The sequence below is a fragment of the Psychrobacter sp. 4Bb genome, from assembly GCF_002836735.1.
In the GTDB taxonomy this organism is placed as follows: Bacteria; Pseudomonadota; Gammaproteobacteria; order Pseudomonadales; family Moraxellaceae; genus Psychrobacter.
Genome location: NZ_PJAS01000035.1, coordinates 1 through 40,605, shown reverse-complemented (window position 1 = coordinate 40,605; position 40,605 = coordinate 1). Strand labels below are relative to the sequence as shown.

28 protein-coding genes and 1 tRNA gene are annotated in these 40,605 nt (G+C 43.0%); 26 read left to right on the top strand and 3 right to left on the bottom strand.

Annotated elements, in window-relative coordinates:
• Positions 1-392: 392 nt before the first annotated feature.
• From CXF60_RS00800 to CXF60_RS00755, 10 genes are all read left to right on the top strand, one after another.
• Positions 393-468: transfer RNA gene (locus CXF60_RS00800), tRNA-Trp, on the top strand.
• 51 nt (positions 469-519) lie between these two features.
• Positions 520-1,005 (top strand): preprotein translocase subunit SecE, encoded by a 486-nt coding sequence (gene secE, locus CXF60_RS00795; RefSeq protein WP_057761731.1) that lies wholly within the window; start codon positions 520-522, stop codon positions 1,003-1,005.
• A gap of 71 nt (positions 1,006-1,076) precedes the next feature.
• Entirely contained in the window at positions 1,077-1,607 is a 531-nt protein-coding gene (nusG, locus tag CXF60_RS00790; RefSeq protein ID WP_057761729.1) for a transcription termination/antitermination protein NusG, read from the top strand.
• A gap of 90 nt (positions 1,608-1,697) precedes the next feature.
• Complete coding sequence (gene rplK / locus CXF60_RS00785) at positions 1,698-2,129, top strand: 50S ribosomal protein L11 (protein ID WP_057761727.1); 432 nt, start codon at positions 1,698-1,700, stop codon at positions 2,127-2,129.
• Positions 2,129-2,830 (top strand): 50S ribosomal protein L1, encoded by a 702-nt coding sequence (gene rplA, locus CXF60_RS00780; RefSeq protein ID WP_057761725.1) that lies wholly within the window; start codon positions 2,129-2,131, stop codon positions 2,828-2,830. Before rplK ends, rplA begins: the two co-directional genes overlap by 1 nt.
• A 457-nt stretch (positions 2,831-3,287) precedes the next feature.
• Positions 3,288-3,815, top strand: a complete 528-nt coding sequence (gene rplJ, locus CXF60_RS00775) for a 50S ribosomal protein L10 (RefSeq protein WP_057761724.1) — start codon at positions 3,288-3,290, stop codon at positions 3,813-3,815.
• Positions 3,816-3,935: 120 nt separating this feature from the next.
• Entirely contained in the window at positions 3,936-4,307 is a 372-nt protein-coding gene (rplL, locus tag CXF60_RS00770) for a 50S ribosomal protein L7/L12 (protein WP_057761722.1), read from the top strand.
• 764 nt (positions 4,308-5,071) lie between these two features.
• Positions 5,072-9,190: a DNA-directed RNA polymerase subunit beta gene (gene rpoB, locus CXF60_RS00765; RefSeq protein WP_102090388.1), complete on the top strand. Its 4,119-nt coding sequence runs from the start codon at positions 5,072-5,074 to the stop codon at positions 9,188-9,190.
• 151 nt (positions 9,191-9,341) lie between these two features.
• Positions 9,342-13,559, top strand: coding sequence for a DNA-directed RNA polymerase subunit beta' (rpoC, locus tag CXF60_RS00760; RefSeq protein ID WP_102090387.1), 4,218 nt, complete (start codon positions 9,342-9,344; stop codon positions 13,557-13,559).
• A gap of 166 nt (positions 13,560-13,725) precedes the next feature.
• Entirely contained in the window at positions 13,726-14,250 is a 525-nt protein-coding gene (locus tag CXF60_RS00755) for a DUF6586 family protein (protein WP_101204294.1), read from the top strand.
• A 160-nt stretch (positions 14,251-14,410) separates the two neighbouring features.
• On the opposite strand, the gene CXF60_RS00750 is transcribed toward CXF60_RS00755, so the two are convergent.
• Positions 14,411-17,047, bottom strand: a complete 2,637-nt coding sequence (locus CXF60_RS00750; protein ID WP_102090386.1) for a penicillin-binding protein 1A — start codon at positions 17,045-17,047, stop codon at positions 14,411-14,413.
• 193 nt (positions 17,048-17,240) lie between these two features.
• Here CXF60_RS00750 and pilM point away from each other — a divergent pair, with 193 nt between their 5' ends.
• From pilM to CXF60_RS00695, 11 genes are all read left to right on the top strand, one after another.
• Complete coding sequence (gene pilM, locus CXF60_RS00745; RefSeq protein ID WP_102090385.1) at positions 17,241-18,296, top strand: type IV pilus assembly protein PilM; 1,056 nt, start codon at positions 17,241-17,243, stop codon at positions 18,294-18,296.
• The gene (locus CXF60_RS00740) at positions 18,296-18,946 is read left to right on the top strand and encodes a PilN domain-containing protein (RefSeq protein ID WP_102090384.1); all 651 of its coding nucleotides are present in this window, start codon (positions 18,296-18,298) and stop codon (positions 18,944-18,946) included. The genes pilM and CXF60_RS00740 overlap by 1 nt, the downstream gene beginning before the upstream one ends.
• Positions 18,943-19,662: a type IV pilus inner membrane component PilO gene (locus tag CXF60_RS00735; RefSeq protein WP_102090383.1), complete on the top strand. Its 720-nt coding sequence runs from the start codon at positions 18,943-18,945 to the stop codon at positions 19,660-19,662. Before CXF60_RS00740 ends, CXF60_RS00735 begins: the two co-directional genes overlap by 4 nt.
• Positions 19,662-20,195, top strand: a complete 534-nt coding sequence (locus CXF60_RS00730; RefSeq protein WP_102090382.1) for a pilus assembly protein PilP — start codon at positions 19,662-19,664, stop codon at positions 20,193-20,195. Before CXF60_RS00735 ends, CXF60_RS00730 begins: the two co-directional genes overlap by 1 nt.
• Before the next feature lie 27 nt (positions 20,196-20,222).
• The gene (gene pilQ, locus CXF60_RS00725; protein ID WP_102090381.1) at positions 20,223-22,574 is read left to right on the top strand and encodes a type IV pilus secretin PilQ; all 2,352 of its coding nucleotides are present in this window, start codon (positions 20,223-20,225) and stop codon (positions 22,572-22,574) included.
• Between the two features lie 204 nt (positions 22,575-22,778).
• Positions 22,779-23,339: a shikimate kinase AroK gene (gene aroK, locus CXF60_RS00720; RefSeq protein ID WP_102090380.1), complete on the top strand. Its 561-nt coding sequence runs from the start codon at positions 22,779-22,781 to the stop codon at positions 23,337-23,339.
• 75 nt (positions 23,340-23,414) lie between these two features.
• On the top strand, positions 23,415-24,521 hold the full coding sequence (gene aroB / locus CXF60_RS00715; RefSeq protein ID WP_102090379.1) for a 3-dehydroquinate synthase: 1,107 nt from the start codon (positions 23,415-23,417) through the stop codon (positions 24,519-24,521).
• A 129-nt stretch (positions 24,522-24,650) separates the two neighbouring features.
• On the top strand, positions 24,651-25,742 hold the full coding sequence (locus tag CXF60_RS00710; RefSeq protein WP_102090378.1) for a hypothetical protein: 1,092 nt from the start codon (positions 24,651-24,653) through the stop codon (positions 25,740-25,742).
• A gap of 864 nt (positions 25,743-26,606) precedes the next feature.
• Positions 26,607-31,070 carry a glutamate synthase large subunit gene (gene gltB / locus CXF60_RS00705; protein ID WP_102090377.1) on the top strand — a complete coding sequence of 1,488 codons (4,464 nt, stop codon included), beginning with the start codon at positions 26,607-26,609 and terminating at the stop codon, positions 31,068-31,070.
• 231 nt (positions 31,071-31,301) lie between these two features.
• The gene (locus tag CXF60_RS00700) at positions 31,302-32,723 is read left to right on the top strand and encodes a glutamate synthase subunit beta (protein ID WP_102090376.1); all 1,422 of its coding nucleotides are present in this window, start codon (positions 31,302-31,304) and stop codon (positions 32,721-32,723) included.
• A gap of 289 nt (positions 32,724-33,012) precedes the next feature.
• Positions 33,013-34,224, top strand: coding sequence for an FUSC family protein (locus CXF60_RS00695; RefSeq protein WP_102090375.1), 1,212 nt, complete (start codon positions 33,013-33,015; stop codon positions 34,222-34,224).
• An 80-nt stretch (positions 34,225-34,304) separates the two neighbouring features.
• Here the strand turns inward: CXF60_RS00695 and CXF60_RS00690 are convergent, their stop codons facing one another.
• Entirely contained in the window at positions 34,305-35,438 is a 1,134-nt protein-coding gene (locus CXF60_RS00690; RefSeq protein ID WP_102090374.1) for an ABC transporter substrate-binding protein, read from the bottom strand.
• A gap of 375 nt (positions 35,439-35,813) precedes the next feature.
• Here CXF60_RS00690 and CXF60_RS00685 point away from each other — a divergent pair, with 375 nt between their 5' ends.
• Complete coding sequence (locus CXF60_RS00685; RefSeq protein ID WP_102090373.1) at positions 35,814-36,641, top strand: 3-oxoacyl-ACP reductase; 828 nt, start codon at positions 35,814-35,816, stop codon at positions 36,639-36,641.
• Positions 36,642-36,858: 217 nt separating this feature from the next.
• Here the strand turns inward: CXF60_RS00685 and CXF60_RS00680 are convergent, their stop codons facing one another.
• Positions 36,859-37,689 carry an HAD family hydrolase gene (locus CXF60_RS00680; protein ID WP_102090372.1) on the bottom strand — a complete coding sequence of 277 codons (831 nt, stop codon included), beginning with the start codon at positions 37,687-37,689 and terminating at the stop codon, positions 36,859-36,861.
• Between the two features lie 299 nt (positions 37,690-37,988).
• Here CXF60_RS00680 and CXF60_RS00675 point away from each other — a divergent pair, with 299 nt between their 5' ends.
• The 4 genes from CXF60_RS00675 to CXF60_RS00660 form a co-directional block, all read left to right on the top strand.
• The gene (locus tag CXF60_RS00675) at positions 37,989-38,495 is read left to right on the top strand and encodes a hypothetical protein (RefSeq protein WP_102090371.1); all 507 of its coding nucleotides are present in this window, start codon (positions 37,989-37,991) and stop codon (positions 38,493-38,495) included.
• A gap of 439 nt (positions 38,496-38,934) precedes the next feature.
• Positions 38,935-39,408 carry a BLUF domain-containing protein gene (locus tag CXF60_RS00670; protein ID WP_102090370.1) on the top strand — a complete coding sequence of 158 codons (474 nt, stop codon included), beginning with the start codon at positions 38,935-38,937 and terminating at the stop codon, positions 39,406-39,408.
• 372 nt (positions 39,409-39,780) lie between these two features.
• Complete coding sequence (locus CXF60_RS00665; protein ID WP_102090369.1) at positions 39,781-40,254, top strand: BLUF domain-containing protein; 474 nt, start codon at positions 39,781-39,783, stop codon at positions 40,252-40,254.
• A gap of 114 nt (positions 40,255-40,368) precedes the next feature.
• The coding region (locus CXF60_RS00660; protein WP_180958054.1) for a BLUF domain-containing protein at positions 40,369-40,605 on the top strand (237 nt) is incomplete at its 3' end.

Here is a 40,605-nt window from a genome sequence, read left to right as displayed (position 1 = left end):
TGCAATTCGTGAAGGCGGCCGTACTGTAGGCGCTGGTGTTGTTGCTAACGTATTGAACTAAGACTTAAGTCTCAGTAATGAGCTTATGAATTAGTCATAAAAAAGGCCATCCTATCTAGGGTGGCCTTTTTTTATTGGAGAAAGTTGAAGCATGATCGAAAATAGAATTATGCCTAGCGTGTATTAATGAATTAGCTACATGTGTGATAGAGACAATTATTTGTTAGATAGCATATTGTAATCTGTAGCATAGCTTGTTATATTATCGCTGCACTTAATGCTAGCAGTTATTTTAGATTGCGGCAGTGCAAAATCAGGTAAAATTAATAATTTTACCGTCAAGGGCTTGCATTCTATGCTAAATATTGTATAATGCTGTCCTTTACACCTATAGGCGATTGGCTCAATTGGTAGAGCATCGGTCTCCAAAACCGAGGGTTGTAGGTTCGAGTCCTACATCGCCTGCCATCTTCTTATCACATCTTTGTTGTACCCCACCATCTCCGAAGCGAGTTCTTTATGAGCAATGATCAAGATAACCTCGAGACTAAGTTATCTGATGCCAAGGCGGTTGCTGGTGGAATGCTGTCTAAAAACAAGCATGTTTCAGCTAGCGGTACTACTGCTGTTGAAGTGGCTAAGACTGGCTCAATAAAAGATTTGATTTTGTGGCTACTTGCCGCAGCTGTATTAATCGGTGCGACTCTAGTAAATCAATACTTACCGGGCTATTGGCAACCTGCCAACGACGTCTGGGTACGTATTGGTATTATTGTCGCACTTGTTGTATTTGCATTAGTTTGTTTGGCGTTAACGCATCAAGGCCGTGCTTTTAAAATATTATTAAAAGATGCTGCCGTTGAGCTTCGCCGAGTGACATGGCCAGGTAAAGACGAAACCTTTCAATATACATGGCAAGTGATTGTCGTGATTGCGATTGCTGGTTTCTTTATTTGGTTATTGGATAACTTTTTTAATTGGTTCGTTGGTATTTTCATCGGTTAATAGCGCGTATTAGTGACTATTAGCGAGACATTTACTCATAACAACTTATTTATAATGATCAGGAGCGTGATATGCGTTGGTATATTGTCCAAGCGTTTTCAGGATATGAAAAACAAGTACAACGTTCATTAACTGATCGTATTAATCGTAGTGACTTTGCTGAGTCATTCGGTGATGTATTGGTTCCTACTGAAGAAGTCGTCGAAATGAAAGACGGCAAAAAACGTAAGAGCGAGCGTAAGTTCTTTCCTGGATATGTATTGATCCAAATGGAAATGAACGACAATACTTGGCACATCGTAAAAGACTGTCCTCGTATTATGGGCTTCATCGGTGGTACGCCTGAGATGCCTGCACCGATTACGCAAGTAGAAGCTGATCGCATTTTAAACCGTTTGAACCAGACTGAGACTGACCCACGTCCTAAGACTCTATTTGAGCCAGGCGAAGAGTTGTTGGTTATCGATGGTCCATTTACTGACTTTAAAGGGTTGGTAGAAAAAGTGGATTATGAGAAGTCTAAACTACATCTAACGGTAAACGTATTTAATCGACCTACGCAGGTTGAGCTTGAATTTAGTAAAGTTGAAAAACTAGACTAAATTAGCAAAAAATTCATCAACCGGGGAGCTGTTAGTCAATTAGGTATATACCACATTGATTTGGCGCTATTACCCATTTAGGAGAGTATCATGGCTAAGAAGATTGATGGTTACATCAAACTGCAAGTGCCTGCAGGCAAAGCAAATCCTTCACCACCTATTGGTCCAGCTTTGGGTCAAAAAGGCGTGAACATCATGGCGTTCTGTAAAGAATTTAACGCTGCGACCTCAGGCCAAGAGCCAGGTCTACCGATCCCAACTGAGATCACAGTATACAGCGACAAATCTTTTACCTTCATCATGAAGTCACCACCAGCTGCATACTTACTACGTAAGGCTGCTGGTATTGCTAAAGGTTCAGGTACACCTAACACTGCTAAAGTTGGTAAAGTTGACCGTGCACAACTAGAAGACATCGTTAAGACTAAGAATGCAGATTTAACTGCAGCTGATCTTGACGCTGCTGTCCGTACCATCGCTGGTACTGCACGTTCAATGGGTATTACCGTGGAGGGTGTATAATGTCTAAGCTAACCAAACGTCAAAAAGAAATTCAAAGCCGTATTGATAACGAAAAACAGTACACTATTGAAGAAGCGGTTCAAATCCTAAACGATTTGCCAGCGCTAAAATTCAAAGAGTCTATCGATATCGCGGTAAACTTGGGCGTTGACCCACGTAAATCTGATCAAGTAGTTCGTGGTGCAACTAACCTACCTGCTGGTACTGGTAAAACCAAACGCGTTGCTGTATTCGCTCAAGGCGCTGCTGCTGAAGCCGCTAAAGAAGCTGGTGCAGACATCGTTGGTTTTGAAGACCTAGCAGAGCAAATCAAAGCCGGTAACATGGACTTTGATGTTGTTATCGCAGCTCCAGATGCAATGCGTGTTGTTGGTCAGTTAGGTACTATCCTAGGCCCACGTGGTCTAATGCCTAACCCTAAAGTTGGTACGGTAACGCCAAACGTTGCTGAAGCTGTGACTAATGCGAAAGCTGGTCAGGCTCAGTACCGTGTTGATAAAGCTGGTATCATCCATGCAACTATCGGCCAAGTTGGTTTCACTGCTGATCAAATCGAGCAAAACGCGCAAGCGATTCTTTCTGATCTAAAGCGTGCTAAGCCTGCTACTTCTAAAGGTACTTTCATTAAGAAAATTACCTTGTCTAGCACGATGGGTCCAGGTCTAACGATCGACGCTGTTCCTTATCGTACTGCTAAATAATTAAAGTTTTTATCTTCAAATATTTTGAATGATAAACACAAACAGTTTTTAAAGAATTAGGTCAGCGTAGTATTTGCTACGCTGTCTAAGACCGTAGGTAGAGAGTAGTTTAGAGTCATAGTTAGCGATCTTCGGATAGTTGTTTATGACAATAAGTCACTTTTGTTAATCGACGACAGATGAAAATCTTAGTTGTCCTACGCAGACGGTGGCCCACACAGTTTAAGACACGAGCGGATAGGGCGATAAGATTATTTATAATCTTCAAACTATTACTCAACGTCATTCTGATAACGGTGCCGTAATCAGTCGTTACCAGTAGATGCTTTTTTTATTAATTGAATCCGCTGGTAATGTGTCGTATCAAGTCAGTCTTAGCTTACAGTTTGAGCGCATAAAAACCTTGTTTTTGGCACTTTTATTATAAGTCGATTGATAAGATTAAAGGAGTCAACTTATGGCATTAACGCTAGAACAAAAACAACAAGTTGTGGCTGAAGTGTCTGAAGTTGCTGCTAATGCTTACTCAGCAGTAGCTGCCGAATATCACGGTATTGGTGTTGCACAGCTTACTAAGCTGCGCGAACAAGCTCGTGATAAAGGTGTCGTTTTAAAAGTGGTAAAAAATACACTAGCAAAACGCGCTTTTGAAGGCACTAAGTTTGAGAGCATGTCAGACCGTATGACTGGTCCACTACTTTTGGCTTTCTCTATGGAAGATTTGGGATCTGCTGCTCGAGTCGTTTTCGACTTCAGCAAAGATAACAAAGCTTTAGAGACCAAATTAGTATCAGTCGGTGGTGAAGTTTATGGTCCAGAAGAGCTAGAGCGCGTATCGAAGCTACCAACTCGCGACGAAGCAATCTCTATCTTGATGGCTACTATGAATGCACCAGTGACCAAGCTTGTCCAGACTATGAACGCTGTTCCTGGCAAGTTCGTTCGCACTGTAGCGGCAATCAAAGACGCAAAAGAAGCTGCTTAATTGCTTGTTTTAACGTAACTTTAACATCGCTAATTTTGGTTGCACTTTATTGTCACATTAGGCAAGCAATCAAAGCGATATTAGAATCAATTAATTTTTATCAGATAACGGAGAGTTCTCATGGCACTATCTAAAGATGACGTGTTAAATGCAATCGCTGAAATGTCAGTAATGGATATCGTTGAGTTAATCAGCGACATGGAAGAAAAATTCGGCGTAACAGCTGCTGTTGCTGCTGCACCTGCTGCTGCTGGTCCTGCTGCTGCTGCTGCTGAAGAAAAAGACGAGTTTGACGTAGTTCTTGCCAGCTTTGGCGAGAAGAAAGTTGGCGTAATTAAAGCCGTACGTGAAGCTACTGGTCTTGGCCTAAAAGAAGCGAAAGATTTGGTTGAAAGCGCTCCAGCTCCAATCAAAGAAGGCGCATCTAAAGCCGAAGCTGAAGAGTTGAAAAAGAAACTTGAAGAAGCTGGTGCAACTGTTGAGCTAAAATAAGTTTAACACTGTACGAAAAAAAGCTGGTAATGCCTTGCATTGCCAGCTTTTTTTTACTATAATTCGTAGCTTGACCTTTTGTGTCTGCCAACATACGTATGCAACATCACGGTGGATACCCATCAAAAGGACAGACGATATACATGCAAGCACACATGCCAGTTTTTGAAATCAGTTAATATGAGCTAAACGTCTGTAGATGTTTGGCATTTTTTTGTGTCTGCATGCTTTCCTATCAACACTATAGTTTATACTGATTCTAAAAGTTATAGTTACCCCGATTATTAATCCTGAAAAAAGCGGTATTCTTAAAAAAGCTGTTGATCATAAGTTGCCTACTTGGTGTGGCATGACTGTCGATATTCAGTCTCATAGACAGTTTGTATGTGTAGGGAACATAGTTCGGTAATAAGTAGTCTAGATGGCAAGTGGTATGGATGCAATCTTAATAGACATTATTTCCCAGCAATGTATTTGTAAATTAAGCCTGATAGGCAATATGTTATAGATTATATAATATTGAATTTTTTGGTTGCAACAGTCATATAGACTGATTCACTTACCATGAATCTAGCAAGCAACGACGAGATTAAGTGAAGTGTGCTAGGTAAGCACTGAAGAGTAAAGTAGTAATTGACAGAAAAGACATGAACTGAACACGAAGACCCGTTTTATATTATCGTTTACGTCGCCACGTTTGCATCGTATTTATGCATACTGGCCACGCTTTTAATTTGTTTCCACGTTTACTGTAAGGACTCTCGATGGCATATTCTTATACTGAAAAAAAGCGTATTCGCAAAAGTTTTGCTGAATTGCCCACTGTAATGGACATTCCCTATTTACTGTCTATTCAAGTAGATTCTTACGAGCAATTTTTGCAAGAGCACAAAAAGCCGAAAGCTCGTGAGAATACTGGTTTGCAAGCTGCGTATTCCTCTATTTTCCCAATTGAGAGTCACTCTGGTAACGCAGAGCTACAATTTGTTGAGTACTATTTAGGCACGCCTGAATTTGATGAGCGTGAGTGTATCTTACGTGGTTCAACGTTTGCTGCGCCTATGCGTGTCAAAATCCGTTTGATCATCAAAGACAAAGACAGCAAAGACAAAGATAGCAAAGCTGCTATCAAAGATATCCGTGAGCAAAGCGTTTACATGGGTGAGATGCCTTTGATGACGGCTAACGGTACTTTTATTATCAATGGTACTGAGCGTGTTATCGTATCTCAGCTACATCGTTCACCTGGTGTGTTCTTTGATCATGATAAAGGTAAGTCGCATTCAAGTGGTAAAGTGCTTTATAACGCGCGTATCATCCCTTACCGTGGTTCATGGTTAGACTTTGAATTCGATGCAAAGGACTTAGTCTTTGCTCGTATTGACCGTCGCCGTAAACTACTTGCATCAATCATTCTACGTGCACTTGGTCTAACGACTTCTGAAATCCTAGATTTATTCTTTGATAAAGTTGCTGTTTATAAAGGCGAAGAGCAGTTTGAAATTGACTTAGTTGCTGATCGTCTACGTGGCGAGATGGCTCAGTTTGATATCGTATCACCTGAAGGTGACGTTATTGTAGAGCAGGGCAAACGTATCAACGCACGCCGTATCCGTCAGCTTGAAGAAGCAGGCATGACAAAAATTGCTGTGCCTGATGAATACCTATATGAGCGTATTTTAGCTGAAGACATCGTTGTTAATGATGAAATCATCGCTAAAGCGAACACGCCAATCGACCACGAGTTATTGGTGAAATTGAACTCATTTGAAGCCAGTGGTGCCATCAAAGAGTTCAGCATTCTGTTCACTAACGATATCGACCAAGGTAGTTATATTGCCGATACGCTACGTGCTGATAGCACCTCAAGCCGTGAAGAAGCGTTGATCGAAATCTATAAAGTCATGCGTCCAGGTGAGCCACCAACGGTTGAAACGGCTGAGAAACTGTTTGAGAGCATGTTCTTCAACGCAGATCGTTATGACTTATCTAACGTCGGCCGTATGAAGTTCAACCGTCGTCTTGGTCTGCCATTTGAAAACACCGATGATCCAGACGTACAGCGCGAACGCAGTGTATTGACCAACGATGATATCGTTAATGTTCTAAAAGAACTTATCGAAATTCGTAACGGTCGCGGCGATGTCGATGATATTGACCATCTAGGTAACCGCCGTATTCGTTCAGTGGGCGAGATGGCAGAAAACCAATTCCGTGTTGGTCTAGTACGTGTTGAGCGTGCCGTAAAAGAGCGTTTAAGCTCAGCAGAGTCAGACAACTTGTCACCACAAGATTTGATTAACTCTAAGCCAGTAGCGGCTGCGGTTAAAGAGTTCTTTGGTTCAAGCCAGTTGTCACAGTTTATGGATCAGAACAACCCGTTGTCTGAAGTTACCCATAAGCGCCGTGTATCAGCGTTAGGACCTGGTGGTCTAACTCGTGAACGAGCAGGCTTTGAAGTACGTGACGTACATGATACGCATTATGGCCGTGTATGTCCTATTGAGACTCCTGAAGGTCCAAACATTGGTCTGATCAACTCACTAGCGACATTTGCTAAAACCAACAGCTTTGGTTTCTTAGAAACGCCATATCGCCGTGTGGTTGATGGTAAAGTGACTGATGATATTGAATATCTATCAGCAATCGAAGAAGTCGGTACTGTTATTGCACAGGCTGACTCTCCGATGACTGAGGATGGCGCGTTATCTGACGAGATGGTCAGTGTCCGTAGCTATGGTGAATTTGTTCGTATGCCGCCAGAAAAAGTGACGCATATGGATGTATCACCAAGTCAGGTAGTATCGGTTGCAGCAGGTCTGATTCCGTTCCTAGAGCATGATGATGCTAACCGTGCCTTGATGGGCTCGAACATGCAGCGTCAGGCGGTTCCTACCCTACGTGCTGATAAGCCATTGGTAGGTACTGGTATGGAGCGACACGTTGCTCGTGACTCAGGTGTTTGTGTCATCGCTAAGCGCGGCGGTGTGATTGAAGATGTTGATGCATCACGTATCGTGGTTCGTGTCAACGAAGACGAGATGGTTGCTGGTGAAGCGGGTATTGATATCTATAACTTGATCAAATACACGCGTTCTAACCAAAACACTTGTATCAACCAACGTATCATTGTTAACCAAGGTGACGAGATTGCTTTGGGTGATATCTTGGCCGATGGTCCATCAACGGATCTTGGTGAGCTAGCACTGGGACAGAACATCCGCATCGCATTTATGCCGTGGAATGGTTACAACTTTGAAGATTCAATCTTACTATCTGAAAAAGTCGTAAAAGAAGATCGTTTCACTACGATTCATATCCAAGAATTGACTTGTGTGGCTCGTGATACCAAGCTAGGTACAGAAGAGATCACGGCTGATATTCCAAACGTTGGTGAAGCAGCACTATCAAGTCTTGATGAAGCAGGTATCGTCTATATCGGTGCTGAAGTTGATGCTGGTGATATTCTCGTTGGTAAAGTGACGCCAAAAGGTGAAACTCAGCTAACGCCAGAAGAGAAACTACTACGGGCTATCTTTGGCGAAAAAGCGGCTGATGTGAAAGACACTTCACTACGCGTACCAACTTCAAGTAAAGGTACGGTTATTGATGTACAAGTCTTCACCCGTGATGGCGTTGAAAAAGATGCACGCGCAAGAGCGATTGAAAAATCGCAGCTTGACAGCTATCGCAAAGATTTGAAAGAAGAGCTACGTATCTTTGAAGAAGCAGCACGTGGCCGTATTGGTAATCTATTAGATGGCCAAAAAGTCAGCGGCGGTGCTGGTCTAAAGGCCGGTACGGTTATGGCATTGGCTGATATGAAAGATATGAGCCTTGAGACCTTGCTTGATATCCAACCAGTTGAAGAAGAAATCTCTGAGCGTCTAACGCAAATCGCTGATTACTTGGTTGATAAGCAAAAAGACATCGATGTGAAGTTTGCTGAGAAAAAACGCAAATTGACTGCTGGTGATGACTTGCAACATGGTGTACAAAAAATCGTTAAAGTATATCTAGCGGTTAAGCGTCGTATTCAGCCTGGTGATAAGATGGCTGGTCGTCATGGTAACAAAGGTGTGGTATCGCGCATCATGCCAGTTGAAGACATGCCTTATGATGAAAATGGTAATACCGTTGACATCGTATTGAACCCACTTGGTGTACCATCTCGTATGAACATTGGTCAGGTTCTAGAGACGCATTTGGGTATGGCAGCGAAAGGATTGGGCGAGAAGATTGATGGTATGCTCAAATCTCAAGCAGCGATCAAAGAGCTACGTGACTTCTTGGACAAAATCTATAACCAAGTAGGCGGTGAGCAAGTTGATCTTGATAGCTTAAGTGATGATGACATCATGGCGCTAGCAGACAACTTACGTGGCGGTGTACCAATGGGCACAGCAGTATTTGACGGCGCAAGAGAAAGCCAAGTCAAAGATTTGCTTGAGCTTGCTGGTATGGATCGCGATGGTCAGCAGACGTTATATGATGGTCGTACAGGTCAGAAGTTTGACCGTAAAGTAACCGTCGGCTATATGTACATGCTCAAGCTTAACCATTTGGTTGATGACAAAATGCATGCGCGTTCAACGGGTTCTTACTCTCTAGTCACGCAGCAGCCACTCGGCGGTAAAGCTCAGTTTGGTGGTCAGCGCTTCGGTGAGATGGAAGTGTGGGCACTAGAAGCATACGGCGCGACTTACACGTTGCAAGAAATGCTAACGGTGAAGTCGGATGACGTTGAAGGCCGTACTCGTATGTACAAAAACATCGTTGATGGTGAGCAGTATATGGATCCAGGCATGCCTGAGTCGTTTAACGTACTGACCAAAGAAATCAAATCACTGGGTATTAATATTGAGTTAAAACAAAGCAACTAGCCCGTTGTTTAACTTAGTTGTCCACTAAAGGCAGTCTGCTTTATTGCTGCTGCTTTTAGTGATTTGTCTCAACCCTATTCATTGCCTTCATTCATCTTATCTGCGTCAATGGTACGCTGTCAGATGATTATAAAGATAACGGAGAAGCAACTTGAAAGATTTACTCGATATCATGCAAAGCCCTACCGGCAACGGTAACCAAGAGTTTGATAGCATTCAAATTACTTTAGCCTCACCTGACGTCATCAAGTCATGGTCGCACGGCGAAGTGAAAAAGCCTGAAACCATCAACTATCGCACGTTCAAGCCTGAGCGTGATGGTCTTTTTTGTGCCAAAATCTTTGGTCCAGTAAAAGACTTCGAATGTTTATGTGGTAAATATAAGCGCCGTAAGTTCCAAGGCGTTATCTGTGAAAAATGTGGTGTGGAAGTTACCACTGCTAAAGTTCGTCGTGATCGCATGGGTCATATCGACCTAGCCAGTCCAGTTGCGCATATTTGGTTCCTAAAATCATTACCAAGCCGCATTGGTCTATTATTAGACATGACGCTACGTGATATCGAGCGCGTTCTATATTTTGAAAGCTATATCGTTACTGAGCCTGGTCTAACTAGTTTAGAAAAGTACCAGTTGCTTGATGATGAAGATTATTACAAAGCGCTTGAAGAGTTCGGTGATGAATTCACAGCCAAAATGGGTGCTGAAGCCGTTCAAGACCTATTAAAAGACATCGATATCGATCTTGAAATCGATGAGCTACGTGAAGCGATTCCACAAACAGGTTCTGAGACTAAGCTTAAGAAAATGTCTAAGCGTCTCAAATTATTAGAAGCATTCCGTGATTCTAATAACAAGCCTGAGTGGATGGTAATGAACATCTTGCCAGTACTACCACCAGATTTGCGTCCTCTAGTACCGCTAGAAGGCGGCCGTTTTGCGACGTCAGATCTAAACGATCTATATCGCCGTGTGATCAACCGTAACAACCGTCTTAAGCGTCTGCTTGAGCTAAGCGCACCTGACATCATCGTACGTAACGAAAAGCGTATGTTGCAAGAGTCAGTAGATGCGTTGCTTGATAACGGTCGTCGCGGTCGTGCCATCACTGGTAGTAACAAGCGTCCATTGAAATCTTTGGCTGATATGATCAAAGGTAAGCAAGGTCGTTTCCGTCAGAACTTACTTGGTAAGCGTGTCGATTACTCTGGTCGTTCGGTTATCGTTGTAGGTCCAACACTACGTCTACATCAGTGTGGTCTACCTAAGAAAATGGCACTAGAATTGTTCAAGCCATTTACTTATAACAAACTATTATCTCATGGCTTAGCGACTACGATTAAAGCTGCTAAAAAGATGGTAGAGCGTGAAGAGCCACAAGTATGGGATATGCTGGCCATGGTTATCCGTGAGCATCCAGTACTTCTTAACCGTGCGCCAACACTTCACCGTTTGGGTCTACAGGCATTTGAGCCAGTATTGATCGAAGGTAAAGCCATCCAATTGCATCCGCTTGTTTGTACTGCATTCAACGCCGATTTCGATGGTGACCAAATGGCCGTTCACGTGCCATTGACGCTAGAAGCACAGCTTGAATCACGTGCTTTGATGATGTCTACCAACAACATCTTGTCACCTGCAAACGGTGATCCGATCATCGTACCATCTCAGGATGTTGTACTAGGTCTATATTACATCAGTCGCTCGTCGATCAATGCCAAAGGCGAGAGCATGATTTTTGCTACCGTTAATGAAGCATTGCGTGCAATTGGTTCAAACGACCTACATGTAAACGCCAAGATCAAAGTGCGTGTTACTGAGACGCAAATTGACGAAGAAGGTAACGAGACTAAAGAAATCAGTATCAAAGATACGGTTGCTGGTCGTCTACTTATCTGGAACATCATGCCTAAAGGTATGACGTTTGATGAGTGTAACCAGGAGATGACGAAGAAAAACATCTCTCGTTTGATCAACTCTTGCTACCGTAAAGTTGGCGTAAAAGAAAGTGTTATGTTTGCTGACCAATTGATGTATCTTGGTTTTGCTCAAGCAACACTATCTGGCGTGTCTATCGGTATCGACGACATGGTCATTCCACCACTTAAAAAGCAAATCATCGAAGTGGCAGAAGGCGAAGTTCGCGAAATCGAAGATCAGTTCGAGCAAGGTTTCGTAACTGCTGGTGAGCGCTATAACAAAGTAGTCGATATCTGGTCACGTACCAATGACAAAGTCGCTAAGGCGATGATGGACAACTTGGCAACAGATAAAGTTATCAATGCACAAGGTGAAGAAGACGAGCAGAAGTCATTCAACTCAATCTTTATCATGTCAGATTCTGGTGCTCGTGGTAGTGCGGCACAGATTCGTCAGTTGGCTGGTATGCGTGGTTTGATGGCGAAACCAGATGGCTCAATCATTGAGACGCCGATTAAAGCTAACTTCCGTGAAGGTTTGACCGTACTACAGTACTTCATCTCAACTCACGGTGCACGTAAAGGTCTAGCGGATACGGCACTGAAAACGGCTAACTCGGGTTACCTAACTCGTCGTCTGGTTGATGTGGCACAAGATTTGGTTATCACTAGCGATGACTGTGGTACTGAAGAAGGTCTACTCATGAAACCACATATTCAAGGTGGTGAAATCATTGAGAAACTAGGTGAGCTAGTACTGGGTCGTGTGACTGCTCGTGATGTTACTTACAACGATGATGCTGATAAAGTATTGATTCCAGCTGGTACATTGATCGATGAGTACTGGGTTAACGTCCTTGATAACAACGCAATCGATGATATCTGGGTACGTTCAGTAATTACGTGTGATATCGAACATGGCGTATGTTCACAGTGTTATGGTCGTGACCTTGCACGTGGTCATAAAGTGAATATCGGCGAATCAGTCGGTGTTATGGCAGCTCAATCTATCGGTGAGCCGGGTACTCAGTTAACCATGCGTACGTTCCACGTGGGCGGGGCAGCGAGTTCAGCCTCTGTAGACAACAGCATCTCTGTACGTAATGCTGGTCAAGCGCACTTTGAAAATATGAAAACAGTACAGCATACCGATGGTCACTTAGTCATCGTATCGCGTTCAGCTGAAATCGCATTGACCGATGAGCTTGGCCGTGAGCGTGAGCGCTATAAAGTACCATATGGTTCAAGCGTACTTGTGAAAGACGAAGAGCAGGTTGAAGGCGGTCAAACTATCGCTAAATGGGATCCGCATACGCATCCAATCATCACAGAATTTGCTGGTACAGCACGCTTCAGTGACATCACTGATGGTATGACTGCAACAGTAAAAGTTGATGATGCGACTGGTATGAGCTCATTTGAGATTCTAGCTACTCGTGACCGTTCAAGCTCAGCAAAAGACTTACGTCCTGCGATTATCTTGAACACTGACGAAGGCAAAGAAGTGGTTTACTTCTTACCAGCTGAAACTATCATCCGCGTAAGCGATGGTGAGAAAGTGGCAGCAGGTTCGATTCTAGGCCGTGTACCACAAGCGTCTTCTGGTACAAAAGATATTACCGGTGGTCTACCACGTGTTGCTGACTTGTTCGAAGCACGTCGTCCAAAAGATCACGCCATCATGGCAGAAATGACTGGTGTGGTAAGCTTTGGTAAAGAGACTAAAGGTAAGAACCGCTTCATTATTACTAATGAAGATGGCGAAGTACATGAAGAGCTAATCCCGAAATGGCGTCAAATCAACGTCTTTGAAAACGAGACGGTAGCACGTGGTGAAGTGATCGCTGATGGTCCACAGAACCCACATGATATCTTGCGTTTGAAGGGTCAGACTGCACTTGCTGATTACATCGTCAACGAAGTACAGGACGTTTATCGCTTGCAGGGTGTAAAAATCAACGACAAGCACATCGAAGTTATCATTCGTCAGATGCTGCGTAAAGTTGAAATCACTGACGGCGGCGACTCAAGTCACTTCAAAGGTGATCAGGTAGAGTATGCAGATATCAAAGCATTGAATGCGAAGCTAGAAGCGGAAGATAAATTCCCAGTACAGTTTGAGCGTCAATTACTAGGTATCACCAAAGCAAGTCTAGCAACTGAAAGCTTTATCTCAGCGGCTTCTTTCCAGGAAACAACCCGTGTACTAACTGCGGCTGCTGTGACTGGTAAAGTGGATGAGTTACGTGGTCTGAAAGAAAACGTAGTTGTTGGTCGCTTGATTCCTGCAGGTACTGGTCTTGCTTATCATAAAGCACGCAAAGAAAAAGCAGATCAGAAGCTACAAGATAAAGATTTGAATGCAGCGTTTGATATGACTGCAAGCACTGATAGCAAAGACTTTGCAAGCTTTGACGAAGCATTTGCTCAAGAGTTAAATCAAGATAATTAATCGTATTAAGTATTTTGATTCATTCTTAATTTAATAAAAAAGCCAGCCTAAGTTGCTGGCTTTTTTGTGCGTATAAAAAACTAAGAAAGGCATGGTGCTATCATCTAAAAAAATAGTACACTGGAAATATGCTCTAATTCACTATTCATAAAAGGATAATTAGCAAATGGCAGGTAAAACTCGCGTCGCCAAATATCAAGCAGATCGAACCAATCAAAAGTTATATTTCTGTCGTTTATCTTGCCAATCTGCAGGAAGTACCAATGATAAGCAGTTATACCAAGCACACTGTGAGACTGCTATTTTTCACTTGCATGGTGCTTTATTGGCATTCATTCAGGAGCTCGGTCACTTCTATAGCCTAAATATGACGGCGCCAACTTTGCTCGATATTGAGCAAGCACTGAGCGAGCGAACCCAAGTATCTCCTGAGATTCAGCGTTTGCAGCAATTACAGCAGCAAGGTTTTATCGCCAATATAGAACGTGCTTATCAGCGTTGTCTGTATGCAGTACCGCCAGATACTATCGTCGATGAAGCGCCAAGCAGTCATTCAGCGTCGCCAGACTTGATTGTCAATGTTGTCACTTTATCTAACCAATGGCTACCTGATGAAACAACGATACGGGAATGGCGTAATCAGCTTTTGGAGCTGATTGAACAACTGCGTGCAGGTATGGTTGAATTCTAATAGGAAGTAAACTAGCAAATTTATTCTTTGACCGCTATTTATTGAACCATTTTAAAGTATGATTAAGTAGGGTAGGCCATAGTCTACAGCGCATAAAAAAGGCTTATTCAGTCATTGCTGAATAAGCCTTTTTCTTATTAACTAAAAATAGTCTTGTTTGTTACTCTGGCATCGGTGGCATACTTTCAACGGGTGTCACCGTTAATGGATTTTCCGGTACGCTGTCATCACTACGATTGCTACTTGGTTTCGTTGATGGTGGAGTGCTCGTCTCTTCAGTAGGCTCTGGAACCGAAGGCTTACGCTGCTGGGTTTGAGTCTTGACTGGTTTTGCTGATTTATTGGAGGCGTCGTTAACTAGGACGCCATCATCAGTCATCTCTATGATACTTTGCTGTTGCTTTCTGGATTTTGAGCGATTATTGATAGATACCCATTGGCTTGGCGTGTCTTTCAGCTGAGCTTTCATAAAGTCCATCCATACTGGCAGCGCTGCTACACCACCATATTCACGGCGGCCCATAGTAGATGGTTGATCGAATCCCATCCATACTACTGTCGCATTGGTAGGATGGAATCCTGCAAACCATGCGTCTTTGGCCTGATTGGTGGTACCAGTTTTGCCACCGATATCATTGCGACCTAATGCCTTTGCTCTTACCGCTGTACCGCGTTGGACTACATCGCGTAGTATATCGGCCATCTCAAAAGCGACTCTAGGTTGCAGTATGCGCGGTGCTTGTTTGGCCCTTACATATTGTACGGCAGGCGCTTTCAGGCGATCTGACTGTGGACCTGCGTTATATACCGTTAAATCAAGCTCTTTATCTGTTGTTTCGCTATCATCATTGCTTTCTGATGATGAATTATCGGCGGTTATTTCATTAGTAGTCTCATCAAGCGCTTCAATTGACTTCTCATACTCTTCAACTAAGCTGCTATTAACCTTCTCAAGTTTTTCGTTAAAGCATAGTGCACACGCTTGACGTGGATTTGCCTGAAACAACAGCTCGTTTTTATAATTGTAAATTTGTTCAATAAAGTAAGGTTGGACACGATGACCACCATTGGCGAAGGTTGAGTAAGCCGTGGCCATTTGTAATGGTGTGGCTTGTCCTGCTCCAAGTGCTAATGACAAGGTTGTTGGTAGCTTTTCTTTATCAAGACCGAATTCATCTAATAGGTTGCGCGTACTTGAGATACCGATCGCTTGTAACAAGCGAATAGATACGAGGTTACGCGACAAATATAAACCACGACGTAAAGTGATATCACCTAAGAAACGTTCATCAGAGTTTTTCGGTTTCCAGTCACCTACTTGAATAGCTCGGTCAGAAACGATGGTATCTGGACGATAACCTTTTTCTAAAGCAGCGGTATAAACAAGTGGTTTAATGGTTGAGCCAGGTTGACGCCAGCCCTGTAGAGCGCGGTTGAACTTACTGTGGTTAAAATCAAAGCCACCAACCAATGCATTGACAGCACCAGTCTCTGGATTTAACGAGACCAAACTGCCTTGAATTTTAGGTATTTGACCTAGTTGCCAGTTGCCATTCGTAGTAGGTATCACACGAACGATATCGTTTTTCTTAACAACTTGACTGGCATTGCTAGGGTAATAACCAATACGGTCAGCAGAAATATATTTGCGTGCCCATTTCATACCAGACCAATTAACGGTCACTTCTTCACCAGATTGTAGGACTGCATTAAAACTACGAGAATTGACTTTGGTCACTTTGGCAGGAGACATATTGCTGTAGCGTTGGAAGTTCTCGAGAGGCTCATCATTTGCTTCAGCCCCGCGCCAACCATGGCGATGCTCGTAGGCAATCAATCCTGTTACTACTGCTGCTTCTGCATCTGTTTGCGCTTTACTGTCTACTGTGAGACGTACGCGCCAACCACCGTGCATGACTTGATCGCCATAACGTTCGACCAAAGAAGCTCGCGTCATTTCTGCCAAATAAGGCATATTTACATCGAGCTTTTCTTTATATAGGTTGATACCTATAGGGGAGTTGACAGCTTCATCATACTGAGCTTTGGTAATATAGCCAAGCTCATGCATGCGTCCAACGATCCAGTTACGGCGAGTCAATGCGCGGCTAGGATTGGCAACAGGGTTATACTTAGAAGGGGCTTTCGGTAGACCGGCTAACATCGCCATTTCAGCAATAGTGAGATTGTCTAATGACTTACTATAATATTTTTTGGCCGCAGCGCGGATACCATAGGCGCCTTCACCCAGATAGATCTTATTGACATATAGTGTCAAGATGTCGTTTTTGCTCAGTTCGTCTTCGATCTTCCGCGCCAAAAATAACTCTGTTAGTTTGCGGTTTAAAGTACGTTCTGGACTTAAGAAATAGTTTTTAGCGACCTGCATCGTAATGGTAGAGCCACCGGTTTGACCATCGTCATCAGTGACTGCTTCGGTGACAGCGCGACCAAGACCTTTAATACTAATTCCGCTATGCTGAAAGAAAGAAGCATCTTCGGCCGCTAAAAAAGCATGAGTTAAATCTTCAGGAATCTCATCAAAACTAACTGGTAATGATAAACGATTGCCGTATTGGCCGATTAATTTATCATCACTACTATAAATCTGTAATGGCATTTCTAATTTGGCTGTTTTAATTTCTTGCGTACTAGGTAGGGTCGGCGATAGATACATGGCCATCCCATAAAAACCAATAGGTACAGCAAGTGCTAGAACAACTGCCAATGCTAGGCAAGCGATAAAGAGTCCCACCAAAAAGCGAATGAGACGAGCGGTAGCATTTGTTTTGGCCATAATAAGACTTATTAGTTAGAATTTGTAGCAGACAATATTATTATACATTGAACAAAATAGGCAGGTCATAATAAATGTGTAAGTTGGCCTTAATATATTTTTAAATGCTTGAATCTATCAATTAAGTAAAGTATTGTATTGAATTATTACAAATAATTACCAGATTGTACACTTAATATAAGGTATAGAGCTAGTGAGGCTATTTACTTCCAAAAGTCGACATTTGATTGGCGTGGATATTTGTGCCACTTCAGTAAAGTTGGTTGACATACAGCGTCAGCAAGGCATGTTCCACCTAAAATCTTATGGTATTGAAAGACTACCGGAAGGTATCGTGGTTGATAAGATTCTAGTAGATACAGAAGCTGCTGGTAATATTATAACGGTCTTGGCACGACGCTGCCAAGTCGCGGGTAGCAATGCTGCGACCGCTGTTTCTGGCTCTGCGGTGATTACTAAAATCATTGATATGGATATGACACTCAGCGATGTTGAGCGTGAGGCGCAAATACGTTTGGATGCTGACCAGTATGTGCCTTATCCATTAGAAGACGTCAATCTAGATTTTGAAGTATTAGGACCGTCTTTGGTTAGTGAAGATATGGTTCAGGTGTTGCTTGCTGCCTCTCGCTCAGAGAACGTCGACCAACGTGTCGATGCTTTGGCCTTTGGTGGCTTGCAAACGAAAATTATGGATATCGAGTCTCATGCAATCGAGCGCGCGTTTGGATTGATGGTAGATAGCCTACCGAATGTACCAGAACTAGTAGCGTTGGTAGATATTGGCCATAATCAGACCACATTATATATCGCTAAGAATGGCGAGTTTATTTATAGTCGTGAGCAGTTGTTTGGCGGTGCTCAGCTGACCGAGGCAATACAAAATCGCTATGGCCTATCAGCAGAAGAAGCGACATTGAGTAAACGCGAACGTACCTTACCTGATGATTATTATCCTGAAGTACTGACCCCTTTTATAGAAAATACCATTCAACAGATCACTCGCTCTTTACAGTTTTATTTCTCATCAAGTCAATATAGCAGTATCGATCATGTGGTGCTTGCAGGAGGCAGCAGTTCTATTGCAGGTCTCGCTGGTATGGCACAACAAAAGCTGGGTGTAACTGTCAGTGTTGCCAACCCTTTTACCAATATGACTATTGCGCCAAATATCGATAATGAGCAACTGGCGGTTGATGCGCCAAGCTTAATGGCTGCATGCGGTCTTGCGTTAAGGAGCTTTGACTAATGGCTCGTATTAACCTTTTACCTTGGCGACAAGAAGAGCGTGAACGTCGTAACAAAGAGTTTATGACTCTAATAGTGGCAGTGACGTTGCTGAGCTTGTTAGCAGCTTTTGCTTCATGGAGTTATTTTAATAATGAACTTGATGAGCAGCTTGATGCCAACGCATTGATCGAACAAGAAAACACTCGCTTAGACACCGCATTGACCGAGATTGACAGTTTAGAGCAGCGCCGTGAAGACATTATTTCACGCATGCAAGTCATTCAAGACTTGCAGGGGCGACGTCCTGTGCCTGTACGTTTATGGGATGATTTGGCAAAAGCTATTCCACCAGCACTTTATCTAAATAACCTTAAACGTGAAGGTGATACGCTAACTTTGACAGGCTTAGCGGACAATCCAAACATTGTGTCCAGTCTGATTCGTAACCTTGATAACAGTAAATGGATGGGCAACTCAGCAGTAAGTAACATTCAGCAGAATATTAGCGCTTATGAAGCTGCTCCAGTCCTCAACAATACGGTTAATACTGGTGAGCAGGCGCGACCTGTTTATCCTGAAGACAGTTACGTACAGTTTGTAGTAACGACTAGAGTACAGTCGGAAACTCCGACTACTGATACCGATACTGGTCTTGGAGGTGCGTTATGAAGCTTATCCGCAAAAAGAGCCTCTCTAAAACCAAAAAATCTGCTTTAAAGCCAAAAAAGCAATTCGATTTAAATGAGTTTCGCCGTAGTTTTGAGTCGCTAGATTCAGAAAACTATGGCAGTTGGCCACTGCCTGTCAAGGTGACAGTGATTGGACTTATCATTACCTTTATCGCAGCATTGTCATGGGCATTACCTATCAGTAGCAAAATTGACGAGATTAATGCGGCTGAAAGCCAGCAGCAGACCTTGCTTGATAGCTACCGTGAAAAAGAATCTCGCGCACGTCATTTAAAAGCATATCAAGCGCAAGTTGTCCAAATGGAAACTGAATTTAATACTTTATTGGATCAATTGCCGAAAGATACGCGTGTGTCAGAATTGGTAGAAGGCATAAACATGACAGGCGTTGGTAGCAATATCCGTTTTCAGGATATTTCAGTAGAGCCTGAAATTGAAAACGAATTCTTTATTGAGCAGCCAATACGTATTGCGGCTTTGGGTGAGTACCATCAGTTTGGTAGCTTTATCAGCGGTCTTGCTGCACTTCCTCGAATTATTACGATGCATGATTTTGAAGTCAGTAACCCGCAGCCTACATTGGATGTTTTGCCAGAGCTCAATTTAGTATTGCAAACTAAGACTTATCGCTCTAAAGAAGCGGCTCCTGAAGGTGATGAAGCTGCTGCTACTGATGCAAATGCAGGAGGCAACTAATGAGTATCCAAAAAATGCCCATGCTATTGGTTTTAAGTGTCGCTGTTTTATCTATGACTGGGTGTAGTGACCGTATAGGTATGGCAGAGCAGGCAATGACCGATATCCGCAACCAGCCTGCACAGCCTATTGAACCACCACCTAAAGCCGAGCTGGTAGAAGATTTTGTGTATAGCGCTAGTTCGCAGCGTAGTCCATTTTTGCCACCGAGTTTAGTCAATGTACAAGGCCCGACCACTCCTATAGATGGTGTACGACCAGATATCAACAGAATCAAAGAACCGCTTGAGCAGTATGAACTGTCGCAATTGGTCTTCCGAGGTGTGGTGATTTCGCCCGAAGGTCAGCGATATGCATTGATACAACGTCCTGATGGTTCGGTTGCGAGTGTTAAAGTAGGCGATTATCTTGGATTGAATGACGGCCGTATTGTTGAAATCACGCCGACCCAGGTTAACTTGATTGAAATTGTGCCAGACAGCCGCGCAGGGTTTGTAGAAAAACCCCAGTCGCTGGTATCCCCTATAAGCTAAGTCGGCAGATTTTTTGAGGAATAAATAATGACAGTACGCAATAACAAGGTAATGATGATGAGCAACCGCATGTCTTCTGCTTTTGCCATTTCAGCACTGGCAGTCAGTATGGTGGCTGTGACTAATAGTGCTCATGCTGCACAGCGCATCGATAATGTCTCTGTAGTACAGACCGCACCTGCAGTGACGCAAATGCGTTTGGGGTTTACAGGATTGCCAGTATTGCCTGCAGCCTATCAGCTTGATGATCCTAGTCGCTTAGTCCTAGATTTCGAACAAGTACAGAATGGGCTTGCTAGCCGTTTTAACGAATATAATATCGGTGCGATTAATGACGTTACTACGCTAAGTAGTGACAGTACCACGCGCCTCATCGTTGGTTTAAAAGAATCAGGAAATTATACGACAGCGATTGAAGGCAATGATTTATTGCTAACCATCACTGACCCTAATCGTCCCGTCATTACCAGCGACCCGATTCAAGATGTGCTCAATAACAATAATAGTATGACAACGACCGCAATTGTTACGCCTATTGTCGAGAGTTCTACCGTACCAGTGGCACCTGTACGTACCACGAGCAAGGTTGTTGTGAAGAACGAAGTACCAGCTGATACGATGGTGGTCAGAGTCAATCCGCTTTTAAATCCTCAATTGGCCGCTTCACAAGTGAGCAAACAGTATAGTTACGACGGTCTCAGTGCAGTGAATTTTTCGGCAGGCAATGATGGTGGTGGTAATATCAGCGTTGTACTGGCCAATGAAGCCATTCCAGTAGATGTACAGCGTCAAGGCAATCAGTTGGTTGTGCGTTTGACTGGTAGTACAGTGCCAAGAAACTTGCTACGTCGATTGAATATTAATAGCGGTCTTGTCAGCAGTATCGATACCAAAAACCAAGGTCAGAATGGCGTCGTTACCATCAACATGAATGACGATTATGAGTATCAAGCCTACCAATCAGGTAATCAGTTAAATATTGGTATTAAAAAGCCTGAGCTGTTACGTGAGCCGACGTTGGAAGAAAGAGTCTATAGTGGCGAACCGCTATCTATGGAATTCCAAGATGTTGAGGTTCGTAGTGTCTTAGACATTTTGGCACAGTTTACCGAGATGAACATCGTTGCTAACGATTCAGTCGCTGGCAACATCACTCTGCGTCTGATCAATGTGCCTTGGGATCAGGCGCTCGATATTATCTTAAAGAGCAAAAATCTAGACAAGCGTGAAAACGGCAATATTATTCTGGTCGCGCCTGCTACAGAGCTTGCTGAGCAAGAAGCACGTGAACTAGAAGCGCAGCAAGCTGTTCAATCTTACGCACCTTTGCGTACTGAGTACATTCGTTTAAGCTATGCAAAAGCACAAGATGTCTTAACGCTTATTTCGCAAGGTAGCGGCGCGACCGGTAATAATAGTGGCCTATCAAATCGTGAGGATAATAATACGTTGTTATCCAATCGTGGTACGGTAACGGTTGATGAACGTACCAATACTTTGATTATCAAAGACGTTGCTGATAGTATCGAAAACATTCATAAACTAATCAGCAAAATTGATATTCCTGTTCGCCAAGTTATGATCGAAGCGCGTATCGTTAGTGCCACGGATAGCTTTAGTAAAGAAATTGGCGTTCGCTGGGGCATCCTATCAAATGGCGCGGCAAACAACCGTAGCTTATTGGTGGGTGGTAGTAATCAGACATTGGCAGATCTCAAAGACTTTGACATAGAGACCACCACAGTCAACGGTCAAACGGTCTCATATCCGTCGTATGACATTACCAGTCCTGATAATTTAAACGTTGATTTAGGCGTTTCTAACCCAGCGGGTAGTATCGCCTTTGGTTTGCTCAGTATGTCTGATGTAATGCTAGATCTTGAATTATCAGCGCTACAAGCAGATAACCGTGGTGAAGTTATTTCTACACCAAAGATTTTGACCGCGGATAAGCAAACTGCAAAAGTCTCTTCTGGTACTCAGATTCCGTATCAAGAAGCATCAGCCAGTGGTGCGACGACAACCAGCTTTAAAGAGGCTGCATTAAGTCTAGAAGCGACACCAAATATCACGCCTGATGGTAAAATTGGTCTGCAATTGGTCATTACTAACGGCACGCCGACTATCATCAATAATCAGGTTGCTATCTCTGAAGACTCTATATCAACCAACGTCATTATTGAAGATGGTCAAACAGTCGTGTTAGGTGGTGTCTTTAAAAACCGTACCGGTAACGAAGTAACGAAGGTTCCTTTCTTAGGTGATTTGCCTTATATCGGTCGTGCCTTCCGTAAAGATGTACGTAGCAACACTAAAGAAGAGCTACTGATTTTCGTAACTCCGAAGCTTATTAATGATGGTACGAGTCGTCTGAACTAATCATAAATTGTTTAGCTAGTTACTAAAAAAGTAAGCCATAGTGCTTGCTTTTTTTATGCGCGAAATTAGTGGTTTTAGCGTTGTAATACCTATGTATGTACCGATGAATGATGCACTCTAAATTTTACTCACAATAATCACGGCTCATTACTAGCCAGAATAACAATGACGTTGTATCATACCTAATTTAGCTGAGTAAGTATTATGGGGCAGGAATTACCGTCGGTGTTTTTAGTGGGTCCGATGGGAGCAGGGAAGACGACAATCGGAAAACTGCTTGCCAAGCAGTTAGGTCGCACTTTTGTAGACAGTGATTGGTATATTGAATCGCAGACAGGTGCCGACATTGCTTGGATATTTGCCAAAGAAGGTGAAGCAGGTTTCCGTGAGCGTGAAACGCGTGCCATTGATGAATTGACCCAAAACTCTCAAATCGTATTGGCTACCGGTGGCGGTGCAGTCATGTGTTCTGAAAACCGAGAGTTCCTAAAACAACGTGGCATCGTCGTTTATCTTAATGCACCTGTCGAGGTGCAGCTAGCCCGTACCTCTAAAGACAAGTCCCGACCATTATTGCAGCAGCCTAATCCTAGAAAAATACTGCAAGAGTTATACAGTGCTCGCGATCCACTCTATCGCCAAGTCGCCCATATTATTATGCCTACTGGTCACACGTACCCACGCCATATGGTCAATCAATTGATGCAGCAGCTAGAATCATTCGTCGATTGCACTACGGACTCATCGGCGCACCAAGAAGACTAGTAATAGACTGGCAACTACGATTGATATGCAGACTCAATTACTTTTACCTCATTAGAAATGCTTTAGGAGTATCACATGGTAATGCCGTTTCATGATGGCTTAATAGTTCATACGCAAAGTCATGATTATCCTATTGTCATTACTGAACAATGTACGACTGAGCATAGTAGTATGGCGAAGCAAATCACGCCTTATATCAGTGGTCGTCAAGTTTTGATTGTCACTAATGACACTGTGGCACCTTTATACTTAAAAGCATTAGAAGATGAGTTAGCAGAGCAGTTTGTGGTAAAGGTGTGCGTACTGCCAGATGGTGAACAATACAAAAATCAGGCAAGTATTGATCAGATTTATGATGCGCTGATGACAGAACACTTCAATCGCGATGTGACACTTATTGCCCTTGGTGGCGGTGTAGTGGGAGATATGACTGGTTTTGCTGCTGCTAGCTTTATGCGTGGCGTCAATTTTATCCAAATTCCAACGACGCTATTGTCACAAGTAGATTCTAGTGTTGGTGGTAAAACGGGTATCAATCATCCGCAAGGTAAAAATATGATTGGTGCTTTTTGGCAGCCACAAATGGTGCTGGCTGATATGAGTACGCTTAAGACACTGCCTGCGCGTGAGCTATCTGCTGGAGTGGCCGAGATTATCAAATATGCCCTTATCATGGATGAGGCATTTTTAACGTGGCTTGAAGCAAACTTGCCTGCAATGATGTCGCTTGATTTAGCAGTACTTGGTGAAGCTGTAAAGCGCTGCTGTCAGTACAAGGCCGATGTAGTAGCACAAGACGAAAGAGAGTCCGGTGTGCGCGCGCTATTGAACTTTGGACATACTTTTGGTCATGTGATTGAAACACATGAAGGCTATGGCAATTGGTTACATGGCGAAGCAGTGGCGGCTGGTATGGTACAAGCAGCTGAGCTATCGCAAAAAATTGGTTGGCTAACTGATGATGAAGTTGTACGTATTAAGCGTGTTTTAGAATTGGCAAGCTTACCTATTACGCCACCAGCTATCGATGTAGACACTGCTTTAGATTTAATGGGACACGATAAAAAAGTGAAACACGGACAAATCCGCCTAATTTTGTTAAAATCAATAGGCGATGCGGTAATGACTAATGAGTTTGACGGCCAGCTATTGCATGAAGTTTTGTCAAGACATAGCGCGTAACGTCTTAAAAATTATCGTTTATATATTTATACTAAAACCTCGTACTTATAGCCGACTGGTTAGCTGTACCTTTGTTTAAATAAGCATTTATATCATGCTGTAAAACATGTGTTTACCAAGGACCGCCTCATGGCAACATCAAAAACAAAAACGCGTACTGCTAGCCAATCATACAGTCGTCAAGCACTGATTTGGCTAATAGTGACCCTACTTTTAGGGGTAGTCACAGCGTTAGTATGGATGTTTAGTCAAACGCCAGCCATGGGTGCCAAAATTGAAAATGCACCAATATCAGCGCCAGAGATTTTGAATGAAGAGTTTGAGCAACCACTAAAAGTCGAATCGCTGCATGAGCTAGATACGGATGTGCAACCGATTAACTTTGATGCAACGATTCGAGATTTGCGCGATTATCCTGATGAGTTTAAAGACAAGCGTTATCTGCTGGCTAACAAAGGCAAGTGGACTGTTCAAGTAATGAATGTCGCTGAAAACGATGTGATTGTTAGTTACCTAGAAGGTCGTCAAGATCGTGATAAATTTGCTTATTTCCGTTATCTTGATGATGAAAAACAAGTCCGTTATATGCTGACTTATGGGATTATGAGTAGCCCGCAAGAAGCAATAGGAGCCGCAAAGTTAATAGACTTTAAGTTACCTACAAACGTACGTGTACTGCCAGAAGAGATTAACCGGTATGTCAGTATCATTGATAACTATGAGCGTCCTGACCCAGTAAAAGATTTGAGTACGAAACGTACGCGTGCCGTCGATTTAAAACCTACTAAGCGTGAAGTGCCTGCTCGTTTGCAAGAAGAAGCTGATGACGCCGCTGCTCAAGCAGCTAATGCTAACAGTAATCGAGGTAACCAAGAAAGCGCTAATAGTAGCAGTACTCAAGAGAGTATTCGTCAGTCGGTAGATACCTCTGCCACATTATCTGTTAGCGAAGAGCGTACGGTTGGTGGTGAGACGCAGACAATATCTGAATCATCGTCAAAAGACGAAAATAACGCAGGTAAGCCCGCGGCATCAGAAAATAAAAAGCCTGCGGTACCGGCTGAGAGCAGTACCAGTAAAAAGCCACCAGTAGTGCCAACGCCTAAGCCCCCTAGCAGCACGAACAATAACTCAAATGCTAATGGCAAAAGTGCTAACGCGAATCCTCCCAAAAATAATAGCGATAGTATAAAAGCGCTAATAGAAGACAAGAGTAATTAGTTTTTGTCTGATTAATTAAACCCACTAGCGATTTGGTTAGTGGGTTTTTTTAGCACTATACAAAATAGTTTTATCGTCACAATAAGCGGCAAGCTACTACTGCTAAGTATTATCAAAGCCTTTTGCTAACTGTCATTTATATGGTTTGCATTAAAATTTTAATAGCAGTTTTATTTGTCTCATAACCAATAGTAATAAGTCCTCTTACAATTTATGGCTGATGAATCGATAGAAAAGACTAGATTTTTCGACAATCATTAACTAATATAACTGTGGGCGACGTTCTGTATAGTTATCGTAAAAAATGTCTATTTAACAACTATTTAGTGGTTTTTTCTTAGTTTTTAGAGTTCTTTACTAAATATTATTGTCTCAAGCGCGGTTACTTACTATCTATAATAAGGCTATCGTAAGTGACGCAACCTCTCTTATTGTCACTCTTTTTAGGGTAAACAAAGTGCTTGAATACAGAGCGTCAGATATTCAAGATAAACAAGTGCACTGTTATTAAGTTATTGTATGCTTAGCTTTAAATGCTAGACATGACAACATAACAAATGATGCTTAAATGAATGGCATTAGATATCACTGATTGAGTAACTGGCATTTAAGGGCGTAGATTCTCCCGTTGCCAAGGGCTGCTACTTACTATCTTTTGATACACGGACCACATGTCAAGACATCAGCTAATGACCAGGAGGGTCAAGGGTTTTACTTTCTCTTAGAGTATGATGTCTATCGAGCATTGCACTATTTGCCAATTCGAACACACGAATATCCACTATCAGCCCGTTCTGCTTACGGGTACCAACTTATACTCCGCATTGGAAATGTAAGTTGCCCGTCTACTTAAAAGGACAAGCTATGTCAATGATTTCCTCACAAACACACCTGGCCACGCCAGATGATTTTTCTGATAATTGCGGTTTTGGCCTAATTGCCCATATTGAGGGTGAAGCGAGCCATGATTTGGTAAAAACTGCCATTCATAGTTTAAGTTGTATGACACATCGCGGCGGTGTTGCTGCTGACGGTAGAACTGGTGATGGTTGTGGCTTACTATTAGCGACGCCTACCGATTTCTTTAAACAGATTGCTGCTGAGCAGCAATTTGCCATTACGGACAACTTTGCTGTCGGTATGGTGTTCGTTAATTTAGATAGCGATAAAGCCAAGCATAGCCAGCAAGTGTTAAGCGATGAGATTGCCGCCCAAGGATTAGAAGTGGCTGGCTGGCGTGATGTACCACTCGACTTGAGTATTGTTGGTGAGATTGGTCGTGAGACATTGCCAGACTTTAAGCAAGTGTTCGTTAATGCGCCAGATGACCTAGCAGCTGATGACTTCAACCGTAAGCTGTTTGTTGCACGCAAAAAAACAGAGCAGCGTTTGACGGATGATGAGCTATTTTACGTCTGTTCATTGAGTTGTCAGACTATTATTTACAAAGGCTTGGTAATGCCTTCAGATTTACCAGCGTTTTTCTTGGATTTGCAAGATGAGCGTTTGGCATCACATATCGTAGTCTTCCATCAGCGTTTTTCAACCAATACGTTACCGCGCTGGCCACTGGCACAGCCATTCCGTTATCTTGCGCACAATGGTGAGTTAAATACCATTACAGGTAACCGCAACTGGTCTAAAGCCCGTACGCCAAAGCTAAAATCAGACAAACTGCCTAACTTGAATGAGCTGACACCACTTGTAAATAGTACCGGTTCAGATTCATCTAGCTTAGATAACATGCTCGAAGTGCTTATGTCTGGTGGTATGAACCTGTTCCATGCGATGTCTATTTTGGTACCGCCAGCGTGGCAGAATGTTGATAGCATGGATATGGATCTGCGTGCGTTTTATGAGTTTTACTCACAGCATATGGAAGCGTGGGACGGTCCAGCAGGGCTAGTCATTCAAGATGGACGCTATGCGGTCTGTATGCTCGATAGAAACGGTTTGCGCCCGTCACGTTGGGTAACCACTAAGAATGGCTATATCACTGTTGCATCAGAAGTGGGCGTTTGGGATTACGAGCCACAAGACGTATTGGCAAAAGGTCGCGTTGGACCTGGTCAAATGCTGGTCATTGATACGTTGACAGGTCAAATTTTAGATACGACAGCTATTGCAACTTTACTAAAAACGGCGCATCCATATCGCAAATGGTTGCGTGAAGAAGCGACGCGTGTTCGTGATGATGAGCGTCTAGAAGAGACATTGGCAACGCAAGCGTGCCGCGGTGATAAGCTAAAAGCGCTACAAAAAATGTATCACATCACCAATGAAGAGCGCACAGAAATCATTCGCCCTAATGCTGAAAATGGTCAAGAACCAGTCGGCTCAATGGGTGACGATACGCCAATGGCTGTACTGTCGCAGCAAATTCGCCATGTCGGTGACTTCTTCCGTCAGCAGTTTGCACAGGTGACTAATCCGCCAATCGATCCATTACGTGAATCTATCGTGATGTCGTTGCAGACTTGTTTAGGCGCTGAGACTAACGTATTTGCGCCATCTGCGAGAGATGCGCATCGTATTATTTTGTCATCGCCAGTATTGTCAGCCAGCAAAATGCAGCAGCTTGAAACCTTGGATGATCCAGCGTTCAAGATGGCTCGTATTGATCTAAACTATGACCGTACTCTAGAGCTATCTGATGCTATCGTGGCTATTTGTGAGCAAGTGGCAGATAACATTCGCTCAGGTAATACGTTGATTGTCTTGTCTGATAAAGATATCGATGCAGACAAAGTACCCGCCAACGCCATTATGGTGACTGGTGCTGTGCATCATTATCTAATCGCGCAAGGTATCCGTACTGATGCTAACTTAATCATTGAGACGGGCCTTGCCCGTGACTCGCATCAAATAGCGGTATTGATTGGCTTTGGTGCGACTTGTGTGTATCCATATCTGGCATATGATGTCATTGATGATTTGGTCGCGACTGGTGAGCTACTTGGTGACCCAATTCAAGCCCGTGTTAATTTCCGCAAAGGCTTGGATAAAGGTTTGCTAAAAATCTTATCAAAAATGGGTATCTCTACCATTGTTTCTTATCGCGGCGCGCAGTTGTTTGAAGCAGTCGGTCTTTCAGAAGAAGTCGTCAATTTATGCTTTAAAGGCGTACAAAGCCGTATTAAAGGCGCTACCTTTGCAGACCTTGCCGCTGATCAAGCACAATTGGCTGCCAATGCGTTTAAGCGACGCGCTCCTCTAGATCAGGGTGGTTTGCTCAAATTTGTCTTCAACAAAGAGTACCATGCCTTTAATCCTGATGTGATTAACAGCCTGCATACTGCAGTACGTACTGGTGATTACGATAATTATCGCAATTATGCGGATCTAGTTAATAGCCGTCCGGTTGCTACTTTACGTGATTTGTTGCAACTAAAGACTGACAACAGTATCGATGTCGATGATGTTGAAGATATCTCTGAGATTTTGACGCGTTTTGACTCAGCAGGCATGTCGTTAGGCGCGCTATCTCCTGAAGCGCATGAGTCGATTGCGATGGCTATGAATACCATCGGTGGTCGTTCAAACTCTGGTGAAGGCGGTGAAGATCCTGCGCGTTATGGCACATTGCGCAACTCAAAAATCAAGCAAGTTGCTTCTGGTCGTTTTGGGGTCACACCTGCCTATCTTCGCTCCGCTGAAGTTATGCAGATTAAAGTAGCTCAAGGTGCCAAGCCTGGTGAAGGTGGACAGCTACCTGGTGGTAAAGTCAACGCGCTGATTGCACGCTTGCGTTATTCAGTGCCAGGTGTGACCTTGATTTCACCGCCGCCGCATCACGATATTTACTCTATCGAAGATTTGGCACAGCTGATTTTTGATTTGAAACAAGTCAATCCAGATGCACTGGTATCCGTTAAATTGGTCTCACGTCCAGGTGTTGGCACGATCGCGACAGGCGTTGCAAAAGCCTATGCCGATCTGATTACTATTTCGGGCTATGATGGTGGTACGGCAGCGTCTCCGCTATCGTCTATCCACCATGCAGGCTCGCCATGGGAGTTAGGTTTGGCTGAGACTCACCAGTCTCTACGAGTGAATGGGTTACGTGATAAGGTACGTGTCCAGACTGACGGTGGTCTAAAAACAGGACTGGATGTAGTAAAAGCTGCTATCTTGGGTGCAGAGAGCTTTGGCTTTGGTACCACGCCAATGATTGCAGTTGGTTGTAAGTACCTACGTATTTGCCATTTAAACAACTGTCCGACAGGTGTTGCTACTCAAAAAGCCAAGCTGCGTGATGAGCATTTCATTGGCGAAGCAGAAATGCTGATTAACTTCTTTAAGTTTGTGGCGACCGAGACACGTGAATGGTTGGCGGCGCTAGGCGTTCGTAGTATGGAAGAGCTGGTCGGTCGTACTGACTTGCTTGATATTCTAGAGGGCAATACTGATAAGCAGCGTCATCTTGATTTAACGCCATTGCTATTTAGTCACCCAGCCAGTGTGGGTAAAGCACAAACTTGTCAGGTTGAGCGTAATGAGCCGTTTGATAAAGGCTTGCTTGCTGAGCAGATGATTAGCGATATGCTTGTGAACATTCGCAAAGGGGCGGGCGGCGACTATAGCTATTTCGTTGGTAACTGTGACCGCTCTATCGGTGCTCGTATTTCTGGTGAGATTGCGCAAGTCTGGGGTAACCTTGGCATGAGCGATATGCCAATTAAGCTGCGTCTAACTGGTACTGCAGGACAAAGTTTGGGCGTGTGGAATGCTGGCGGCTTAAATATCGAGCTTGAAGGCGATGCCAATGACTATGTGGGTAAAGGTATGGCAGGCGGTGAGATTGTGATTTATCCGCCAAAAGATTCAGGCTTTATCGCACAAGAAACGGCCATCATCGGTAATACCTGTCTCTATGGTGCAACTGGCGGTAAGCTATACGCTGCCGGTACAGCAGGTGAGCGTTTTGGCGTCCGTAACTCTGGCGCACACGCAGTTATCGAAGGCACAGGCGACCATTGCTGTGAATATATGACTGGCGGTATCGTCACGATTCTTGGCCGTACTGGACTCAACTTCGGTGCTGGTATGACGGGTGGTTTTGCTTATGTACTCGATATGGAAGGCGACTTCTTTGACCGTTGCAACCATGAGCTAATCGATCTAAATCGTATTTCAAGCGAGCAAACAGAAGAGCATCGCATTCATTTGCAACAAGTGATTGAAGCTCATGTAGATAAAACAGGCAGTGCATGGGGTCAGACAATTCTGAATGACTTTGAGCACTATGTTCGTAAGTTCTATTTGGTTAAGCCAAAAGCGGCGAACATTGCAAGCCTTCTTAAAACTACCATGGCCGACCCACAATAGCCGATACATGACTGCCTATCGTATCAATGGATTGCATTGATAGAATGTATTGATGGATCGGCAGTCGCTTTGATTAGGTTAGCCAGCGTTCCGTTTTTAGAGACGTTTTAACTCACAGGTTTTCAGCAGGTACGTGACAGCAGCGATATATGTCTTAGATTTTAGACAAACCAAACATCGCTGACTGTCGCCACCCACTGCAAAAGAGCCTTATATAAAAGAGATAGCACCATGGCAAAACGCTTAGAAAATAACTTCCAGTTTTTAGATGTACCGAGATTTGATCCAACCAAAAAAGACATTGCAACGCGTTCAACAGAGTTTGTTGAAATTTATAAGCCTTTCGAAAACGAAGCTGTTGCTCAGCAAGCGCATCGTTGTCTTGAGTGTGGCAACCCGTACTGCGAATGGAAATGTCCAGTACACAACTACATTCCTAACTGGCTAAAACTGGCCACAGAAGGCCAAATATTTCAGGCAGCTGAATTGTGCCACCGTACCAATACCTTGCCTGAAGTGTGCGGGCGAGTTTGCCCGCAAGATCGTCTATGTGAAGGCGCTTGTACGTTAAATGATGGTTTTGGTGCAGTGACCATTGGTAATGTCGAAAAATATATCAACGATACTGCGTTTGCACTTGGTTGGCGTCCAGATATGTCTGAAGTCGTTTGGACAGACAAAAAAGTCGCTATCATTGGCGCAGGACCAGCGGGTCTGGGTTGCGCGGATATTTTGGTCAGAAATGGTGTCAAACCAGTTGTCTTTGATAAGCGTCCTGAAATTGGTGGCTTACTGACATTCGGTATCCCTGAGTTCAAAATGGAAAAAGACGTCATGCGCAATCGCCGCGTGATCTTTGAAGACATGGGTATCGAATTCCGTTTAGAGACAGAGATTGGTACAGACGTCACCATTGATGAGCTATTGGCTGAGTATGACGCGGTATTTATGGGTATGGGTACATACACCTATATGCGTGGCGGCTTCGCTGGTGAAGAGCTGACAGGCGTCTACGATGCGTTAGATTACCTGATTGCCAACGTGAACCGTTGCAATGACTGGGAAAAAGACGCTGAAGAGTACATCGACTTTAAAGGTAAAAAGGTGGTGGTACTTGGTGGCGGCGATACAGCAATGGACTGTAACCGTACCAGTATCCGTCAAGGCGCCGAAAAAGTAGTTTGTGCCTATCGCCGTGATGAGGAAAATATGCCAGGTTCACGCCGCGAAGTGGTCAATGCTCGCGAGGAAGGCGTCGAGTTCTTATTTAATCGTCAGCCAACCGAAATCATTGGCTTAAACGGTAAAGTTAACGGCGTAAAAGTCGTTACTACTCAGTTAGGCGCACCAGACAACCGTGGTCGTCAACGCCCTGAGCCAATTCCTAATTCTGAAGAGATCATCCCATGTGATGCAGTCATCATGGCCTTTGGTTTTAGACCAAGTCCTGCTGATTGGTTTGAGTCTCAGCAAGTGGGGATGGACAGCTCTGGTCGTGTATTAGCAGCCGAAAAGCAAACCTTTAAATTCCAGACTCAAAATCCTAAAATCTTTGCTGGTGGCGATATGGTACGTGGTTCTGATTTGGTTGTGACAGCGATTTGGGAAGGCCGCGAAGCTGCGGAAGGCATTTTAGACTACCTAGAAGTGTAATACGCTAGCGCAATAGACTATCATTCATTAACAGTGACGCAGTTCTCAATGAATAATTTGATAAGTCATTTGATGAATAATCTTTAATAGCGTAGATTTCAATATAGTGTGCTAGGATATTTTTTATAAGGCCTTTTACCTGTGAATAATGGGTAAAAGGCGTTATTTTTTGCCCGTCATTTTGCTGATAGAATATCCATTTATACTTACCCTTAGTTATTGAGATATTTTAATAATACTTTATTAGAATGTCTCACCTAAACATTCCACCCAAAAAGAGTAGCCTTGCGTGAAACCCACCCTTTATCAGCGTATTATTGCTCCATTTGTCGAACCCTATGTTCGCTACCAACATACAGATATCCTACATGCCACCCGACTAGGTACGGCTGTGATATTGGCCCTATTAGTCAATAAAATTACCAATCTTCCGCACGGTGAATGGACGACCATTACAGTATTTATTATTCTAGGGTTATTGCAATACCAAGGCGCTATTTATACTAAGGCGAAAGAGCGCGTGATCGGTACTTTATTAGGTATTGGTACTGCGCTTGGGGTGTTATGGTTTAATCAAAATGCGGGTGCATGGCTATGGGTAGACTATGCGCTTATTGGTCTGCTCAGTGGCATCATTGGCTATCTAGCCGTCAGGCAGCTTGGGTATACAGGACTACTAACGGGTATCACTATGCTGATGATTGTCTCTGATTTAGGCAATAATAGCATTGGTCAAGATGGTATCTACCGCGCGCTAAATATCTTACTGGGGACAGGTGTTTCGGTAGCAGTGACGCTAATTTTGCCGCTCAAATCAACGTTGATGTGGCGATTCTTATTGAGTAGTAATCTTGATGCTTGTAGTAGTCTCTACGCTGGCGTAGGTCATCATATTGACGCGACGGATGGAGTGGTGGACGACTCTGTTCAAAAGTTAAACCCAGTGGCTTTTCCTGTTAAGGAAGTACCCGTTGATAGAGCGTTGGTCACAGCGTTACGGCAGATCAATAAACGTCTGCTGGCTGTGCGTCCACATATTGCGGCGACAGCCAGTGAGTCAGGAATCGAAAAAGAAACGCTAGAGACGATCCAACGTACCCACCGTAATATTATCGGGACGATTGATTTACTATTAAGTGCGGCACCGCGCTTGGCAAATATCGAAATTGATGAAGAAAATCACGTTTTATTGGTACATTATCAGCATGAGCTAACCCAAGCGATGCAGCATATGGCGGCGGTATTACGTAGTCCAAGCGATGAGGTATTTCGACCCATTACCCGTATTGCCGTCTCAGAGTATCCAAGCGTACAGCATCTAGCATTTGAGTGGCAGGGCTATTTCTGGTTGACCCAAACCTTGCAGACTCAGTTGCAGCAGCTGAGTGATTTATTACAAACATCGAAGCCGCATTGGTTTGCTGCATCCGGTCTGGGCTACCAACGCCGCGAGCAGCGCCGAATGAAAGAGCAGGGCGGCGAGACGGATTTACATTTATAGCGCAAAAAAACGCTGACCATTTAGGATCAGCGTTTTATTTTTCAAAGACTACTTTATTTTAAAGTACTAAATCAAAACTATTAACGACCAGTCTTTAGCTTGTCCCAGTACTGTTGATACACTTGCAATGCCTCATCGCCCACATCTTCTTGGAACTCAGCTTTTGCTAATACTTCTTTAGAAGGATAAATCGTTGGATTGTTTTGGACGCTCTCATCCATCAGATCACGCGCTGCTATGTTCGGTGATGCGTAGCCGATCTCTTCGCTGACGATTTTTGCATTTTCAGGACGCAACAAGTAATCAATAAATTTATGTGCTGCATCAACTTGTTTGGCATTTTTTGGAATGACAAAATTGTCCATCCATAAGATAGCGCCTTCGGTTGGATACTTATAAACCAAGCTGGTCAAACCTTCGTCATTGGCCATGACTGCTTCACCATTCCATGTCATACCAAGTGCCGTCTCACCTTCGATATATGGCATACGTGTCGCATCAGAGTTAAAAGTTTTGACGTTTGGCATCAACGTGGTGAGCTTATCGTAAGCGGCCTCGATTTCGTCAGGATTACTACTGTTACCTGAGTAGCCAAGAGTCAGCAGTGCCATACCAAAGACTTCACGCACATCATTAGTCAGCATCACCTGACCCTTATACTTAGGATCCCATAGGTCATTCCAGCTATTGACAGTTTTCGGATCGACACTGTCACCGTTAATGGCTAGACCGGTGCTGCCCCACATATAAGGGATAGAGTATTTGTTATCAGGATCGACTTTGGTATTAGTAAATGAGGTATCAAGGTTTTTGAAATTGCTCAATTTAGATTTATCTAGCTCTTGCAGTAGTCCTTCTTTCGCCATTTTTTCGACATAATAAGTCGATGGAATCGCTAAGTCATACTGACTAGAATCATCGAGTAGTTTGAGCTTGGCATACATCGCTTCGTTAGAGTCAAATGTGGTGTAATTAACTGAGATGCCAGTTTCTTCTTCAAAACCATCTAAAATCTCTTGCGGCATATATTCTGACCAGTTGTAAAGGTTCAGCGTCTCATTGCTCGCCGCAGCGCTACCATCCGCTGCATTATCAGAGTTGCTACAGCTGGCAAGCACCAAGCCGACAGCCATTGCTAATAATGCTTTTGGCACTATACGACCGACACTAGCCGAGGTGTGAGTAGTTGGATGGGACGATGATAAATGGGTCAAAATATCTCTCCTAAATAAAGATAATGCAAATCAGAAAAATTCAATAAAAAAGCCAAAAAGATACAAGCCTGACATGGCCAATAAAACTATTATGGTCATTAGTTTATACAATTTAAAGGGTTATCATTAAGGCAATGCTCAATAATACTAATAAAAATAGCCAGTTGGGCTAATGAGATGAGTAGCAAAACTAACTTAATGACAGCTAATTTTGGGTAGAATTGCTAGCGAGCTGCTAACGTCGAATCGAAAAAACATAGTATATAACCATGCTATGATTGGCGCAGGCCGAAGTATGACGAACATCATCTAAGCAGATATAAGCCTTGGGCGCTAAGCCGCCAACCATACCATAATAATAAGGGATACAGCACAATGACCGAAAATACCTCAACTCGAAACGCTTTGAATAAAAGCCACTCAGTTATACCAGCCTTGCTCACGGATAAAGTCGCAATCGTTACCGGAGCCAGTCGTGGGCTTGGTGCGCAGATTGCACAGCAAATGGTAGCAGCAGGCGCTATCGTTTGTGTCAATTACCTCAATAGTAAACAGGCTGCTGAGACGGTAGTGGCTGATATCATCGCGACAGGCGGTCAAGCATTTGCTTATCAGGCGGATGTCACCGAGCTTGAGCAAGTACAAGCCATGGCAGCTGAAGTCATCACTCGTTATGGTCGTATCGATATATTGGTCAATAATGCCTTGCCCAGTTATCAGTTCAATCCAAGCGCTGCGTACACCAGTATTGAAACAGTAAAGTGGTCGCACTTTTCGCAACAAATGAACGGTATCGTCAAAGGCGCGGTCAATACAGTACAAGCGGTGCTGCCGCAAATGAAAGCGCAGCAAGTAGGTAAAATTATTAATATCTCGACCAATCTTGTCTACAACCCAGTGGTTACCTATTATGATTACACCACGGCTAAATCAGCATTGATTGGACTGACCCGCAACCTAGCGAGCGAGCTTGGACAGTATGGTATTCGGGTTAATTTGCTAGCAGGTGGCTTATTAAAAACCACCGACGCAAGCAGCTTAACCACTGAAGAGGTATTTGACTATATCGCGACTACGACGCCGCTGCGCCAAGCGACTTCGGTAGCTGACTTTGCCAATTCAGTATTGCTCATGGCATCTGATTTGAGCATGGCTATTACTGGACAATCTATCGCTGTCGATGGTGGCTTGACAATGCCTTAACCGATGCCTTAACTGACGCTTTAACCGGTGCCTTAACGTTTGGCTGGATTTGTAGAAGGGATAAAATGAATACTCGTCAAGGTGTTGGAATTATCACCGCTACAGTTTCCAGTTGAAACGTTTATATAAAATTAGTCCATAACAAAAAGCCCTTACTAGTCGGTTAGTAAGGGCTTTTTTTAAATAAACATTAATGGCTCTATGTGCCTGAACAGTCTTACGACTTCATTGTTAACTGATTAAGCACGGTTTGAATACCATACTCTTCGATCGTCCCAGTGACGAAATCAGCGCGTTCTATTAAAGCTGGCTGCGCATCTCCCATGGCCACAGCAAACCCAACCAAGTCGAACATTTCTAAGTCATTCATACCATCACCGAATGCCATACATTCGCTTGCATCTACCGCATAGTACTCGCATACATCTTTGATACCGCGAGCTTTTGATGCCTCTGCTGGCAATATATCGGCACCAATCTGATGCCAATGTACCAGCTTTAAATCATACTGGGCAAAGTCGATGTCTTGCATCTTTTCTTGCTGATTGTTAAAAAATACCGAGCACTGATAGACGGTATTTGATTTGTAGTACTCAGGGTCAAGGATCGAATTGGGTGTGACAGCATTGAACTCGCGTAAACGTTCATTTTCACCTGACCACGCGATATGAGTGGCAGAGTCAAACTTATGAATCAAATTACTCTGCTGACACAGGCGTACGATTTTATCTGTCTGTTCAGCCGTTAGCGGGTAGTGGCTGATTCGGCCGCTTTTATCAAAACTATATTGTCCATTCATACAAATAATGGCGTCCAATATATCTGCATCAAGCAACGCTAAAATGTCTTCAGGCAATATGGCTTTAGAGCGACCAGTCGAAATCACTAGTTTAATATCGGTATCTGCAAGCTGCTCAAGCGTCGCTTTATTGTGTTCAGCGATAATGCCGTTACGGCTCAAGGTATCATCGATGTCAAAAAAGATGATTTTTGGGGTCGAAATCTTAGTAGTCATACTTTCTTTGGCAATCTTATCTTCGATAAACATGATGATCCTATTATTTTTAGTCGTGTAGATACAATGATTCAGATACTACTACAACATACCCAATCAGATAAATACCTATCGAGTAACCTATGATGCTACAAGTATGCTTATTGAGACAGTATTTGCATGTAGCCTGTAGAACCGCTCATTGCTTGTCCAGAGTATTAACAAAAATGCTAAACGATATGACTAACTTAACCGTGTTTATTTATTATAAAGTTATATTAAATTATCAAAACCAATCTACGAAATAAGATGGTCTATTCCTATTAATGCATCGGCTACCTAAAGGAACAAGCATGAACTTTTTCACCTTAAAATCGATTACAGTTTTTGCAACCTTGGCTTTATCTGCCAATGCTCTTGCAATGGATGTTGAATTTAATGATGCTGCTTGGGATGGCAAGAAAATACCTGAAGGGCAGCAATGTCTAAATTATGATGGCAAAAGTCCAGCCACGCCTAGCATGACTGTTTCAAACATTCCGGCAGGCACGGAGAGCTTGGTATTCGTCTATAACGATGTAAGCAACAAACGTATGCAGCATGGTGGGCATGGTATCGTAGAGTTCGCACTACCAGAGGGCGCTACGAGCGCAGAAGTGCCACAAGTATTTGGTCACACTTACGAAGTACCAGTCGGTATTGAGATGGTCGCAGAATACCGTAATCGTAAAGGCGAGGCAGGCGGTGCATATAAGCCGCCTTGCTCTGGTGGCAAAAACCATCTGTATACGGTAGATGTACAAGCATGGCAAGGCAATTCGGTACTTGCTGAAACAACAGTTGAAATGGGTCGGTATTGATACGTTAGCCATTCAATTAGCATGCAACAAAGTTGTCTATACAAAAATGTTTATACATAGCATAGACGGCTTTTTATTGAAGGTAAGTTGTGTTTTATATACCTATAAATACGTTAACTTAATAAACATGACAGACCCTGATAAATGCTTGTAGAGTTTAGTATATAAGTAAACATGACTTAGTCATATAAGCGCGTTGAGGCAGGGCTATAGGAGAATATAGATTAGGCTTGTTAACTATTGGAATAATGCCAAGATACTGAACGTGACAACTTTGTAGTATAATTTTACTACTATGGATATCGGTATGCTATATCATTGAAACTTCTATGTTATAAATCTAAAAAAATCATAGCAAATGGTAAAAAACGTTATTAATTATACTTTATCTTGAAGTATACCTTGATTTGAATGAATTATTTTATAAATAAGGTTTCTTATGAACATAACGACAAGCCAACCTTCAGAAAATAGAAAAAGGCATGGCGAGCATATTCTTATCCACATGACATATATCGCCAAAAATGTCGATCTAGATTCTGGGATTGAGCTGACTCGCGCACTTGAGTACTGGCGTAGATATTTTGAAGAAAACGATATCGTTTCAGCTTTAGTCATTAGTGAAGGTTATTTCGTTCAAAGTTTTCAAGGGACAAGACCTGCTATCAATACTGCCCTAGAAAAGATACTTGACGAGCATTCCACCATTGTCCCTAATATTGTGAATATAGAGGAAATCGAATCGCGCCACTGGAATGGGTTTTTAGTTAAGCATTTAACCTCAAGCGTTGAAGATGAAGAGCATGCCCTAAAGAACTTCTCAGCAGGCTCTGACTACAATCCTTATCTAATGAAAAGCTCTCAGATTGAAAGCTTTTTGAAAGCGATATTTGAAGATGCTGAATCCAATTAATTTTTAATGAGTAGCATTTAGTTTTTAAGCATTTACCTCTTAGAGTAGTTAGTAGCACTTGCCCTAGCTAGAATAGAAAAGCCGTCCATACCTATGTATAGGCGGCTTTTTGTTGAAAGCAAGTTAGCAGTATCGGTACAGGATGTTTTCTTAGCAATTATACAGAATATTGGCGGATGTTCATACGTGACTAGTCATACCTGACTCTTGCAGGACTTAACTACTAAAAATGACCTAGTGATATCTGTTTTTATCATGTTATTTTAAGGTATGGATGATAAGAAGCTGATCAATTCCCAAGAGTTTTATTGATTATACTTTATGATAAAGTGTATATTAATTTATATACCTATTATATAAATGGATTTTCTTATGTATATAACGACCAATCAAACGTCAGAAAATAGGAAAAGACATGGCGAGCATCTGCTGATTAGCCTAACGTATATCGGTAAAAACATCGAAATGAAAACAGGTATAGAGTTGACTCGTGCTCTTGAACAGTGGCGAAGATACTTTGAGGAAAGTGGGTTAGTTGCAGCGCTTGTGATCAATGACGGTTATTTTGTTCAAAACATTCAAGGCTCAAGACCGGCGGTCAACGCTGCTCTAGCGAAGATAATTGATGAGCATTTCAAGATTGTTCCTAATGTTGTCAAGGTGGAAGAGATAGAAACGCTTCGATGGGATGGATTCGTAACCAAACACCTGACGGAAAGTGCCGAAGATGAGGAGTATGCCTTAAAAAGTTTCTCAGCAGGTTTTGACTTCAATCCTTACCTAATGAAAAGCTCTCAGATTGAAAGCTTTCTGAAAGCGGTTTTTGAAAATGTTGAATCTAATTAATTTTTAATGAGTAGCATTTCTATACCATAAGAGTCATCTATTTTAATTGGCGTAAAAAAGCCGTCTATAAAGTGTCTTTTGATTTAGATAATTTTTTTATAAATAAGGTTTCTTATGCATATCACTACCAACCAACCTTTAGAAGATAGAAAAAGACATGGCGAGCATATCATTCTCAGCCTAACGTATATTGGCAGAAATAGTGACAGTAATAATGGAATAGGGTTGGCTCGTCTGCTTGAGCAATGGCGAAGGAATAATGAAAAAAGTGGTGTAACCTCAGCGCTTGTCGTGAATGACAATTACTTTATTCAAAATATTGAAGGTCCAAGACCTCTTATCAATGAAATA

Excerpts from the sequence above, each read along its gene's own strand:
- secE (WP_057761731.1), top strand. The coding sequence starts at position 520 with ATGAGCAATGATCAAGATAACCTCGAGACTAAGTTATCTGATGCCAAG.
- nusG (WP_057761729.1), top strand. The coding sequence starts at position 1,077 with ATGCGTTGGTATATTGTCCAAGCGTTTTCAGGATATGAAAAACAAGTA.
- rplK (WP_057761727.1), top strand. The coding sequence starts at position 1,698 with ATGGCTAAGAAGATTGATGGTTACATCAAACTGCAAGTGCCTGCAGGC.
- rplA (WP_057761725.1), top strand. The coding sequence starts at position 2,129 with ATGTCTAAGCTAACCAAACGTCAAAAAGAAATTCAAAGCCGTATTGAT.
- rplJ (WP_057761724.1), top strand. The coding sequence starts at position 3,288 with ATGGCATTAACGCTAGAACAAAAACAACAAGTTGTGGCTGAAGTGTCT.
- rplL (WP_057761722.1), top strand. The coding sequence starts at position 3,936 with ATGGCACTATCTAAAGATGACGTGTTAAATGCAATCGCTGAAATGTCA.
- rpoB (WP_102090388.1), top strand. The coding sequence starts at position 5,072 with ATGGCATATTCTTATACTGAAAAAAAGCGTATTCGCAAAAGTTTTGCT.
- CXF60_RS00755 (WP_101204294.1), top strand. The coding sequence starts at position 13,726 with ATGGCAGGTAAAACTCGCGTCGCCAAATATCAAGCAGATCGAACCAAT.
- CXF60_RS00750 (WP_102090386.1), bottom strand. The coding sequence starts at position 17,047 with ATGGCCAAAACAAATGCTACCGCTCGTCTCATTCGCTTTTTGGTGGGA.
- CXF60_RS00740 (WP_102090384.1), top strand. The coding sequence starts at position 18,296 with ATGGCTCGTATTAACCTTTTACCTTGGCGACAAGAAGAGCGTGAACGT.
- CXF60_RS00735 (WP_102090383.1), top strand. The coding sequence starts at position 18,943 with ATGAAGCTTATCCGCAAAAAGAGCCTCTCTAAAACCAAAAAATCTGCT.
- CXF60_RS00730 (WP_102090382.1), top strand. The coding sequence starts at position 19,662 with ATGAGTATCCAAAAAATGCCCATGCTATTGGTTTTAAGTGTCGCTGTT.
- pilQ (WP_102090381.1), top strand. The coding sequence starts at position 20,223 with ATGACAGTACGCAATAACAAGGTAATGATGATGAGCAACCGCATGTCT.
- aroK (WP_102090380.1), top strand. The coding sequence starts at position 22,779 with ATGGGGCAGGAATTACCGTCGGTGTTTTTAGTGGGTCCGATGGGAGCA.
- aroB (WP_102090379.1), top strand. The coding sequence starts at position 23,415 with ATGGTAATGCCGTTTCATGATGGCTTAATAGTTCATACGCAAAGTCAT.
- CXF60_RS00710 (WP_102090378.1), top strand. The coding sequence starts at position 24,651 with ATGGCAACATCAAAAACAAAAACGCGTACTGCTAGCCAATCATACAGT.
- gltB (WP_102090377.1), top strand. The coding sequence starts at position 26,607 with ATGTCAATGATTTCCTCACAAACACACCTGGCCACGCCAGATGATTTT.
- CXF60_RS00700 (WP_102090376.1), top strand. The coding sequence starts at position 31,302 with ATGGCAAAACGCTTAGAAAATAACTTCCAGTTTTTAGATGTACCGAGA.
- CXF60_RS00685 (WP_102090373.1), top strand. The coding sequence starts at position 35,814 with ATGACCGAAAATACCTCAACTCGAAACGCTTTGAATAAAAGCCACTCA.
- CXF60_RS00680 (WP_102090372.1), bottom strand. The coding sequence starts at position 37,689 with ATGTTTATCGAAGATAAGATTGCCAAAGAAAGTATGACTACTAAGATT.
- CXF60_RS00675 (WP_102090371.1), top strand. The coding sequence starts at position 37,989 with ATGAACTTTTTCACCTTAAAATCGATTACAGTTTTTGCAACCTTGGCT.
- CXF60_RS00670 (WP_102090370.1), top strand. The coding sequence starts at position 38,935 with ATGAACATAACGACAAGCCAACCTTCAGAAAATAGAAAAAGGCATGGC.
- CXF60_RS00665 (WP_102090369.1), top strand. The coding sequence starts at position 39,781 with ATGTATATAACGACCAATCAAACGTCAGAAAATAGGAAAAGACATGGC.